This is a genomic window from Mucilaginibacter sp. SG564 (assembly GCF_013149275.1).
Classification (GTDB): Bacteria; Bacteroidota; Bacteroidia; order Sphingobacteriales; family Sphingobacteriaceae; genus Mucilaginibacter.
The window spans coordinates 243,790-301,460 of record NZ_JABGNA010000007.1 but is presented as its reverse complement, the minus strand read 5'-3'; the positions used below and the strand labels follow the sequence as shown (position 1 = coordinate 301,460).

At 42.3% G+C, this 57,671-nt stretch carries 45 protein-coding genes (1 of these 45 running past the window's edge); 14 read left to right on the top strand and 31 right to left on the bottom strand.

Annotation, left to right across the window (positions count from 1 at the left end):
• Window positions 1-54: 54 nt before the first annotated feature.
• The 3 genes from FHW89_RS17840 to rfbD all read left to right on the top strand — a co-directional run bounded on the left by FHW89_RS17840 (window position 55) and on the right by rfbD (window position 2,680).
• Entirely contained in the window at window positions 55-1,140 is a 1,086-nt protein-coding gene (locus FHW89_RS17840; RefSeq protein WP_172336411.1) for a mannose-1-phosphate guanylyltransferase, read from the top strand.
• Window positions 1,141-1,240: 100 nt separating this feature from the next.
• Window positions 1,241-1,795: a dTDP-4-dehydrorhamnose 3,5-epimerase gene (rfbC, locus tag FHW89_RS17835; protein WP_172336410.1), complete on the top strand. Its 555-nt coding sequence runs from the start codon at window positions 1,241-1,243 to the stop codon at window positions 1,793-1,795.
• Window positions 1,796-1,813: 18 nt separating this feature from the next.
• Window positions 1,814-2,680 (top strand): dTDP-4-dehydrorhamnose reductase, encoded by an 867-nt coding sequence (rfbD, locus tag FHW89_RS17830; protein WP_172336409.1) that lies wholly within the window; start codon window positions 1,814-1,816, stop codon window positions 2,678-2,680.
• 228 nt (window positions 2,681-2,908) lie between these two features.
• Here the strand turns inward: rfbD and cysN are convergent, their stop codons facing one another.
• On the bottom strand, window positions 2,909-4,153 hold the full coding sequence (gene cysN / locus FHW89_RS17825; RefSeq protein WP_172336408.1) for a sulfate adenylyltransferase subunit CysN: 1,245 nt from the start codon (window positions 4,151-4,153) through the stop codon (window positions 2,909-2,911).
• Between the two features lie 109 nt (window positions 4,154-4,262).
• Window positions 4,263-5,168 carry a sulfate adenylyltransferase subunit CysD gene (cysD, locus tag FHW89_RS17820; RefSeq protein WP_172336407.1) on the bottom strand — a complete coding sequence of 302 codons (906 nt, stop codon included), beginning with the start codon at window positions 5,166-5,168 and terminating at the stop codon, window positions 4,263-4,265.
• Window positions 5,169-5,499: 331 nt separating this feature from the next.
• Here cysD and rfbA point away from each other — a divergent pair, with 331 nt between their 5' ends.
• On the top strand, window positions 5,500-6,360 hold the full coding sequence (gene rfbA, locus FHW89_RS17815) for a glucose-1-phosphate thymidylyltransferase RfbA (RefSeq protein WP_172336406.1): 861 nt from the start codon (window positions 5,500-5,502) through the stop codon (window positions 6,358-6,360).
• Window positions 6,361-6,372: 12 nt separating this feature from the next.
• Here rfbA and miaA read toward each other — a convergent pair whose 3' ends face one another.
• The 8 genes from miaA to FHW89_RS17775 all read right to left on the bottom strand — a co-directional run bounded on the left by miaA (window position 6,373) and on the right by FHW89_RS17775 (window position 14,235).
• Window positions 6,373-7,290, bottom strand: coding sequence for a tRNA (adenosine(37)-N6)-dimethylallyltransferase MiaA (miaA, locus tag FHW89_RS17810; RefSeq protein WP_172336405.1), 918 nt, complete (start codon window positions 7,288-7,290; stop codon window positions 6,373-6,375).
• A 162-nt stretch (window positions 7,291-7,452) separates the two neighbouring features.
• Window positions 7,453-8,112, bottom strand: a complete 660-nt coding sequence (locus FHW89_RS17805) for a hypothetical protein (protein WP_172336404.1) — start codon at window positions 8,110-8,112, stop codon at window positions 7,453-7,455.
• Between the two features lie 34 nt (window positions 8,113-8,146).
• Window positions 8,147-9,565, bottom strand: coding sequence for a CCA tRNA nucleotidyltransferase (locus FHW89_RS17800; protein ID WP_172336403.1), 1,419 nt, complete (start codon window positions 9,563-9,565; stop codon window positions 8,147-8,149).
• 177 nt (window positions 9,566-9,742) lie between these two features.
• Entirely contained in the window at window positions 9,743-10,309 is a 567-nt protein-coding gene (locus FHW89_RS17795; RefSeq protein WP_172336402.1) for an L-threonylcarbamoyladenylate synthase, read from the bottom strand.
• Window positions 10,310-10,363: 54 nt separating this feature from the next.
• A complete protein-coding gene (locus tag FHW89_RS17790) occupies window positions 10,364-11,380 on the bottom strand; it encodes a glycosyltransferase family 9 protein (protein WP_172336401.1) in 1,017 nt (338 codons plus the stop codon).
• Window positions 11,381-11,478: 98 nt separating this feature from the next.
• On the bottom strand, window positions 11,479-12,294 hold the full coding sequence (locus FHW89_RS17785; protein WP_172336400.1) for a 2,3,4,5-tetrahydropyridine-2,6-dicarboxylate N-succinyltransferase: 816 nt from the start codon (window positions 12,292-12,294) through the stop codon (window positions 11,479-11,481).
• Between the two features lie 154 nt (window positions 12,295-12,448).
• Complete coding sequence (locus FHW89_RS17780; protein WP_172336399.1) at window positions 12,449-13,171, bottom strand: LytTR family DNA-binding domain-containing protein; 723 nt, start codon at window positions 13,169-13,171, stop codon at window positions 12,449-12,451.
• Entirely contained in the window at window positions 13,168-14,235 is a 1,068-nt protein-coding gene (locus FHW89_RS17775) for a sensor histidine kinase (protein ID WP_172336398.1), read from the bottom strand. Before FHW89_RS17775 ends, FHW89_RS17780 begins: the two co-directional genes overlap by 4 nt.
• A 238-nt stretch (window positions 14,236-14,473) precedes the next feature.
• Here FHW89_RS17775 and FHW89_RS17770 point away from each other — a divergent pair, with 238 nt between their 5' ends.
• Both FHW89_RS17770 and FHW89_RS17765 read left to right on the top strand, forming a co-directional pair.
• Entirely contained in the window at window positions 14,474-16,804 is a 2,331-nt protein-coding gene (locus FHW89_RS17770) for a TonB-dependent receptor (protein ID WP_172336397.1), read from the top strand.
• 16 nt (window positions 16,805-16,820) lie between these two features.
• A complete protein-coding gene (locus FHW89_RS17765) occupies window positions 16,821-17,618 on the top strand; it encodes a DUF4249 domain-containing protein (RefSeq protein WP_172336396.1) in 798 nt (265 codons plus the stop codon).
• A 79-nt stretch (window positions 17,619-17,697) separates the two neighbouring features.
• On the opposite strand, the gene FHW89_RS17760 is transcribed toward FHW89_RS17765, so the two are convergent.
• A complete protein-coding gene (locus tag FHW89_RS17760) occupies window positions 17,698-19,134 on the bottom strand; it encodes an N-acetylneuraminate synthase family protein (protein ID WP_253952261.1) in 1,437 nt (478 codons plus the stop codon).
• A gap of 390 nt (window positions 19,135-19,524) precedes the next feature.
• Here FHW89_RS17760 and FHW89_RS17750 point away from each other — a divergent pair, with 390 nt between their 5' ends.
• Window positions 19,525-19,938 (top strand): RNA-binding S4 domain-containing protein, encoded by a 414-nt coding sequence (locus FHW89_RS17750; RefSeq protein ID WP_172336395.1) that lies wholly within the window; start codon window positions 19,525-19,527, stop codon window positions 19,936-19,938.
• Window positions 19,939-19,977: 39 nt separating this feature from the next.
• Here the strand turns inward: FHW89_RS17750 and FHW89_RS17745 are convergent, their stop codons facing one another.
• A complete protein-coding gene (locus FHW89_RS17745; protein ID WP_172336394.1) occupies window positions 19,978-20,457 on the bottom strand; it encodes a nucleoside deaminase in 480 nt (159 codons plus the stop codon).
• A gap of 174 nt (window positions 20,458-20,631) precedes the next feature.
• Window positions 20,632-21,231 (bottom strand): OmpH family outer membrane protein, encoded by a 600-nt coding sequence (locus FHW89_RS17740; protein WP_172336393.1) that lies wholly within the window; start codon window positions 21,229-21,231, stop codon window positions 20,632-20,634.
• Between the two features lie 364 nt (window positions 21,232-21,595).
• Between FHW89_RS17740 and gyrB the strand changes: the two genes are divergently transcribed.
• Entirely contained in the window at window positions 21,596-23,554 is a 1,959-nt protein-coding gene (gene gyrB / locus FHW89_RS17735) for a DNA topoisomerase (ATP-hydrolyzing) subunit B (RefSeq protein WP_172336392.1), read from the top strand.
• An 87-nt stretch (window positions 23,555-23,641) separates the two neighbouring features.
• Here gyrB and FHW89_RS17730 read toward each other — a convergent pair whose 3' ends face one another.
• From FHW89_RS17730 to FHW89_RS17715, 4 genes are all read right to left on the bottom strand, one after another.
• Window positions 23,642-24,385, bottom strand: a complete 744-nt coding sequence (locus tag FHW89_RS17730) for a basic secretory family protein (protein ID WP_216650608.1) — start codon at window positions 24,383-24,385, stop codon at window positions 23,642-23,644.
• Window positions 24,386-24,708: 323 nt separating this feature from the next.
• Window positions 24,709-25,140 carry an aspartyl protease family protein gene (locus FHW89_RS17725; protein ID WP_172336391.1) on the bottom strand — a complete coding sequence of 144 codons (432 nt, stop codon included), beginning with the start codon at window positions 25,138-25,140 and terminating at the stop codon, window positions 24,709-24,711.
• A gap of 101 nt (window positions 25,141-25,241) precedes the next feature.
• A complete protein-coding gene (locus FHW89_RS17720; protein ID WP_172336390.1) occupies window positions 25,242-27,512 on the bottom strand; it encodes a BamA/TamA family outer membrane protein in 2,271 nt (756 codons plus the stop codon).
• 4 nt (window positions 27,513-27,516) lie between these two features.
• Complete coding sequence (locus tag FHW89_RS17715) at window positions 27,517-32,721, bottom strand: translocation/assembly module TamB (RefSeq protein ID WP_172336389.1); 5,205 nt, start codon at window positions 32,719-32,721, stop codon at window positions 27,517-27,519.
• Window positions 32,722-32,954: 233 nt separating this feature from the next.
• Between FHW89_RS17715 and dnaE the strand changes: the two genes are divergently transcribed.
• The 3 genes from dnaE to FHW89_RS17700 all read left to right on the top strand — a co-directional run bounded on the left by dnaE (window position 32,955) and on the right by FHW89_RS17700 (window position 38,234).
• Window positions 32,955-36,539: a DNA polymerase III subunit alpha gene (gene dnaE / locus FHW89_RS17710; RefSeq protein ID WP_172336388.1), complete on the top strand. Its 3,585-nt coding sequence runs from the start codon at window positions 32,955-32,957 to the stop codon at window positions 36,537-36,539.
• Between the two features lie 344 nt (window positions 36,540-36,883).
• Window positions 36,884-37,204 (top strand): thioredoxin, encoded by a 321-nt coding sequence (trxA, locus tag FHW89_RS17705; protein WP_172336387.1) that lies wholly within the window; start codon window positions 36,884-36,886, stop codon window positions 37,202-37,204.
• Window positions 37,205-37,313: 109 nt separating this feature from the next.
• The gene (locus FHW89_RS17700; protein WP_172336386.1) at window positions 37,314-38,234 is read left to right on the top strand and encodes a DUF58 domain-containing protein; all 921 of its coding nucleotides are present in this window, start codon (window positions 37,314-37,316) and stop codon (window positions 38,232-38,234) included.
• 98 nt (window positions 38,235-38,332) lie between these two features.
• Here FHW89_RS17700 and FHW89_RS17695 read toward each other — a convergent pair whose 3' ends face one another.
• Together FHW89_RS17695 and FHW89_RS17690 are read right to left on the bottom strand one after the other, a co-directional pair.
• Window positions 38,333-39,655, bottom strand: coding sequence for a HAMP domain-containing sensor histidine kinase (locus FHW89_RS17695; protein ID WP_172336385.1), 1,323 nt, complete (start codon window positions 39,653-39,655; stop codon window positions 38,333-38,335).
• Between the two features lie 11 nt (window positions 39,656-39,666).
• Window positions 39,667-40,344 carry a response regulator transcription factor gene (locus FHW89_RS17690; RefSeq protein WP_172336384.1) on the bottom strand — a complete coding sequence of 226 codons (678 nt, stop codon included), beginning with the start codon at window positions 40,342-40,344 and terminating at the stop codon, window positions 39,667-39,669.
• Window positions 40,345-40,547: 203 nt separating this feature from the next.
• Between FHW89_RS17690 and FHW89_RS17685 the strand changes: the two genes are divergently transcribed.
• Both FHW89_RS17685 and FHW89_RS17680 read left to right on the top strand, forming a co-directional pair.
• Window positions 40,548-42,047, top strand: coding sequence for a glycoside hydrolase family 130 protein (locus FHW89_RS17685; RefSeq protein ID WP_172336383.1), 1,500 nt, complete (start codon window positions 40,548-40,550; stop codon window positions 42,045-42,047).
• 420 nt (window positions 42,048-42,467) lie between these two features.
• The gene (locus FHW89_RS17680; RefSeq protein ID WP_172336382.1) at window positions 42,468-43,070 is read left to right on the top strand and encodes a TetR/AcrR family transcriptional regulator; all 603 of its coding nucleotides are present in this window, start codon (window positions 42,468-42,470) and stop codon (window positions 43,068-43,070) included.
• A gap of 87 nt (window positions 43,071-43,157) precedes the next feature.
• Here FHW89_RS17680 and FHW89_RS17675 read toward each other — a convergent pair whose 3' ends face one another.
• The 12 genes from FHW89_RS17675 to FHW89_RS17620 all read right to left on the bottom strand — a co-directional run bounded on the left by FHW89_RS17675 (window position 43,158) and on the right by FHW89_RS17620 (window position 55,996).
• Entirely contained in the window at window positions 43,158-44,171 is a 1,014-nt protein-coding gene (locus FHW89_RS17675) for a glycosyltransferase family 4 protein (RefSeq protein ID WP_172336381.1), read from the bottom strand.
• A gap of 110 nt (window positions 44,172-44,281) precedes the next feature.
• Window positions 44,282-46,561 (bottom strand): glycosyltransferase family 4 protein, encoded by a 2,280-nt coding sequence (locus FHW89_RS17670; RefSeq protein WP_172336380.1) that lies wholly within the window; start codon window positions 46,559-46,561, stop codon window positions 44,282-44,284.
• A 388-nt stretch (window positions 46,562-46,949) separates the two neighbouring features.
• Window positions 46,950-48,143 carry an aspartate aminotransferase family protein gene (locus FHW89_RS17665; RefSeq protein ID WP_172336379.1) on the bottom strand — a complete coding sequence of 398 codons (1,194 nt, stop codon included), beginning with the start codon at window positions 48,141-48,143 and terminating at the stop codon, window positions 46,950-46,952.
• Window positions 48,144-48,323: 180 nt separating this feature from the next.
• Window positions 48,324-48,770 (bottom strand): hypothetical protein, encoded by a 447-nt coding sequence (locus FHW89_RS17660; protein WP_172336378.1) that lies wholly within the window; start codon window positions 48,768-48,770, stop codon window positions 48,324-48,326.
• Window positions 48,771-48,823: 53 nt separating this feature from the next.
• Window positions 48,824-49,771, bottom strand: coding sequence for a hypothetical protein (locus FHW89_RS17655; protein ID WP_172336377.1), 948 nt, complete (start codon window positions 49,769-49,771; stop codon window positions 48,824-48,826).
• A gap of 61 nt (window positions 49,772-49,832) precedes the next feature.
• On the bottom strand, window positions 49,833-50,387 hold the full coding sequence (locus FHW89_RS17650; RefSeq protein WP_172336376.1) for an RNA polymerase sigma factor: 555 nt from the start codon (window positions 50,385-50,387) through the stop codon (window positions 49,833-49,835).
• A 16-nt stretch (window positions 50,388-50,403) separates the two neighbouring features.
• Window positions 50,404-51,378 (bottom strand): transketolase family protein, encoded by a 975-nt coding sequence (locus FHW89_RS17645; RefSeq protein ID WP_172336375.1) that lies wholly within the window; start codon window positions 51,376-51,378, stop codon window positions 50,404-50,406.
• Between the two features lie 116 nt (window positions 51,379-51,494).
• A complete protein-coding gene (locus FHW89_RS17640; protein WP_172336374.1) occupies window positions 51,495-52,340 on the bottom strand; it encodes a transketolase in 846 nt (281 codons plus the stop codon).
• 49 nt (window positions 52,341-52,389) lie between these two features.
• Window positions 52,390-52,851 (bottom strand): thioredoxin-dependent thiol peroxidase, encoded by a 462-nt coding sequence (gene bcp / locus FHW89_RS17635; RefSeq protein WP_172336373.1) that lies wholly within the window; start codon window positions 52,849-52,851, stop codon window positions 52,390-52,392.
• A 154-nt stretch (window positions 52,852-53,005) separates the two neighbouring features.
• Complete coding sequence (locus tag FHW89_RS17630; RefSeq protein WP_172336372.1) at window positions 53,006-54,724, bottom strand: M23 family metallopeptidase; 1,719 nt, start codon at window positions 54,722-54,724, stop codon at window positions 53,006-53,008.
• 3 nt (window positions 54,725-54,727) lie between these two features.
• Window positions 54,728-55,339 carry a fumarylacetoacetate hydrolase family protein gene (locus FHW89_RS17625; protein WP_172336371.1) on the bottom strand — a complete coding sequence of 204 codons (612 nt, stop codon included), beginning with the start codon at window positions 55,337-55,339 and terminating at the stop codon, window positions 54,728-54,730.
• Window positions 55,340-55,543: 204 nt separating this feature from the next.
• Window positions 55,544-55,996, bottom strand: a complete 453-nt coding sequence (locus FHW89_RS17620) for a T9SS type A sorting domain-containing protein (protein ID WP_172336370.1) — start codon at window positions 55,994-55,996, stop codon at window positions 55,544-55,546.
• A gap of 254 nt (window positions 55,997-56,250) precedes the next feature.
• Here FHW89_RS17620 and FHW89_RS17615 point away from each other — a divergent pair, with 254 nt between their 5' ends.
• Window positions 56,251-57,671, top strand: partial view of a KUP/HAK/KT family potassium transporter gene (locus FHW89_RS17615; protein WP_172336369.1) — the 5' portion only. 529 nt of this gene lie beyond the right edge of the window; the window shows 1,421 of its 1,950 coding nt (coding positions 1-1,421); it begins with the start codon at window positions 56,251-56,253; its stop codon lies off the right edge, out of view.

Genomic DNA, 57,671 nt, shown 5'->3' with positions numbered 1-57,671 from the left:
CCTGATATTTGTACTCAACATATATTACATGTTATTAATCCCCCTTTTTACCATATGAATAAAAACAATTATGCGATCATCATGGCAGGCGGCATCGGGAGCCGTTTTTGGCCCATAAGCCGGTCATCGCATCCCAAACAATTTATAGATATCCTGGGCACGGGCAAAACCCTGATCCAAAATACATACGAACGTTTTCTGAAAGTATGCCCCAAAGAAAACATCTACGTGGTGACCAACGAGAATTATACCAAACTGGTGAAACAACAATTACCGGAAATGGCCGATGGGCAAATCCTGACCGAACCGGTGATGCGCAATACGGCACCTTGCGTGGCTTATGGCTGTTTCAAGATTGAAAGCCTGAACCCCGAGGCGGTTATCGTGGTAGCCCCCTCAGATCAGCAGATCCTGGATGAGGAAGCGTTTGTGACAGCGATTGAAAAATCACTGGAGACTGCAGCCTCAACCGATAGTTTGATCACCCTTGGGATTAAGCCATCGCGCCCGGATACAGGTTACGGATATATCCAGTATACCGACCAGGCCATTAACCAGGATTTTCATAAAGTAAAAACGTTTACCGAAAAACCCACGCTGGAAATAGCCAAAACGTTTATCCAGAGCGGCGACTTCCTATGGAACGCGGGCATCTTTGTATGGTCGGCTCAAGCCATTGTTAAAGCTTTTGGTCGTCATTTGCCAGAGATGCATGAGATCTTCGCGGAAGCACGTCCGGTGTACAATACCGGGGACGAGAAGAGCTATGTGCACAAAGCTTATCAGCAATGTATCAATATCTCTATCGATTACGGGATCATGGAAAAGGCGGATAATGTGTATGTACTGCCATCGGCCTTTGGCTGGAGTGATCTGGGCACCTGGGCCTCGATCTATGACCTGGCCGAGAAAGATTATGTGGGCAACGTGGTAATCCCGTCAGAAAAAGTGATCATGTATGATTCATCCAACTGCATGGTAAATGTACCGGGCGAGAAACTGGTGATATTACAGGGCTTGCATGATTTTATCGTGGTAGAATCTAACAACACGCTGTTGATTTGCCCGCGCGATCAGGAACAGAATGTAAAACAGGTAGTGGCCGATGTGAAAGCCAAATTCGGTACTAAGTTTATTTAACGTGCAGTCTTGTTCATTTTTGAATAATAGATTACAACTTTAAAATATGTAATAGCTTTGTATATCCGGTCGTTATCGGTACAAAATATTTAATAAATATATGACTATCACCCCAACCCCGATTGAAGGGCTTATTGTTTTAACCCCCCGTATTTTTAATGATGATAGGGGCTATTTTTTCGAATCCTTTAATGAAAAAGTATTTATTGATGCGATTGGATCGAAAATTCAATTTGTTCAGGATAATGAATCATTCTCAATAAAAGGGGTACTGCGTGGGCTGCATCTGCAAAAAGGAGAACATGCGCAGTCAAAGCTGGTGAGGGTAACGCAAGGGGAGGTATTAGATGTAGCGGTTGATCTGCGTAAAAATTCGTCAACATATGGCCAGCACCATAGCGTATTATTAACAGCAGATAATCATAAACAGTTTTTCATACCGAAGGGCTTTGCTCACGGTTTTGTTGTATTAAGCGATACCGCCATTTTTCAATACAAATGTGATAACTTTTATAATACACAAGCCGAAGGTGGCCTGAACTACGCCGATCCTGCTTTAAATATCAATTGGCAGTTGGGTAATGATGAATTGATAGTTGCGGATAAAGACAACCAATTACCCTTTTTAAAGGAGCTTACTGATCTGGGATTTTAATAATAAACAAACACAACTATGCAAAACATTGTGGTTTTCGGAGCGTCCGGACAACTGGGACAATGCCTCAAAAAGGTTTCGGCCGAAAAAGGTATAAGTACCATTATTTTTCCTCCTGAAACAGAAGCTAATATCCTGGATACAGATGCTATATCAAAAGTATTTGAACAATACAGACCGGCCTATGTCATTAACTGTGCTGCTTACACAGCCGTTGATAAAGCAGAGGATGATGTGGATATGGCCCGCAAAATAAACAGGACCGGGGCAGCCAATCTGGCTCAGGCTTGTAAGCAATACGGTGCCATATTGGTTCATACCTCAACAGATTTTGTTTTTAAGGGTGATAAACCCTATCCGCTTGTTGAAACAGATATAGCTGACCCGATAAGCATATATGGTCTTACCAAATTAGAAGGCGAGCAGGATGTTGTCCGTATATTACCACAGCACTTTATCTTGCGCACCAGTTGGTTGTATTCGGAATATGGTAATAATTTTGTGAAAACAATGCTCAAATTAGGGGCGGAGCGCGACGAATTGAAGATCATTGCCGACCAGATAGGTACGCCTACGTATGCTATTGATCTGGCAGTCGTTATATTGGATATCATTACATCGGGCAGTGAAAGCTTTGGCATTTATCATTATAGTAATGAAGGGGTAACCTCATGGTATGATTTTGCCAAAGGAATATTTGACCTGTCCGGAACCCAGGTAAAAACATATCCCATACGCACCAGCGAGTATCCTACACGGGCCACCCGTCCAGCATTTTCGGTAATGGATAAGGCGAAGATCAAAGCTACTTTTAATATCCAGATACCTTATTGGAGAGACAGTCTGATAACTTGTTTAGAAAGACTGTGCCCCCCAGCCCCCTGAAGGGGGAGCTTTTTATTGGCATCATAAAAACAAAGTCCTGGTTTCTCAAAAGAAAGCAGGACTTTGTTTTTGAATGACTACTCCATTTTGTTAAAAAGTGGGTTTACATGGTTTACACTTTTTAGGGTTAACATGGGTTTATATAATTGATAATCAAGTAATTATATATTTTTGTGTCCAAAAAGTGTAAACCCACTTTTTGGAAAAAATGCCCAATAAAATAGCGGGCTAAACTAATATTGTTCCCGCGGCTACCGTTTCGTTAGTGGCCTCGTCAACCAATATCAGTGAGCCTGTGATGCGATTTTTGCGATACTCGTCAAATACAACAGGTTGGGTGGTACGCAAGCGTACGCGTGCCATCTCGTTCATTTTGATATCACCTGCATTTTCCAGCTTTTCCATTGTATTGATGTCCAGTTTATAGCTTACCTCTTTAATAATAGCCATTACCTCACGGGTAGTGGTTTTTAAGTGGTATTTGGCACCGGGACGCGGGCCTTTAGCGGCCATCCAGCAAAGCATCACCTCCAGATCCTGGCTTACTTCGGGTTCACTGTCGTCCTTAACAATCATATCCCCGCGACTGATATCAATATCATCTTCCAGGGTAATAGATACGGACATCGGTGCAAAAGCCTCTTCAACCGGGCCCGAGTAAGTATCGATAGATCTGATAGCTGATGTTAAACCCGATGGCAGAACAGTAATCTTGTCGCCCGGTTTGAAAATACCGCCGGCAATACGACCGGCATAACCACGGTAGTCGTGATATTCAGCCGCGTGCGGGCGTATTACTGTTTGTACAGGGAAACGCGCATCGGAGTGGTTCTCATCGCTGCCTATGTGGATAGTTTCCAGCGTATGCAGCAGGCTCTCGCCTTTATACCAGGGCATGTTTACCGAATCGTTCACCACGTTGTCTCCTTCCAGTGCGCTGATAGGTACATAACGGATGTCGGTAACATCTATTTTCGCCGCAAAATCCTCGTATTGTTCAACTACTTTATTGAATGCTTCTTCAGAATAATCAACCAGATCCATTTTATTGATACATACAATAATATGGGGGATCTTTAATAACGACGCGATGAACGAGTGCCTGCATGTTTGCTCCACAACGCCTTTGCGGGCATCTATCAGCACTAAGGCTAAATTAGCTGTAGATGCGCCGGTAACCATATTGCGGGTATATTGGATATGCCCCGGGGTATCGGCAATAATAAATTTACGTTTTGGGGTGGCAAAATAACGGTAGGCAACGTCGATAGTAATGCCTTGTTCTCTTTCAGACCGTAAACCATCGGTAAGTAAAGAGAGATCGATATGCTGCAAGCCTTTCCGTTCGCTCGATTGTTTTACGGCCGCCATCTGATCTTCAAAGATCGATTTTGAATCGTATAATAACCTGCCAATCAATGTGCTTTTCCCATCATCTACACTGCCTGCTGTTGTAAAACGTAATAGTTCCATTTTTTATGTGGTGGTTAGTATCGAGTAATTAGTATCAAGTATCAAGACAGCTTCACAAAGTGAAATAAACCTTTTTAAGGCTCTTGATACTAGCTACTTAATACTGAAATTAAAAATAACCTTGTTTTTTTCTGTCTTCCATTGATGTATCAGAGCGTTTATCATCGCTTCTGTTACCACGTTCGGTGCTGCGGGTGGCCGAAACCTCTGCTACAATTTTCTCCAGGGTATCCGCATCCGATTCAATGCCACCGGTTATGGTGATATCGCCTAAAGTTCGGAAACGCATCAACTTGTTCTCTACCTTTTCGCCATCACGCAATACTAAAAACTCGGATGCCGGCAGCCAGGTACCATCACGGTAAACGGCTTCACGGTTATGTGCAAAGTAAAGGGAAGGGATAGCGATATTTTCCTGCAGGATGTAATTCCAGATGTCCATTTCTGTCCAGTTACTGATCGGAAATACCCTGAAATGCTCGCCCATGCGCTTGCGGCCATTGAAAATATTCCAAAGCTCGGGGCGTTGGTTTTTGGGATCCCACTGGCCAAACTCATCGCGGTGCGAAAAGAAACGCTCTTTTGAACGTGCTTTTTCCTCGTCACGTCTTGCGCCGCCGATAGCCGCGTCGATCTTGTGGCTCTCGATGGTATCCAGTAAGGAAACTATCTGTAGTTCATTTCTGCTCGCGTTTATGCCGCTCTCTTCAACGGCCCTCCCTTTATCAATAGCTTCCTGTACCGATCCAACGATGAGCTGTACACCCAGGTCGGCCACCAGGCTATCCCGGAATGCCATAGTTTCTGGAAAGTTATGCCCGGTATCAATATGGATAAGGGGCATAGGTATTTTGGCAGGCCAAAAAGCTTTACGGGCCAGATGAGTTACCACAATGGAATCTTTTCCGCCGGAGAACAATATGGCAGGGCGATCAAACTGGGCTACAACTTCACGAATAACGTATATAGCCTCTGATTCTAATTCCTGCAGATGAGTAAGATAATATTTATGCATTTTAAAACGAAAACCCGCTAAATCCACCTAAATAGTAGTATTTGGCAATCAAACTGCAATATTAGCAAATTATGCTCATTTTATCGCTATCTAATGTATTTTAAACCTGAAATTTAACACCATTTTATGAAACCGGAAAAGAGAGATAAAATCTAAAGAAATTCTTACAAGTACTAGAAATATGATCAATATGTTATTAGTGTATTAAACTAAATGTGATTAAACGGGAATAATAATATTCTACCGTTAAAATATGTTATATATGGCAACCTACGTGTAGGTTATGCGTAAAAAATAATTACTTTTAAAAATCTATAACACAATCAGTCTAATGAAAGGAATTATTTTAGCGGGTGGGTCAGGTACCAGGCTTTATCCAATTACCAGGGCGATAAGTAAACAGTTGATGCCTATTTATGATAAACCCATGATCTATTACCCTTTGTCGGTTTTAATGCAGGCCGATATCAAGGAAATACTCATCATTACTACTCCCGAAGATAATGAAGGCTTTAAACGCCTGCTGGGTGATGGCGCTGAATTGGGCTGTAAATTTGAATACGCCATACAGGAAAAGCCTAATGGCCTGGCACAAGCCTTTGTCATAGGCGAAAAATTCATTGGAAATGATAAAGTAGCACTGATTCTGGGTGATAACATATTTTATGGAACAGGTTTTAGTGAATTGATACGCAGCTTTAACAATGTGGATGGTGCTGCCATTTTTGCCTATCATGTGGCCGACCCGGAAAGATATGGTGTAGTTGAGTTTGATGCGGATTTTAAAGCATTATCTATCGAAGAAAAACCAACTCAACCCAAATCAAAGTTCGCCGTACCGGGATTGTATTTTTATGATAACAGTGTTATCCAGATAGCTAAGGATCTTAAGCCTTCGCCACGTGGAGAATATGAAATTACTGATGTAAATAAATATTATCTGGAGCAGGGTAATTTGCACGTAGGGGTGATGGATAAAGGTACAGCCTGGCTGGATACCGGCACTTTCGATTCTTTAAGCGATGCTACAGAGTATGTACGTGTGATTGAAAAACGCCAGTCGACCAAAATTGGTTGTATTGAAGAGGTAGCTTACCGTCGTGGGTTTATTGACGATGCACAGCTAAAGGTATTGGTTGCTAAATATATTAAGAGCGGTTACGGGGCTTATTTGCAAAGTTTACTATCGTAGTTTCTCTCAAGCTTATATCGTATTTACAACATTGATCATTTGACTGATCAAATCGGGATCACTGGCCTGAAACCAATGGATGGAGCTGTCTTTACGGAACCAGGTGAGTTGTCTTTTGGCGAATCGCCTGGTATTTTGTTTGATCATTTCAACGGCTTTTTCCAGGCTGGTTTTACCATCAAAATAATCAAACAGTTCGGTATAGCCTACGGTGTTGAGCGCGTTGAACCGGCGGGAAGGGAGTAATGCCTCTGCTTCTGCTAACAAGCCCTGTTGTATCATCAGATCAACCCGTTGATTAATACGATCGTACAATATTTCGCGGGGCAGGTTGAGCGCCAGTTTGATGATATCGAATGGTCGTTTGTTTACGATAGCTTGCCTGTACGATGAAAAAGGTTTGCCCGAACTTTCAAAAACTTCCAACGCCCTGATAATACGTTGAGGGTTGCTCAGGTCAACTTCATTGTAGTAATCGGGGTCGGCCGCTAATAATTTCTGTTGTAGGTGAGTGATGCCTTGTTCTTCCAATTCCTGATTGAGCCTTTCGCGGATAACCGGATCGGCCGTTGGCAGATCGTCAAAGCCCTCACATATCGCTTTAATATATAAACCCGAACCTCCGGCCAAGATCACGCGGTCATGCGTTTTAAATAGCTCATCCAACAAAGCCAGTCCTTGCTTTTCAAAATCGCCAACAGAAAATGGTTCGGTTATAGAATGCGAATCGATGAAATAATGCTTTACAGCTGTTAATTCCTGCTCGTTGGGTTTGGCTGTGCCAATACTCATTTCCCTGAAAAACTGCCTGGAATCGGCAGATACCACCACCGTATTGTAATGCCTGGCCAATTCAATAGCAGCGGCGGTTTTACCTACGGCTGTTGGGCCTGCAACTACAATAAGAGTTTTGGTAGGATGGTGTGGCATGAGATAAATTGTCAATAAAAAAAATTGTCATTCTGAGCGGAGCGAAGAATCTATTCGGTAACAGATCCTTCGTTCCTCAGGATGACAAATTTGTAAAATAACATACATTGCCTCGTTCCTCGCAATGACGTATCTGTATAGTATTATTTTATTAAATCGCTATTAATAATCATCACCACCACCACGATGCGGACGGTCTTCTTCATCAAAGCCTTCATCATCGGCAAACTCGTTCCCAAATTCATCTTCTTCCTCCTCCTCGGCTTCGTGTTTTTCTTCCGGCAGGTCATCAACCTCGGTATCTGTTACTTCCGAAAAGTCTTCTGCATCTTCGGGGTTAAAGGTCATCTCATTCAGGAAGTCGAAATCTTCGTTAGTAGGTGGTATAATGGTTGGGTTAAATACATTACCGAATTGTTTTGGTGCTTCGCCAACAGATTTTATAACGGCAGGATAAGTGGTGCCGGGTGTTTCGTCCAGAATGATCTTCATCAGTTCGACGTGAAAATCAAAAGGACGGTCGAAATTAAAAGTATAGTAAAATTTTTGATGCGGATCATCAATAAAACTCAGCAGTTTTACATTGCTCATTAATGATACGCCACGGTCTATCCTTTTTTGATTAGGTAAATAAGTAATTTCTTCACCTTTTGTCCATTGGTCATTACTGATATAAAAGGAAGATGAAAACTCGGGATTGTAACCGGTTGACTGGTGTATTGCGCGGTGGAGATCCTCGAAGGTTTGATTTGATTTTACATCAATCTCTCTCATTACATCATCATAATCTTCGAAAGTTACCCTGAACCTGTATAGTGCCATTGTTTTTGTGAATTTTGGGGACAAAAATAATCTTTTAATTCAATTTTGTGTCTGCCACAACTTTTAAGCCAATTTCTAAACCTTTGCTTATTGTAAAATTTAAAGCCGCTTCGCGGTTGTTGGGAATTTCGCCTTCCAGTATGGCTTCACGTATCTGATTTTTGATAATTCCTACCTCACGGCCCTCCTGAAGGCCAAAAAGTTGCATAATATCGTTACCGGTAACAGGTGGTTGCCAGTTTCTGATGCTGTCTCGTTCTTCAACATCTTTTAATTTTTGTTGAACTAACTCAAAATTGTTACGATACTTTTTAACCTTATATTCGTTTTTGGTGGTAATGTCTGCTTTACACAACAACATCAGGCCTTCAATATCATCTCCAGCCTCAAAAAGTAACCGTCGAACGGCCGAATCGGTAACGATGGATTGTGATAATACAATGGGGCGTAAATGAAGCTGCACCAGTTTTTGCACTTGCTTCATTTTTTCGTTAAGCGGCAATTTTAACTGGGCAAATATTTTAGGTACCATGCGGGCGCCACGGTCTTCGTGACCATGAAAGGTCCAGCCGTGGCCGGGTTCAAAACGTTTGGTAGCTGGTTTGGCAATGTCATGTAGTATGGCAGCCCAGCGCAGCCAAAGGTCGGTTGTGGTTTCGCAAATATTATCTAATACCTGCAGGGTATGATAAAAATTGTCTTTATGGCCTTTGCCATCTATATAGTCAACCCCGTACAGGTTGGTCATCTGCGGGAATATTTTATGCAGCAGGCCGGTATCAAATAAATAGTTGAAACCAATGGAAGGTACCGGCGACAGGATGATCTTGTTCAACTCGTCGGTGATACGCTCCTGCGATATGATGCTGATACGATCGGCATTGTTCCTGATCGCTTCTACGGCTATATCATCTATCCGGAAATTAAGCTGTGTAGCAAACCTGATAGCACGCATCATGCGCAGCGGATCATCAGAAAAAGTTTCGTTGGGGTTAAGCGGTGTCCGGATCAGTTTGCGTTCCAGATCGACTAGGCCGTTAAACGGATCGAGCAGTTCGCCAAAAGTATCAGGATGCAGCGAAATAGCCAACGCGTTGATGGTAAAATCACGGCGTTTCTGATCATCCTCCAATGTGCCGTCCTCTACGATGGGTTTCCTGGAATCGCGGCGGTACGATTCTTTGCGGGCACCTACAAATTCCACTTCCAGATCCTGGTATTTAAGTGACGCGGTGCCGAAGTTTTTATACACGGCTACCTTTACTTTTAATTTGGCCGCCACGGCTTCGGCAAAAGCGATACCATTGCCTATAATAACAATATCAATATCTTTTGAAGGGCGTTTAAGGAAAATATCGCGTACAAAGCCACCAATAGCGTAAACCTGCAGATTGTGCTGTGCTGCAAGTTTTGATATTATAGAAAATACGGAATGCTGAAGGTGGGCTTTCATGTAGCTTAATAAAATTCTGAGTTCTAAAATCTAAATTCTAAAACGAAGGTCAAAGGTAATGGTAAATCCTAAGTTCTAAAAACATAAAAAGAATCAGGAGTCAAGAGCCAGGAATCAAGACACAAAAGGCATAGTTATTTTTCTTGATTCTTGACTCTTATCTCTTGCCTCTATTTCCTACCTACGTAGAAACTCAAACGTACCATCGGGAGCCAGTTTCATAATGGTTGATGGGTTTTTGATCTCTTTGCTGTGCTGATCAATATCAACCACATAGTCAACACCATCAACGATCTCCTGGTCTATCTGCGAAAAATATTGCGGAGATGGCTTGCCGCTGATATTGGCCGATGTTGATACCAGCGGTTTACGCAGCCGCTGTATCAATTGCTGGCAAAACTGGTGACTGGTTACCCTGATACCCACGCTGCCATCGGGAGCTATTAAAGCCGGTGAAATATTTTTGGCGCCCGGCATAACCAGGGTCAAAGGGTTTTCGGCATATTCAATCAGGTCATAAGCCAGGGCATTAACCTCCTGTACATAGCTTTCCAGTTTGTTTTCGGTATCCAGCAAAATGATCATGCTTTTGGCTTCATCGCGTTGTTTCAGGCGATATATTTTTTGTACGGCTTCGGTATTGGTGGCATCGCAGCCAATACCCCAAATGGTATCGGTAGGGTACAGGATAATGCCGCCTTCCTGTACTATTTTTAGTGCTTTGGCAACTTCGTCTTTAAGCATGGTTGGTATATTTTATTAGAATCAAGAACCAAGAGTCAAGAATCAAGAAAACAGTTAAATGTTTTTTCCTCTTGGTTCTTGGCTCTTATATCTTAACTCTTGATTTAACGCGTTTATAATTTGCAATTCATCCAGCAGTTCCATACAACGCGGAACGCCATAAAGCTTGCAGGTATTGCGTACACAAGGTTCGCAGGTTAGTTTACCATAACGCAATACGGTTAAATTTTGTTTGTTATAAGGGGCCGTGTTATGCTCATTGCCTGCACCGAATAAGACGATAACAGGCGTACCCACACTGTTGGCCAAATGGGCAGGCCCCGAATCGGTAGTTAACATGGCCGAGCTTTGTGCCATCAGGCTGCATAAACCAGGCAGATCAGTTTTGCCGGCATAGTTTTCTAATCTCTCCGGGTTTTCAGCACCGGTAATAAGCTGTGTTACAAAATCGGCCTCTTTAGCTGCACCGATTAACCCAAAGGTAATATCCGGAAAAGCAGCGGTTAATTTATTCAGCAGTGCCTGTCCTTTATCCAGCGGCATCCTGCGCGATGATGCTTCGGAATTAAAGTTGATGAGCAGCCGGTTGTTTTGTTTGGGTGCTGTTGCAGGAGCATTTAATGTTACTTGTTTATGAGGAATTGTTTTACCGGTAAATTGCTCCAGTAAGGATAGGTATTCGTCAACTCGGTGCAGGTTAGCAGGCTTTTTAAGGGAATTGGTGAGTAAAAAAAAGCCACCTTCTTTACCAAAGCCTACCCGCTTTTTTGCACCGGTTGCCCAGGCCATTACTAACGATGAAAGTGATTGAGGTAGATTAAAAAAGAGATCGTACTTATCTGCTTTCAGTTTTTTACCAAAACGGTAAACACCGCCAAGGCCACTAAATTCCCGTTTTGAAAAAGGATGGATTTGGGTTAAGCCCGGTATCAACGGGGCAATATTACTGAGATCTTTTTTGATGATCACATCGATCTGAGCATCAGGATAAAGCTGACCAACCGCGTTAACAAATGCGGTGCTCATCACCACATCGCCAAGCCAGTTGGGCAGCCTTATTAGTATTTTCATTTTATGTTGATTAGGTGAGTGGTTGATTAAGTGAATGGTTAATTAGTTAAATATTTAACATCTAACTACTCACTTAATCCAACATAATCAACCAATTACTAAACCGCTACGTTATTTTCTCTTAACGCGTCGTTCAATGATGTTTTTTTATCGGTTGATTCCTTGCGGGTGCCAATGATAAGGGCACAAGGTACCTGGTAATCGCCGGCAGGGAATTTTTTAGTGTATGAACCCGGAATAACTACCGAACGCGCCGGTACACGGCCTTTATATTCAACCGGAGTTGAACCAGTTACGTCGATGATCTTGGTTGACGCGGTTAAAACCACGTTGGCACCCAATACAGCCTCGCGCTCTACATGCACACCTTCAACCACAATAGCGCGTGAACCCAGGAAGCAGTTGTCTTCAATAATAACCGGGGCAGCTTGCAATGGTTCCAGTACACCACCAATACCAACACCACCGCTTAAGTGTACATGTTTGCCTATCTGCGCGCATGAACCTACAGTAGCCCAGGTATCAACCATGGTGCCTTCATCCACATAAGCGCCAATGTTTACATACGATGGCATCATGATAACACCTTTTGCCAGGTAAGCGCCATAGCGGGCAATACCGTGAGGTACCACACGAACGCCTTCGGCTTTATAATTGGTCTTCAGTTTCATTTTATCATGAAAAACAAAAGGGCCAACTTTAATTTCTTCCATCTGGCGGGTAGGGAAATACAGCACTACTGCTTTTTTAATCCACTCGTTCACATGCCAGCGTGAACCAATTGGTTCGGCCACACGGATCTCGCCTTTATCCAACCGCTCAATAACGGTTTCGATAGCGGTGGTATATTCATTATAGTTCAGCAGATTCCTGTCTTCCCAGGCATCTTCAATCAGTTTTTTAAGATCTTGCATTGGTAAAATTAAACTTTTGGCAAATTAAAGGAATTTTAGGGAGAATTGATTGAAATTAGGCGATTAGTCGCTAACCTTTTGAAACAGGAGCTAATTAAGCTAACGCTTTAGAATTTAAAGTTGAAGGGGAAGTCTGATTAATGAAGAAGAGGTTTTATCGGCTCAATATTTTCTTGGTCACAAATTCATCAAAAAAGTAAGTGCGGTAAGTGTTGCCAATGGATATTTCATATTTGCGGATGTTCACCGTATTATTATCAAAAGCGGTTATTTGATTGATATTAATGATATACGATTTGCTGATCCGGGCGAAAAGGTTTTGCGGTAACTGTTCATGAATGGTTTTAATATTCATAGCGGTGATGATCTTTTGATCTTCGGTTTGCATCACCACATAATCTTTAAGGCCTTCAATAAATAAGATATCTTTAAAATAGATCTTGATATATTTCCGGTCGGCTTTAACAAAAAAGTAGTCCTCCGCGATATTCTCAATTTTGCTGTTCGAATGATCGGCTTTTAAAATGTCCTGGTAAAACTGCGCTTTATTTACCGCTTTCAAAAAGCGTTCATGCCGTATGGGTTTAATGAGGTAATCAATGGCTTCAACCTCAAAGCCTTCCAATGCATATTCGGCATAAGCGGTAGTGAAAATAAGTAAAGTTTTGGAGGGGATCATTTTGGCAAATTCCATTCCGCTGAGGCCCGGCATCTGGATATCCAGGAAAATGAGATCGACCGGATTTTCGTTAATGAATTTTGCCGCAGCATTGGCACTTCCAAAACTATTGAGTAATTGTAGATTAGGAGTTTTATTGGCAAATAACTGAATGGCCTCCCGGGCTAAGGGCTCATCATCAACAATAATGCAATTCATAGGATAATTTTTAAGTCAACACGGAATTTATCTTTGTCGTCCTGGATCCGGAAAAAGTGTTTTTCCGGATAAAGCAATTCCAGTCTTCGCTTTACATTTCCCAGTCCTAACCCGCCATTACCATTACTGGTCACTTCGATCCGGGGTTTTGAATTAATGCAATTAAAATCGATCTCGTTGTGCTTTACTTTAAAAAATACGTGAATATAGGATGTTTTTTCGGCATCCATGTTATGTTTTACCGCATTTTCAACAAAGGTAATAAAAAGTGAGGGGGATACCTGTACGCCACTGATGTCGCCTTCTCTTGACATAATGAACTCAAAATTATCACGCCGTATTTTTTCGAGGTTTAAAAAATCTTCTAAAAAACGGATCTCAGCAGTAAGCAAAACCTTGTTCCGGGTACTGTCATAAAGCTGGTAACGGAGCAAATCGCTTAGCTTCATAACTACTTGCGAAGCCTTTTCGGGATTGGTTTGTGTTAATACGTTAACATTATTGAGCATGTTAAATAAAAAATGCGGATTGATCTGGTTTTTTAATTGTTCCAATTCGGCCTGTATAGTAACTGTTTCCAGATCATTGATCCGCTGATTAACAACGATGGAGTGCTGAAATAATTTAATAGCGGCAGAAGCCGCTATCAGGATCAGGAATATCAGCGTTATAAAAGTAAACAGAAGGATACTGGTGTTTTCGTTACTGGCTTTGTAGTGAAACTTAAAGTAAGGGTTGATCATATATTTTCCTGATACAAAAAATACCAGAGCCACGCCAAATAGTATCATTACCCATATAAAATATTTTACATAACTGGCATTAAATACAAAGCGGGGTATCAATACGTACATGTTGATGTAAAACAACAGCAACAGGATAAGAAAGAAGGTGATTTTTAAATAGGTGTTAACCGGTTCAATAAACGTATCCCTGGTGCTTGAAAATATGGCTCCAAGAAATAAAACCAGTGCGATATGCCTATAAATCCTATACTTTTTGCTGCTTAAAAACTGTATGAGCATATCATTATTTAACTCCTTTGTATCAGTTTCAGGTTTCATCGGATGTCTGATCATTTAAAAATAAATATTTTAAACAGGGTGTAAATTTTGTTTATACCAAATGTGTAAATTATTATACCAAATGTTGCTTTAATAATTTATTAATACGCATGATTTTTTTGCTTAACGCTTATATTTTTTAGTATGAGCGATAGTGCACTTCCTATAATTTATACTGGGTTTCGTATAAATTAAAATAGTTTAGTGGTAGATACGGATACCTTAGTGCTATATGCAAATGGCCAGATCTATCTTTACTGTTTTCATAACACTGACCACCATTACTGCCTACGCTCAAAAGAAGGCTACCATTAACGGAACTGTTAAGGATGCTGCCTCAGGTGAAACCTTAATAGGGGCTTCTGTTACCCTTCAGGAACTCCCGGCAGTTGGTACGGCAACCAATAATTATGGATTTTATTCGCTGGCTGTTGCAGAAGGGGAATATACTGTATTATTTACCTGTGTTGGATATAACCCTGTTACTCAAAAAATAGCTCTTCATAAAAACCAGGTTGTTAATATTTCCTTATCTGCCAAAAATGGGTTGAAAGAGGTTGTTGTAACAGGCAAGCGCTTGAGTAATGACAATGTAGTATCGCCCCAGATGGGTGTGGAGAAATTGAACATGTTGCAAATTAACCAGGTACCTGTATTGTTAGGCGAAAGGGATATTCTGAAAACGATAACCCTGCTGCCAGGTATTAAGTCGGCGGGCGAAGGGAATACCGGCTTTTATGTACGGGGCGGGGCATCAGATCAAAACCTCATTTTGCTGGATGAAGCCCCGATATATAACGCATCGCACTTACTGGGCTTTTTCTCTACGTTCAATTCAGATGCTATTAAGGATGTCAATATCTATAAAGGAGGGATGCCGGCCGAATATGGTGGCCGCTTATCTTCTGTATTGGATGTTAAGATGAATGATGGCAATGATAAAGATTTTGGCGGACAGGGTGGTATCGGTCTTATTTCTTCAAGGATCAAAATTGAAGGACCTATTGTAAAAGATAAAGGATCGTTCATGGTGAGCGCCCGCAGAACTTATGTTGATCTTTTTTTAAAACTCACAACAGATACCAGTATAAGGGGTAACTCACTATATTTTTATGATGTAAATGCCAAGGCCAATTGGCATTTTGATGATAAAAATGCCATTTATATTTCAGGTTATCTTGGGAAAGATGTTTTGGCCTTAAAAGATGTTTTAGGAACAAACTGGGGGAATAAAACCGGTACACTAAGGTTTAATCACATATTCAACAGCAAGCTGTTTTCCAACACTTCTGTAATTTACAGCAATTATAATTTTGTTGTACAGGGTCTTCAGGATAATGCGCGTTCATTTAAAGCTACCTCGCAAATTAATGATGTTAATTTAAAGGAGGATCTGCAATATTCCATTGGCTATCAACACACACTAAAATTTGGATTCAATATCCTGTACCATGATATCACCCCAGGGGATATCACTTCTCCTCAAAATTCAAGTTATAACAATAAACATGTTGAAAAAAGACATGGTTTTGAAAATGCCCTGTATGCAAGCGATGAATGGAATGTAAATAAGCATTTAACTTTCCTTTATGGTTTAAGACTAAGCGGATTGTTTTTACTAGGCCCCGGAACATTTAAAACCTATAACAATGCCGGTAATGTTACAAGCGCCAAAATATATAATTCCAGAACCGACCTGGTGAAAAAATACATCAACCTGGAACCACGTTTTACGGCAAATTATATCATAGACGATCAAAATTCAATAAAAGCTTCCTACAACCGTAATACCCAAAATATTCATTTGCTCAGTAATTCATCAAGTAATTCACCTACCTATTTGTATGTGATGAGCAGCAATAACATAAAGCCCGAAATAGCAGATCAGGTATCTACCGGCTACTTCAGGAATTTTGGTGATAATACTTTTGAATTTTCAACAGAAGTATATTATAAATGGATGCAGAACCAGATTGATTATAAAGATGGTGCCCAGCTTTTGGTTAATCAGGATGTGGAGTCGCTGCTTACTTACGGTACGGGCAGGGCTTATGGCATCGAATTGCTTTTGAAGAAAAAGTATGGCCGTTTCAATGGATGGATAGGTTATACTTTATCCCGAACCGAGCGCCGGTTTGATGCCATTAATAGTGGACATTACTTTCCCGCAAGGCAGGATCGTACGCATGATGTTTCTGTTGTTGGTATCTATCAGCTTAATAAACGCTGGTCTTTCTCAAGCACCTTTATTTATGGTACCGGGAATGCTGTTACTTACCCTACCGGAAAATACAGCTCGGGTGGGTTAACAACCTTTTCCTATACACAACGAAACGGGCGCCGTATGCCTTCATCCAACAGGCTAGATTTTGGCGCCACGCTCGAAGGGAAAGAACATAAAAAATATCACTCCAGCTGGACATTCAGTATTTACAACGTTTACGCGCACAGAGACCCATATAGTATAACATTCAGAGATAGTAAGACTGTACCTAATACTACCGAGGCGGTTGAGACAAGTCTTTTTCCAACACTCATCCCGTCGGTTACCTGGAATTTTAATTTTTAACCTAAAAACATGACCTATGAAAAATCCCCTTATTTATTTCATGTTATTTGCCTTTATCCTGGTCATTACTTCCTGCGATAAAGTGATCGATGTCAGGCTGGATAGTGAAACAGACAGGCTGGTTATTGAAGGAAACATTACCGATGTATTGGGTCCGCAAACCATAAAGCTTAATACTAATGTGGCTGTTTCCAATACCAATACCTACCCTCCGGTAACAGGAGCAATAGTTACCGTTACAGATCAGGGTGGCACTGTTTACAAATTTACCGAAGGGCCTGCCGGTACCTACACAACCCCTAAAATGGTTGGCGTTGCAGGGAATATTTATACCATGAACGTGGTTATCAATGGAAAAACCTATAAGGCCAGTTCTATAATGCCGCAACTGGTTGCATTAAAATCCATTTCATCTTCAGACAGCAGATTTAACAGTAGTGATGGTACGCGTAAAATAACAGTTCATTACCAGGATCCAAAGGGAGTGGCCAACCAGTATAACTTTCTGATGTATGTTAACGGTGCACGGGTAAAGCGGGTATTAGTAAATAATGACGATTTTACGGATGGAAACAGCGTGAGCTTTGATCTGATGGAAGATGATATTGGTATAAATCCGGGGGATAAAGTGATCGTGGAGATGCAGTGTGTTGATAAATCGATATATACTTACTGGCTAACCCTAATGCAGCAAAACTATAATGGTCCGGGGGGAGGTGTTACGCCCTCAGATCCTCCTACTAATATTACCCCTTCAACACTTGGTTATTTTAGTGCACACACTACGCAAACCAAAACCATTACAGTAAAGTAATAAGAAAATATTTACTAGGATAATCCCGTATACTTTTACTTTTTGTGCAGAAAGTAAAAGTATACGGGATTACTATTAATTAAGCCAGTGGTTTCTCTTTATATTCGTCGCTGATGTTAACCCGTAAGCGTTTCATGGGGGCCAGCTCAGATTCGTAAACCTTTTTCTGTCCATCACCAAGTGCGGTTTCCACATCGCGGATGTCACGTACCAAACGTTGCAGGCCTTGCGGCTCAACAGAAGCGGCATGGTCAGATCCCCACATGGCACGGTCAAGCGTAAAGTGGCGTTCTACAAAGGTAGCACCCAGGGTAACTGCTGCTACTGTGGTGGCCAGTCCGGTTTCGTGACCAGAGTATCCAACCGGAATACCCGGATATTTGGCTTCCAATGTTTGGATCATTTTCAGATTAAGCTCCTGCAGCGGGCATGGGTAAGCCGAGGTAGAATGCGCTATGAACAGCGGATAATTTTCATCAAATGCCATAATATAGTTCATGGTGGCCTCGATCTCTTTGATGGTTGACATGCCGGTTGACAGCATTAATGGTTTACCGGTTTCCAGGATACGTTGTATGAGTGCAAAGTCGGTTAATGATGCTGAGGCCAGTTTGTACATTACGGTATCAAACTGTTCCATAAAATCAACCGATGGCACGTCCCAGGCAGATACAAACCAGTCGATACCCAGTTTTTTACAGTACTGATCAATAGTGGCGTATTCTGCAATGCCAAATTCCGTTTTGCGTTTGTAATCTATGTAGCTTATACGGCCCCATGGTGTATCGCGCATAATTTCCCACTGATCTTTAGGTACACAAATCTCCGGGGTACGTTTCTGAAACTTAACCGCATCGGCTTTAGCGGCCACTGCTTCGTCGATTAGTTTTTTAGCTGTTTCCAGTGATCCGTTGTGGTTAATGCCAATTTCGGCAATAATATAACTTGGCTGGCCTTTGCCAATCACCTTACCATTATTTAAAGTAATAGTGCCGCTATAGTTACTGGCCGAAAACGCGTTACTTTTTGCATCGATGATCAATTCGGCAAATTCACGGAAACAGCCTTCTCCTCCGTTTAAGTTACAGATAATATCTACTTCATTTTTGATACGCTGCAGGGCATCTGCGGGAGAAGCGGTTAAGCCAGCCAGCCTTATTACGTCCAGGTCATTGTAATCGTCGCCTATATAGGCCACCTGTTCTGGGTGTAAGTTTAAACGGTTACAGATATCCTTAAAAACGGCTACCTTATCTTTTATACCTAAATGCAACTCGGTTATTTGTAGTTTTTCGGCTCTTTTGGCTATAGATGGTGATAGTTCGCCAGTAACGATGCTGGTTTGTACACCTGCATATTTGCGTAACCGCTCAACGCCCATGCCATCGCGCATGTTAAATTTTTTCAGATCCTCACCATTGCTGCCATAATAAACTCCGGCATCTGTTAATACGCCATCGCAATCGGTTATCAGTAATTTGATACCTGCCGCCTTTTGTTTTAAAATTTCATTCATCGGGTTTTTGAATTAAATTGCCAACCGACATTGAGCCGTTCGCAAAATCCATTTTTAGGTTATGACCTTCAGGGGTCTTTTTTTATAACTAATATTTTCTTTTACAAACCGGGTAAACCGGATTTCTTGTATTGGATTAAATGTAGGGCGGCAGCTTTTACATAATGCGAAATTTAGATTATCAAATTATTAAGTAATAGCCTTTAAATTAACCCTGTAGTTACGGGGGGAGTTTTGGATCAAGGACCTCTTCTAAATCTTCTCCAAAGGAGAGGACTTCACTTAACAGGTCTTAAGTTTTTTACTCCCGCTCCATTGGAGAGGGGCGGGGTGAGGTTCTTCATCATAATTTGCCCGGTATTTCTTAATTTTGAAGTTCGACTTTTACCCATGCCCGAAAAAGAAAAATTAAGGATAGATAAATACCTGTGGGCCATCAGGCTTTTTAAAACACGCACCCTGGCATCGGATGCCTGCAAGGCGGGGCGTGTAAAACTGGATGGCAAAAACATCAAGCCATCATACGAGGTGAAAATTGGCGATACCTACCAGGTTGCTAAAGGAATTGAACGTAAAGTGGTACGTGTAACCGGATTATTGGAAAACCGGGTTGACGCCAAAACCGCGGTGAATTTTTATGAGGATATAACTCCTGTAGAGCAGACCCAGGCTTTCAAATCCATGTTCCATGCGCCAATATTAAAACGCGACAGGGGTACGGGCCGCCCAACCAAACGCGACCGCCGGGAAATTGACGATCTGAAAGATGATTTTTTTGATAAGAAGGAAGAGGAAAACGAATAAGGTTTGCCATCCTGAGCAAAGGATGACAATCATGTTTTTTTAATAGTCCGTTTTATTTTCTGTTGTTTCCCAAAGCTTAAATGCTGTCATGGCCTCGTCCCTAAGCAATTGTATAAAGGGGAGCTTACGCTCGGCCATAGGGCTTTCCAGCTCATTGTAAATAAAATGATCATCAAAGCCTATAGCCGCAGCATCTGCCTTGGTATTGGCATAATAAACCTTATCAATACGTGCCCAGTAAATTGCGCCTAGGCACATGGGGCAGGGCTCGCAGCTGGTATAAATTTCACAGCCCGAAAGGTCATAAGTTCCCAACTCCTGGCAGGCCAGGCGTATCACCGAAACTTCGGCATGCGCGGTGGGGTCATTGGTAGGCACAACACGGTTAGCGCTGCGTGCCACAATCATTCCATCCTTTACTATAACAGCGCCAAAAGGGCCGCCGGTGCCTTGCTTTACATTATATTCAGACAGTTCAATCGCTATCTGCATAAACTTTTCGTGAACCGTATTTTGCATATACTTCTAAATTAAAAAAACCTCAGCCGAAGTTGAGGTTTTTAAAGTTAATATTTTATGATTTTTTATTGTCTGAATCAGAATTTTCAGAATTATTAAATTTTCAAAATTCTGGTTAATTGATTCTGGTAATTCTTAAATTCTGAAAATTCTGATTCAGATCTCATCGGCCAATTACTTCTTGTCTTTAGCGTAAGCTTCGTTCAGGCGTTTTACCACATCGGCAGTAACATCGAGTGAAGGGTCGCCATATAATACGGTTGGGTTGGCTTTTGAATAAGTTAATACCAGTTTGTATCCTTTTTCTTTAGCGTAAGATTTTGTAAAATCGGCTATTTTATCATACAATTTAGCGTTTTCGGTTGCCTGAGCATTCTGAAACTCGGCATTGGCATTTTGTTGGTAACCTTGCAATTCCTGCTGTTTACGTTGTAAACGTTGTTCTGTAGCCTGGCGCTGATCGGCAGGAAGAGTAGCTGCATTTTTTTGATACTCGGCAACCTCACGCTGAAAAGCCTGACCTTTAGCCTGTAAATCACCTTGTGAAGCCTTGCCTTTATCTTCCAAACGTTTTGACATATCTTTAAAATAGTCGTATTTGTTTAGCAAACTATCTGAATTTACATATACGATAGACTCTTTAGCCTCGCTTGGCGCAGTGGTTGCAGCAGCTGCGGGTTTATCGGCAGTTTTATTCTGATTGCAGGCGGCTATGCTTCCTGCAATTAATATCCCTAATGTGAACTTTGTTAATGTTGAAGCCGTAGTTTTCATCTAATTGATCGATTTTTTCGTGTTTTATTTAGCTGGCGTTTGTTTATAGTTGGTGCCGTTGTTTTTTAATCAACTTCTTTGTGCAAGCACCGAAGATTTATCTTTTTTAAGTAAAAATTTTGACAAAGATAATCTTTCATTACAAGTATCCTAATTTCATTGTCTGAATCAGAATTTTAAGAATTGTAGAATATTCAGAATTTTGACGGATCAATTTTGTTAATTCTTTAATTCTGAAAACGGCAAAGCCTTCAACGAAGTTAATTATGATTCAGCCAGTATTCCACACCTGCTTTTTTATCAACAACTAATCGTTAATCTCGTGTTAATTTCGTAATTTTGAAGGTTGTTGTACTAAATAAATATGAGCGAAGAAAATCAGGACAAATCCAATTATTCAGCAGATAATATACAGGTATTAGAAGGTTTAGAGGCGGTACGTAAGCGCCCCTCCATGTATATTGGTGATACCGGCGTTAAAGGTTTGCACCATTTAGTATATGAGGTTGTTGATAACTCCATTGACGAGGCCCTGGCCGGTTACTGCGATACTATAAATGTTACTATTCATAAAGGAAATTCCATTACCGTTGTTGATAATGGCCGGGGTATTCCCACGGGCATCAATACCAAAGAAGGTAAATCGGCACTGGAAATAGTAATGACGGTTTTACACGCCGGTGGTAAATTCGATAAAGATACCTATAAGGTATCCGGCGGTTTGCACGGTGTGGGTGTAAGTTGCGTTAACGCGCTATCAACCCATGTTAAAACCGTGGTGCACCGCGAAGGAAAAATATTTACCCAGGAGTATGAACGGGGTAAGCCTTTGTTTGATGTAAAGGAAATAGGTGTATCTGACAAAACGGGTACTACCCAAACTTTTCAGCCCGATCCGGAAATATTCCAGTTCACCACTGAATATAAATACGAAACACTTGCCGGCCGCTTGCGCGAACTGGCATTCTTAAACAAAGGTATCCGCCTTACTTTAACCGATGAACGTTTCCCTAACGAGGATGGTTCTTTCCCTTCGGAAGAATTTTACTCAGAAGGTGGCTTACGCGAGTTTGTTAAGTTTTTAGACGGAACGCGGGTATCCATCATTCCAGATCCTATTTACCTGGATGGTGTAAAAAATGGTATCCCTGTTGAGCTGGCCTTTCAATATAATGATACTTACTCCGAGAATGTATTCTCTTACGTAAATAACATTAATACTATTGAAGGCGGTACACACGTAGCCGGTTTCCGCAGAGGGCTTACCCGTACGCTGAAGGCTTATGCCGATAAATCGGGCTTGTTGAAAAACATGAAGATCGAGATCACCGGTGATGACTTCCGCGAGGGTTTAACCGCCGTAGTTTCGGTAAAAGTGCAGGAGCCACAGTTTGAGGGGCAAACCAAAACCAAATTGGGTAACAACGAGGTAATGGGTGCCGTTGATATGGCTGTAGGCGAAATTCTGGGTAACTTCCTGGAAGAGAATCCGAAAGAAGCTAAACTAATTGTTAACAAAGTGATACTGGCTGCTACAGCCCGTGCCGCTGCCCGCAAGGCCCGTGAACTGGTACAGCGCAAGAGCGTAATGACCGGATCTGGTTTGCCGGGTAAGCTATCCGATTGTGCTAATAACGACCCTTCACTTTGCGAAATATACCTGGTGGAAGGTGACTCGGCGGGTGGTACCGCCAAACAGGGCCGCGACCGCGAATACCAGGCCATTTTACCACTGCGTGGTAAGATTCTCAACGTGGAGAAAGCCATGGAGCACAAGATATATGAGAACGAGGAGATCAAGAACATGTTTACCGGTTTGGGCGTAAGCCGCGGTACTCCTGAAGATGATAAGGCGTTGAACATTTCCAAATTACGTTATCATAAGATCATTATCATGACGGATGCCGACGTGGATGGTTCGCATATTACCACCTTGATCCTTACATTCTTCTTCCGTTATATGAAGGAGCTGGTTGAGGCTGGTTATGTTTACATCGCATCGCCGCCATTATACCAGGTTAAAAAAGGTAAGGACTCTGAATATTGCTGGAACGATGCGCAACGCGATGCTGCTATACAACGCCTAAAAGGTGCCGGTAAAGAAGATAGTGTACATGTACAGCGCTACAAAGGTTTGGGTGAGATGAATGATATCCAATTATGGGATACCACCATGAACCCTGCAACCCGTACATTAAAACGCGCTACTATTGAAAACGCGGCTGAATGTGATCATACCTTCAGTATGCTGATGGGCGATGAAGTAGCACCTCGCCGCGAATTTATTGAGCGCAATGCCAAATACGCCAAAATAGATACATAGCATATTGGCTCTTGGGAGCTTATAAAATTAAAAAGCGGCTGTTTCAAAATGAAACAGCCGCTTTTTTTTTATGCTTAAATATGATATTTATAAAGCAGGACTGGCAGAATACTGCGCCCATAATTGATCTACCGTTTTGCCGGTAAGCTGTACCCAGGTATTGCTGGTATAACTACCATTGTGGCAAATACTGTTTAGATTGTTTAAGATAGAGCTGTTTACGTGTAGCTCCAGCCAGGCAAAGAAGCGGGCTGTAACTCTGTAACTATCCGTGTATTTTTGTGATGATGACCATGCCGGGAGCGACCAGCCCGCATTGGCATTATTAACCCCGAATTTATAACGGCTGTAATCTGCCAGCCCCTCGGTAAGCCATCCGGGTACACCGCCGGGGTAGGCTTGTACGATGTGCATTACTTCATGAGTAACTACGTCGTAATCGGCGGGATTGCTTTTGAACCAGGCGGGACTAAATGTAGTAATGTCATTAGAGGTGGCTGCTACTCCGTTATAAGCAGGGTCAACAATAAAAGTGACGTTTTTGGTTGCCGATGTATTAAAGCGGTTTGCCATTTGTGGGTACACGGTAAAAAAGGTATTTACAAAATTCTGGCGTTCCTGATCATCAAAGGTTGCCTCTTTATTTGTAAATGTGAGTTTATACCCGGCACTGGTATAAATTACAGTTCCAATAGGGGTTACAGTAGCAGTGATTTTGTTAGCTGTTTTGTTGACAGCATCATCAGGTGTAACGCTTGCTGATTTTTTACAGGAAAAGATTACGGAGGCCAACATGGTCCCATAAATCAGGTTCATTAATTTGTTTTTCATGTTTTACAATTGGTTAGATAGGTTATTAGATTTGTATTAATTATTGTTTATTTTCTAAAATAAGCATAATGAATATTCTATGTTATGCCAAAGTATATAGATAAAACGTTTTACTAACATAGTAAAATATTTATTATTTATATATTTTGTAAATATTTCTGGAATAATGGATAGCTGGATTTTAATAACAACTTATAAGTCATTATTAAAATAATGGTTTGTTAAAAGGCAACGACCACATAAAATGAGGTTAAAACCGAAGGGATGAGTTTTATCTAAGATTAACAGGGGCAAATAAAAATTACTTTAGCGTATATGATTGTTTAGAATCGTGGCTTTTTTAATTTCAGTACCTGCTTGCCATAGTCTATTACAGCTTTGTATTTCATCAGGATATCGCCACCCAAAACACCCAATACCTGCGGATGGCCCATTTGGCTGTAAGCTATATTAATGGTGGAAAGATCAAGCACAGCTACTTCAAAATCAGCAATGGGCATATCGCCTATTTGCATCCCGCTGATCACGGCAGTGAATGACTCCATGGTATTGGTACCCAGGCCGGTTGAAAGCCTGTCGCTGGCTAATATGGCCATAGTTTCATTGGCTTCGAAAAGTGCCGTACGGTCAAATGCCGTTTTAGATGCCCCTGTATCCAGCACTACGGTAAAAGCTTTGCCAAATAGATTAACCTCCAGCAGAGGGTGAAAACCATCGTCATGCAGGTCAATAATTTGTAGGGGAATAGAAGTCATTTTTTAATTAGTGAATTAGCGATTTTAAAGTTTAATAGTAAAGGAAGTAAAAATGAACATTTCATTCAATATTTCACTAACTCACTAATTCAATAATTAAATTAAAAAGGGTAACCAATGGCCAGGTTAAATACGCTGTAGCGGAAGTTCATGTCCCATTCTTTTTTTCCTGGCCGGCTGTAGGGATATCTTAGTGGTACACCTAAGTCGGTACGTAATACCAATACAGTTAGATCGAAGCGCAGACCAAATCCGGCATCGACAGCCATATCATTTAAAAAGTTTTTGGTGAAAACGGCACCTGGTTGTAAGCCGTTTGAGTTTTTTAGCCAAATATTACCCGCATCAACAAACAAGGCGCCATACACAATGCTGAACAATTTTGGCCGGTACTCAAGGTTGGCTTCTATCTTGATATCGCCCGATTGATCTGGAAAAAAATTACCGGGATTGACTTTAACCACATAAGAACCCGGGCCTATAGTACGCGCCTGAAAACCACGCAAACTGTTAGGGCCACCTATAAAAAATTGTTGGCTGTAAGGCAGCTGGGTTGAGTTGCCATAAGGGAGGCCGACACCCACCAATAGTCTGCTGGCAAACTTGCTGTTGGGACCGGTTTTATGAAAAAACCTAATTTCGTTCTCTATTTTTACATACTGGTTAAAGTTGGCGCCGAAGATCTGTTTCACTTTACCCTTCACAGTATCAGCCCCGGAAATAATGCCATATAAATTGTTTGAGAGGCTTACTTTGCCATTATAATAAAACGAATTGGTACGGTAATCTTCGGTGGTATTGGTATAGGTATACCCGTAGCTTGGGCCAAAAATAAATTGTTTATCAATAACATGTTTTAAAGCCGGGTTGATATTTTTTGGGTTATTAATACTATCCAAATACAGCTGTGAGATATGCTGTGGGTTAACAAAATTAAAGTTGAAGATATTTAACTCATGCGAACGATGGACCGATTCCTTCCATTGGTAGCCAAAAGAGGCATTAAAGGAGTTTAGCCTGTATAGCTTTTGGCGATCAACCAGCGTATAACCCAGGGTAAAATTAGTATGGGGGATATAAGCATTATCAGCCTTAGGATATATAGGACTGATAAAGCGTGGCCATGATAGGGTTGTTTGAATACCCGCTTGGTACACATTAAAACCGTTGTTATTACCGCCAAACTGCACATCGGTGCTACCAAACAGCGTTACTTTTAAGGCCTCACCACCTTTAAATGCATTACGATTGAGCCAGTTGATATTTATTTGTGTGCCGGTATAATTGGCCGAGGTGGTGCGACCTAATAATTCCAGCTGTAACGATTTCTTTTTGTAGGGGGTTAAAAAGTAGTATACATCCAGTTTAGATGAATCTTCAGATACATCCTCAAACCTGTTTTTTACAAATTTGTATGGCCCCAGGTTTACAAAACGGTTTAAGGAATTATTATGATCGGTACGGTTGTAAACCTCACCGGGGCGCAGCAAAACAGTATTGGCAAAAATGTAGCTATTCACTGTTTTTCGTTTCTCAACAATGTGATACCAGCGATACTTATAGCCTTTATCCAACATTAATGAAGTATCGCGGAGTGAATAGCTGGGATACACATAAATATCGTTAATGGTGTAGATTTCCTTTGCCCGGTCGGCTGTACTTCTCTTAACAGCTACCGAAATATCAACCTGGTGGTTGGCAACTGCGCTATCCACCTTCATGATCAGGTTTTCGGGAGCAAAATAATAAAATCCTTCTTCTTTCAAACGGGCATCTATACGTATCCGTTCGTTTTTGATCACATCCAGGTTATAGTTATTGCCAGGCTTTAAAAAAGTTTGGGCTGCTGTACCCGCTACGGCGGTATCAATGCTTTCTTTACCACCCGGAAATGTCACTTTTCGTATTTTGTAAACAGGTCCGGTGGCTGCGGTGTATACCGCTTTTGCTGTTTTGCTTTTGGGTTTACTGACGGTGTCGCCGGTTACCTGTGCCTGAAAATAGCCCTCGTTTTGTAAGCGGTTCTGGACTATGTTGCTGTTTCTTTCCAGATCAACCGCACTTGCCAGAACCGGGGGCTCGCCAAATTTGGTATTGAGCCAGTGGGCAAGTCCTTTTGTCTTTTTAGTGCGGGTTTTGTTATATATCCATAATTTAACTCTTAGGCCTAAAATGGAGCTGTTGGGCTTTGGGCGCAACAGCGCGTCCATTTCTGTTTTTAATGCTTTAGCGTCACTTTTTTTAATATCCTTATCCTCAATTTTTACTTCGCCACCGGTATACAGTTTCTGGCCGGATGTGAGATATTTGGTATTACTACAGGCACTTAGTACAACGGACACAAATAATATATATTTAAAGTGTTTGATCATAAGTTTAGTTTGAAGTGGTGGTTTGCTTTTTTTGCTCTTGTGGCTTTTGCTCCTCTGCTTTTATAGCCTCATTTTGCGCTTTTATAGCATCATCCTCTTTTTGTTTCTTTTCTTTTTCTTCCTGTAAATATTTGCGGCGCAGGGCTCGTTCCTGAGTGGTGCGTTTCCGGAATATTTCTCTGAAGCGATTGTAATCAACGGTAAGCGTAAAGCCTAAACCGGTTTCAATGATCTGACCTTGTATTACAATGAATTCATCGCGGCGATAAGCACGCAGGGCATAACGGCCATCTTTACTTAATTTATAATTTACAGATACATCTCCCGCTATATTGGTGGCTTTTTGCCCCTGTTGATTGCCTTCCAGGTTAAAGTTATTGCCAACAGTTACGGTGAGCCTGTCGTTAAGGAAACGTTTGGATACGCCCACGTTCAGATCCGTGCGGTTGGTGGCCGTACCTGAAGAATAATCCTCGCCCGATGTTAAACCAAAGTTCAGATCCACACCGTCGATAAGGTTGCCGGCAAGTTTGTTCAATTGATCTGATAGCAGGCTGCTCACACTGTTACGCACCAAGCCCTCGGCCGAAAATCCTGCCCCTTGGCTCTGTAGCGGGTTATCCCCGATGAAATGCCCCAATACCAATACCCCGAGTACCTGCTTATTCATTTCATTTGGATCCTGGCGTACCTGGGCCAAACGGGTATTCACATTGGTGGTTACCTCGCTTGATACCGAGTAGCTGCTATCGGGCAGTACAATATCAAAGCTAATATCTGGTGTAAGTAATTGATTTTTAAGTTTCAGATTTACATTGAAAGGTAGTTTTTGTTTGTATTGAACCGAATTCTCTGAGCCGGTCAACTGACTTTCGACCAGGTCGATAGGTGGCACATTGGCTACATAAATAGCTGTAAGGTCAATGTTGGCGCTGGTGGGGTCGCCGGTCCATACAATGGTACTGCCTTTCTTGAAATTAAATTTACGTTTTACGGTGGCATACGACAGATCATAGGAGCCCGAGTTTACCTCGTAAGTACCGGTCAAATTGATCTTACCGCTTGGATCGATACCCGCGTTTAAGCTGGCTTCACCTTTAAGATGTACGATATCACCGTTCGACTCATCAATTACAATAGTAAAGGCCGCATTTTTATTAACATTGATGGTTGCTGATACATCCATCCCGGTAACCTGCGACTTTTTCAAAGAATCGAGCCGTTTGGCCAGCAAAATGGAATCCAATTTAGAGGCATCATGATTTACAAACACAACCACACCCTTGCGGTCTTCTACACTTGGATCAGTAGTGGGCAGCACAACTGTCATGTCTGTTTTTTCATTTACTGTCAAGTTGGCATCAACTACCGGTTTGTTCATATTGCCCCTTATTTTAATACGGGTGTCAATAAACAATTTGCCGTAATATAGTTTGTTATCGGCTTCGGTGGAGTTCATAGCCCTAAAGTTGCGGGCATTGATATCCAGTCCAAAGGCAAAATCGGTATAGGTTTTGGTGAAGATGCTGCCGCTGATAACCGCTTTATTATTAGTGGAGTCAACCAGTGTAAAATCATTAAAGCGGATACCCTGGTCGTTAAAGGTGATACTTTCCTGGGGCATGCGGAAATAGGAGTTGAGCATAGCCACGTTAAAGCCAACCTTATTAAAATTAACATCCCCCCTGATGGACGGCGCATCCGTAGTACCCGTTATTTTGAGCTGCCCGCTGATATTGCCCGACGAATTACGCAGACTGCCAAAGCTAAAACCTTCGATGCTCTTCATATTCAGGCTCACAATATTCAGGTTCATATCAAATCTGCTTTCCGGATTGGTATAATAAAGGCCGGTCAGGTCAACCTGATTGCCTTTGCCTGTAATGCTTACGCTGGCCGCGTAAGCATTCTCGGTTTGGTTATTTACCTTGAGCGCTACATTACCCAAAGTATCCCCCTTGAAATTAAGGTTGTTTACATCGATAGCGGCGGTAAACAGAGGCGATTTATCCAGGTTGCTTACATCGGCTTTGCCATTAATGGTACCACCTACCAGCAGCGAATCCTGCTGGGCAATTTTGGTAAGCGTTTCTATCCTGAAGTTGGTGAAATTAACCGTTAAAGGCGCGTTAAATTCCTGTGGATTACTATTGATACTCAATACCTGGTTGCTGTTGGTAATGGTAAAATTATGCGCGAGTATGCCCTTGGGGCCGTATTGCAAATAATTGTCGGCATTAACGGTCCATGGGGTATAATCCAGTAAAAGGCCGTCGGGTACAAAATTAAACTGGTATTGATTGGGCAATATGCTGAAAAGACCAGCAATGCGGTAACGCTCTTTTTTTGCTTTGTCGCGTACTTGTAAACTGATATCAAGTTTATTGTCCTGAGCTTTGCCCGAAAGACTGGTGTATAGCAAGTTGAGCGAGGAGCCTACTTTGATCTGATCGATCCCCATGTTATAATTAAGCGCGTTGTTATTGGTATTAATAGCCAAGGTTACGTTGCTCACCGTGTTGGTGCCATAAACCACCTTAGGCATCGATCCGTTTACGACGAGCTCGCCGGTTTCGCTGTTAAAACTACCTTTTAACTGTACCGGGTCCAGCTGTTTCAGATCAGGTACAAATTGGGTAAGCAGTGGTGTTTTTACCAGGCGGGCTTCAAAAACAAATTGCTGCGGCGAATAGCGAGCGACAGGTTTTGAGTTTTGAGTTTTGAGTTTAGTTTTTCGGCTTTTAACTTTTGACTTTGGACTTTTCACCGCCGCCACCTGCTGCCCGCCCGCGATAGCCGTATTAAAATACTTGTTGATCACATCCTGCAGGGCATCGGCTATTTGGGTAAGCTTGTATTTGCCGGCCATGTGAGCTGTCATAATTGGGGTTTTTAAACGCAGGGTGCTACTATCAGCATTAGCTGTCGATTTAAGGCTTACCGTATCCAGCTGTATGCGTTGTCCTTTATTTACCACCAATAGTTCGGTGGCTAATATATCAGCATTCAGGTAATCCGGATCGGCGGTTGGGACGTTGGCCACCATTTTACCGTGGAAACGCATGTCGTCTTTTACAAAATTGAGTTTTTGCAGGTTGATACTGTCAACCAGTAAAGTGCCGTTAACTGATGGGTATTTGCGGTTTAAATAAGCTTTAGCATCCAGGCTGAAATCGATGTTTGGATCCTTCATACGGGCGGTGGCGGTATAATTTCCATTCTCCGAACTGCCTTTCAGTACCAGGTTTTGGTAGGTATAACCCTTCACGTAAGCTTTAGCCAGGTTGCCATTAAATTGTATACTGGCTTTTTTAGGATCAAGGCTTATACCTTTAAGATCGGCGTTCATGGTTATTTTGCCAACCATTTGCGGCTGTTTGGTTAGGGCGCCCACATTCAGGTCATTGGCTTTGATGTGAGCCGTATACATTTCCTTGCCTTTATGTTCACCGTTTTTCATGGCGGCAACCAGGTCGACTGCGCCATAGCTGGAGCGTAATTGCATTTTGGTATCAAAGTTGGTCATGCCGCCTTTAAATGTACCCTTTAGGTTCATTTTTTCGGGGATGCTTACGTTGGCCGGGATGCTGCCCGCGGGAGCCAGTTTGGCTATGTCTTTACTGCTCGTGGTAAAATCGGCTATGTTAACATCAAAATAAGCCTTATTTACATCGGGCAAGCCTTTCATTTTGGCTGATGCCTTAATGTGGGTACTGCCTAATCCGCTCACTTCCAGGCCAGGGATATCCAGGTTGTTCACCTGGCCTTTTACCTTACCGTTTATTTTGAAAACCGTACCCGGCGAACTTTTAAAAGGTTCCATGGTAGCCATCGTAGGCATCAGTAGCAACACATCCTTTAATCCCAGGCGGCTGCCATCTAAATTGGCATTGATACCCAATGATCCGATGTTTTTGGTAATGGCGGCAATAGATGGATAGCGTACCTGTACCGATTTTTGAAGAACGGTTTGTGGTGTCTCCAGCAAAAGGTCATTCATATAGGCATTGGTAGGCCCGTAAAAGAAAGCAGTGTGAAACTTATTGATCTTTAGTCCGCTTTTTTCGCTAAAGCTGAAGGAATTGATCTTACCTGAAATAGTATCGGGATTATAGGAAATATTCTCCGCTTCGGCGTTAAGGCTTCGGATATCCATGTGTCCGAAATCAAGTCCTTTGGGTATGGCTTTCTGTGCTTCATTATCAAACTTGATATTATCATTGGTAAAGTTCACCTTACCCAGGGTAAGAGCCCATTTAGATGTTTGTGGGGATGATACCAGCGTATCGAGTTTTTTGACGGCCTTTACAATGGCTTTTTGTACCGTTTTAGGTTTAGCCAGGCTCAATGCCGCATTGGTATTATTCAGCTCGATACTTTTGATGTCTACCTTTTGTTTCTTCAGATCAATCTTATCCATATCAACCAAAAGCTTGTTCAGGTCGACATTGGCGTTCATTTCGCTGCTTTGGTAATCTACTTTTATTTTCGATACATCTATAACGCCCAGGTTCAGATCCATATTAAGCGGTGCCGTAGCTGTATCCGGAGGAGGGGGGCCAGTCGGTGTTTGAATGATCCGGGCGTTAACATCGGATAAAGTGATCTTGGGTATAGAAAATTTCATTTTATCCATATCAAAATCCTTGATACGGGTATCAAAATGCCCCAACAGGAATTTAACATCGTTGCCCGTGATCTTATCCTTATATTTAATGTTGATACGGTCAAGGATGATCTTATCCAGCGAAAACTTCATGGTTGAGGTAGTGTCTTCGGGTTTTACCTCTTTTTTTTGCTCGCCCACAAAAGCTTTGGTGATATAATCGAAATTGAAAACGCTGTCGGCGCCACGGCTTACATTGGCGGTAATGCCCTGCAGATTGATCTCATTGATCTCCACCTTATGATGAAGCAGTTTAAACAGGCTGATATCAACCTTTAGTTTTTCGCCGGCAATGAGGGTGTCTTTTTTCTGATCTTCAAAATAAACATCTTCCAATACCAGCAGCTTGGGCAGGCCCAGGCTGATATGGCCGATTTGTACTTTGGTATGGATCTTCCCCTGTAAAAAATTCACCGCTTTATTCTTGGCAAAATTCTGTACAGCAGGAACCTGTATGAGTACAACTACAAGCAGCACCAGGAAAAGGATACTTGCAATTATCCAGAGTATGGTTTTTAGGGCTATTCGTCCAATTTTTTTCAACTGTATAAATTTTTCAAGGGTGATGATCGTTCAATGTTAAACACTCCAATAGCATAATATATTAGCTATGTGATTAGTCCGGTTTAAGTTACAGCTTCATCAGCATAATAACCAAACACCACAACCCATAGATAAAAAAATTATTCGGGCTTAGTTTTTCAACACATGATGCGGCAAAGTTGTTTTATTGATAACTTTGTATTTCTACAGGATTTTGCTGAAAAGGATTCATTATGCCAGATTTTTCTCATTTACACGTACATACCCAGTTTTCATTACTTGATGGTGCCGCCGATATATCAAAGCTATATAAAAAGGCCGCGGCTGATGGGATGAAAGCATTAGCCATAACCGATCATGGTAACATGTTCGGCGTGTTTAAGTTTGTAGCTGAGGCGGGTAAACACAATGTAAAGCCCATTGTAGGCTGCGAGTTTTATGTGGTTGAGGACAGGCATAAAAAGCAATTTACCAAGGAGAAAAAAGACGTACGCCGCCATCAGCTGATGCTGGCTAAAAACCCCGAAGGTTACAAAAACCTGGTGAAGCTATGTTCCTTAGGCTATATGGAAGGCCTGTACAGTAAATGGCCGCGTATTGATAAAGAACTGATATTAAAATACCATAAAGGCCTCATTGCCACTACCTGTTGCATTGGTGCATCAGTACCCCAGGCTATATTACGGGAAACACCCGAAAAGGCGGAAGAAGAATTTAGATGGTGGCTTGACCTTTTTGGCGAAGATTTTTATATCGAGCTGCAACGTCATGATATTCCGGAGCAAACCACTATTAACAATGTATTGCTTACTTATGCTAAAAAGTATAATGTAAAAGTAATATGCTCCAATGATTCGCACTATGTGGATCAGCAGGACTCCAATGCCCACGATATTTTACTGTGCGTAAACACCGGCGATATGCAAAGTACGCCGATAGCGACTGATGAAGAGGGTGGTAAAGGCTACCGTTTCGGCTTTCCGAACGACCAGTTTTATTTCAAGACACAGGCAGAAATGGGCAGCTTGTTCTCTGATATCCCTGAGTCATTGGATAACACTAACGAAATTGTTGATAAGGTAGAGGTATTAAAATTAAAGCGAGACATACTGCTACCCAATTTCGTTATTCCCGAAGAGTTCAAGATCCACAACACACCGGATGCCGATACCCTTAACCAGTGGGAATATTTAAAACATTTAACATTTACTGGCGCAAAGGAGCGCTATGTAGATATTTCGCCCGAAACGGAAGAACGGATCAACTTTGAGCTGTTCACCATACGTACCATGGGTTTTGCCGGGTACTTTTTAATTGTGGCCGACTTTATTAAGCATGGCCGTGATATCGGCGTATTTATTGGGCCTGGCCGTGGTTCGGCCGCGGGATCGGTAGTGGCTTATTGTACAGGGATTACCAATATCGACCCGATGAAGTATAACCTCCTGTTCGAGAGGTTCCTTAACCCGGATCGTAAGTCGATGCCCGATATTGATACCGACTTTGATGATGCGGGCCGACAAAGGGTGATTGACTATGTAGTAGAAAAATATGGCAAGAACCAGGTGGCGCAGATCATTACCTACGGTTCCATGGCCGCCCGTACCAGTATACAGGACGTGGGCCGGGTGCTGGATATGCCGCTGCCCGAAATGGCGGCCCTTAAAAAGCTGGTTCCCGAAACATTAGGTATCACGCTTAAAGAAGCCATTGAGCAGGTGCCCGAGCTTAAAGAAATTGTAAAAGGGAACGACCTGCGCGGACAGGTACTGCGTGAGGCCGAAAAGTTAGAAGGCTCAGTTCGTAATACTGGTGTACACGCCGCGGGTATCATCATTGCGCCTTATGACTTAACTGATATTGTACCGGTTGCAACCGCTAAAGACTCCGATCTGCTGGTTACGCAATACGATGGGCGTGTGATTGAGGATGCAGGCGTTATCAAGATGGACTTTCTGGGACTGAAGACCCTGACCATTATTAAAGACGCGCTGCGGATGATCAAGCAAAACCATGGAGTAAGCATCGATATTGATTATATACCGCTTGATGATACTAAAACATATGAGCTTTATCAACGCGGTGATACCAACGGTACGTTCCAGTTTGAAAGCGACGGTATGCAAATGTACCTTCGCGATCTGAAGCCGGATAAGTTTGAGGACTTGATTGCCATGAACGCCCTGTACCGTCCGGGACCGATAGAGTACATCCCCAACTTTATTAAACGTAAACACGGTCAGGAACCTATTGTATTTGACCTTCCGGATATGGAGGAATACCTGGGCGAAACCTATGGTATCACCGTATACCAGGAACAGGTGATGCTTTTATCGCAAAAGTTAGCGGGCTTTAGTAAAGGCGATGCCGACGTTTTGCGAAAAGCCATGGGTAAAAAGCAAATTGAGGTGCTAAATAAAATGGAGGCCCAGTTTATGGATGGGGCCATGGCTAAAGGGCACCCCAAAGATAAGCTGACTAAAATATGGACCGACTGGAAGGCCTTTGCGCAATACGCTTTCAATAAATCGCACTCTACCTGTTACGCCTTTGTGGCTTATCAAACTGCATATTTAAAAGCGCATTACCCCTCTGAATATATGGCCGCGGTTTTAAATAACCAGAACAATATAGAAAAGATTACCTTTTTCATGGAGGAATGCCGCCGGATGGATCTGCTGGTTTTAGGCCCGGATATTAATGAGTCGGACATGTCATTCGCGGTAAATAAAAAGGGGCATATCCGTTTCGGACTAACCGGCGTTAAAGGCGTTGGCGATAAAGCGGTTGAAAGTATCATTGAAGAACGCGAAGCTAATGGTCCGTATGAAACTTTGTATGATTTTGCACGCAGGTCAAACACGCGGAGTGTAAACCGTAAATCATATGAAAACCTGGTTTACGGGGGAGCTTTTGACGGCTTTGGTGTACACCGGTCGCAGTTTTTTGCCAAGACCGAGCTGGGGGTATTAACAGGTGTTGAGCGACTGATCAAATACGCGAATGATTATCAGAACGTGCAAAGCAGTTCACAATCATCATTGTTTGGCGGTTCGGTGGCCTCCTATGTGCCGGAGCCGGCTATGCCCGATGTGGAAGAGTGGCCGCTGATTGAAAAATTGAAGTACGAGAAAATGGTGATCGGTATATACCTGACCGGGCACCCGCTTGATAATTATAAAGTTGAGTTGGAACGCTTCTGCAACAGTACCGTAAGCGATCTGAAACTGGTGCAAAAAGCACGTACAGGTGAGGGCGGCGAAGAGATCATGAGCGCGTTTAACGAATTACGGAAGCGGGGCGAGATCCGCATTGGCGGCCTGGTTGGTAACGTGCAGCATAAGATGACTAAAACCGGTAAACCTTTTGGCACCTTTGTGCTCGAAGATTATAACGAATCATACGAATTTGCCTTGTTTGGCGAGGATTATGTGAAATTTCGTAACCTGATGATGGATGGTTATTTTCTGCATATCAAAGGGAATATCGAAGAAAAATTCAGGCAAAAAGATAACTGGGATCTGCGTATACAGGTAATGAGCTTGCTATCGGAAATGCGCGATAAAATGACCAAATCATTGACCGTTTGCCTGGATGTAAATAGTTTGAACAGTAAGCTGCTGGATGATATTCAGCAGGCCATTATGGTCAATAATGAAAAGTATCCGGTTCAGAACTGTAAACTGCGCTTTTTGATCAAAGATCGGGAAGAAGCTTTACAGGTTGAACTGGCCTCCAAATTGTTCAAAGTAAACCCAAGCGATGACCTGATGGCCGATATTTTTAATTTGACCAACATACAGCCGGTGTTGAATTAAAAAGACATTATTTGATTTTTATAATTTCTGACTTAATTATTCAAACGGTCAATAAAGGAAAACAGGCTATTTATTAACATAGAAAACGTTACGATGTGGGTTACATGAAAATGCCTGTTTTATGCAATTATTTTATTTAACTATTTGATTTTTAATTAAGTAAAATAATGTAAACCGTAAAAAGTGTAAACCATGTAAACCCACTTTTTTGGTTTTTTTTAAGGGGATTGATATAGAGCTCTGTTTATGTTATTAATATAATTGTCACATTGTCAGGTCACATTTGTGGCAAGTTATTTGAATAGTATATATTTGTAATACAAAAAATTTAAAAAATAGAAATCATGGCTTTAGAAATAACTGATGCGAACTTTGACGAACTTGTGCTGAAATCAGACAAACCCGTACTTATTGACTTTTGGGCAGAATGGTGTGGTCCTTGTAGAATGGTAGGTCCGGTTGTTGAGGATATTGCAAAAGAATATGCAGGCCAAGCCGTTGTTGGTAAAGTTGATGTTGACAACAATCCAGGTATATCAATGAAATACGGAATCCGTAATATCCCTGCTTTATTATTCTTCAAAAATGGCGAAATTGTTGATAAACAAATTGGCGCCGTTCCAAAATCAGTTTTAACCGACAAATTGGTTAAGCAATTAGCATAATTACAAAAGGCAAAAATTAAGCTTGTTGATAGCTTAACTCACCATATTTATTACCTTAAAAAAGCGTTACCTATTTGGTGACGCTTTTTTTATACCCTATATTAGCCCTATGTCCCTGTTAAATGATGATCAGCAAATAAGGCAACTGGCCAACCTGGAGCTACTGGCCCGCCAGGTGGTTGAAGGCTTCATAACCGGCCTGCACCAGAGTCCCTTCCATGGGTTTTCTGTAGAGTTTGCCGAACATCGTTTGTACAATAATGGCGAATCGGTAAAAAATATCGACTGGAAGTTATTGGCCCGCACGGAGAAATTGTTTGTAAAACAGTTTGAAGAAGAAACTAACCTGCGCTGTTATTTACTGCTTGACACTTCGTCGTCTATGAATTTTCCCGAAAAGGGGATGAATAAGCTACAGTTTTCTGTTTATGCGGCGGCCGCGTTAATGTATCTGTTTAAAAAACAGCGCGATGCTTTTGGATTATGTCTGTTTTCGGATAAGATTGACTGGCTGAGTGCCGCCAAATCAACCAGCACGCATTTGTTTCATTTGTATGCCGAGCTCGAAAAAATCTATAATAGTCCGCGGGTAAATACGGTTACGCATATAACTGATGTGCTGCACCATATTGCCCAGGAGATACATCAACGTTCCATGGTGATTATTTTTAGTGATATGCTCGAAAATAGCCTCGACACCGAAAAGTTACAGGCACTATTCGCGGCTATACAGCACTTGAAATTCAATAAGCACGAAGTGGTTATATTTAATGTGCACGATAAGCAAAAAGAACTCGATTTTAATTTTGATAACCGTCCGCATCATTTTATTGATATGGAAAGTGGCGCCGAGATAAAAGTGCATCCTGGTAAAATACGTGATGCTTATCAAAAATCGTTAGCAGCGTACCGGCATGAGCTGGAACTCAAATGCGCGCAATATCATATTGATTTGATTGATGCCGATATACACGAAGGCTATCAGAATATACTGAAAACCTATTTGGTGAAGCGTAATAAGATGATATAAAAAAAGGCTATTCTTAAAATAAAAATAGCCCTCTCAATAGGGGTAGCACTTACTAAAACTGCCCAAAGTAATAAATTTCGAATGAAGATTTGGTGAAGTTATACCTGGTTATCAAATATCAGCTTTACAGCAGTTCCCTTATTTTTTACCGAGTTTATTTTAATGTTAATGTTATGAAACGCAGTGATACTTTTTACAATAGCGAGGCCTAAACCATAACTTTCTTTTTCATCGGTATCAAACTTCTCAAAACGATTAAAGGCATTATCAATTTGCTTTTGCTCCATACCAATACCCGTGTCGGCAATTGTAATGGCATAAATATCATCATTAAGATCATCACTAATAGTAATACTGCCTTTAGTGGTATTGTATTTAATGGAGTTGTTAATGATGTTGAACAGCAACGTATGCATGAGCGGACGGTTGCCCTGTATAGAATAAATGTATTTGAGATGATTGGTAAAAGTTAAGTGTTTTTCATCTATACGATCTTCCAATTCTTCATGTATTTCTTTGATAACTCCGGCTATCATGACCATATCGCCCTTGTCAAACTGGTTGTTTTCTACCTTTGATATAAGTAACAAGCTATTAATGATTGATTTGAGGCGATTGAGTGTTTTTAGGGAGGCATGCATCTTATTTTCGCTGCCCTCACTTAATTCCTCATGTAGTAATATATTTTCGAGCCTTGAGCTGATGATGGATATAGGCGTAAGTAACTCATGCGACACATTGGCGATGAATTGTTTTTCCAATATAAAAAGGTTGGAGATCTTTTTCATCAATGAGCTTATACTATCATCAAGTAATTCAAAATCCTGGGTTGTGGTTTGGATCTTCTCGTAATCAAAGTTCATGGGGTCATTCACTTTGATCAGCTTGCGGTCAATAATCTTATAAAAAGGGGCAAGCAAAAACTTGGTAAACACAAGGTCGCTTATCAACGTAAGTACCAGGGCAATGAACAATACCAGTAAAGTGAACTTTTTGATGATGGACTTTAATTCTTCAACAGATTCGATGGTTTCCCCAATTTCCAGAAGGTAGGTATGCTCATTAAAGTTAAAGCGGTTGGAGAGTATGCGATAAGTTTCCATATTCCGCTCAACCTTCCTTGTTTCTGTACTAAAGGTTACTTTGCTGGGCGTGTTGGCCTCATATTTAACCGGGGTTATGGTAATAAACTCTTCTTTTAATATATTATAGTCGGTATATACTTTTTGCGCCGCCAGAAAGCTGTTGATCTCCCTGGAAGAAAGGCTCCTTAGCGTAGCTTCTTTTTTTTCTTCCAGGCGAACCTCAATATGGTTATAAGATATTTTTTCAATAGAAAGCAGGATAAGCAGGCCGGTAAATAAAATAATGGCCACCTTGGTTAGCGTATTATATAGCGCCAGCTTTACCTGAAGTTTCATCCGGGGAATGTTTAAATATTAATACGGTAACCAATACTCCTTACGGTTTCAAACCAATCAATAGGAATGTATTGCGATAGCTTTTTACGCAGGTTTTTAACATGCACGTCCACAAAGTTGGAGTCGGAATTGATCTCCAGTACATCGCCCCAAACGTGTTCGGTTAAGTTGGTACGTGATATTACCCGGTTTTTATTCAGCACCAGGTAATTGAATATCTCGAACTCTTTTTTGGTGAGGTTAATACGCTCATCATTATACATCACCGTACGGTTCTGGATATTAACGCGCAATCCTTTGATATTGATATCATTGCTTTCCAATCGGTGTTTGCGGCGTGTTATGGCATGCATGCGTGCAAGGAGCTCACTTAACGAAAATGGTTTGGCCAGGTAGTCGTCGGCGCCTTGTTCCAGACCCATTACGCGGTCGTCAACGGCTCCACGCGCTGTAAGTATAATAACGGCGTCGTCGCGTTTTTCAAGGCCTTTCAGCATTTTTAACAGGTCAAAGCCGTCACCGTCGGGCAAGCCAAGGTCAAGCAGTATAAAGTCATAGTTGTTTACAAATATCTTTTCCTCGGCCGATTTTTTGGTACGCGCGTGCTCAACAGTAAAACCTTCATGACTTAAAAATTCATCTACTTCAAGGGCCAAGCCCTTTTCGTCTTCAACAATTAATACATTCATACGCCTGCAATTTACAAAAGATATAAGAATAGAGATAATTTCGGAATTGGGATTTGAGATTTCGGATTTTTATTTAAAATCAGGTGCAGTATATTTCAAGATTTACTCTGTTTTTAAATGTCAAGCTCAAATTCCAAAATGAATATAAATTATCGAAATCAATTTCGGGTTAATGCTGTTAAAGAATAAATACCTCCTTCTATATGAGACTTTCCATTGAACGAAAACCCATAAGAGTTAATCCCGATCCCAAACGCGTTATAGCAAGATTCTTTTTTAATGGGAACGACCGTGCAAAAGAAGTGATAGAACGCGTGATGGATATTAGCGAGGAAGAAGCTTTCGGTATCATTTCGCCATTGCTGCAGGAGTATTCCAAAAGGCATCGTAACATCACCAGGGTACTAAACCGGCATTGCAGTAAGCTAAAGCCATTATTTAATGAGCTGAACATTGATTTTGATACCCTCACAGTTTACCGAAAACTACTCATCGGCTCCTATTTTACCCATGAATATTCCATTGAATCTGCGGCGTTCTTTAACCCATCCATAGTAGAAGATCCAGATCAAACCGAGTTGGAAGATGGTCAGAAACGAGTGATCATCAGCTTTAGGGCAGTAGGTGAGGGCCATATCTCCTCTATCACTTTCAGAAGAGCGCTGATCGATAAAAATAATGAAATTACCATTCAACCTTCAGGTAGCTATATTGATGAGGCCGAAATTGTGCGGAACGCTGTTTATAACAAAAAGCTGTTCTTTGAAAAAGCCGCTATTACCCAGATCAGTATAGATGTGATCAATGAGCTGGAATCAAAGCTCGATCATCATTTTGAGTACGCCAATCTGCGCCGCATCATTCTCGATTCGCAGAAACTACAGGAGAGCGACATGAAGCGCCTGGAATACGACAAGGTACTCTGGCTGGCCGATTCCTACTATGAGATTGTATTTTCATTGGATACCGATATATCAGACAGGGTCATATTCCCCATATCCGAGTACGAACGCAAAGGTATCGAAGATGCCCGCTTTGTGAAATTTATCAATGACGATGGCACCTATGTATACTATGCTACCTATACTGCCTATGATGGTTCGCTGATTATGCCCAAATTGCTGCAAACCACCGACTTTTATAATTTTAAGATCATGCCCCTGTATGGCGCTGGCGCTCAGAACAAGAACCTGGCCCTGTTTCCTCGTAAGGTGAATGATAAGTTTGTGATGATATCGCGCATTGATGGATGCAATAACTATATCATGTACTCCGACAAGATCAATATCTGGGAAAAACCCGTATTGCTGCAACAGCCTAAATTTACCTGGGAGTTTATCCAGATAGGTAACTGCGGATCGCCTATAGAAACTGAAGAAGGTTGGATCATGATCACCCATGGCGTAGGTCCTATGCGGCGCTATGTGCTGGGCGCCAGCCTTTTGAAGCTTGACGATCCAACCATTGAGATCGGTCGCCTGAAGGAGCCCCTGCTTATCCCCAACAGCGACGAACGGGAAGGCTATGTACCCAATGTATTGTACTCCTGCGGTACCATCGTGCATAACGATAAGCTCATTATCCCGTATGGCGTGTCGGACTCATCAACTGCATTTGCCGAGGTTTGCCTGGACGAGCTCCTCAAAAAATTAAAAGAGGACGCAGCCGAGCACCGGGCCAAAACCAGGAAACAAAAAGCGTAGGTCAAAAACTTTTTAAACCTTAAATTTTAACACTTTTTGTGCCTAAATGGGGTGAAAATCGTTCAAAAACTGTTCAAAAAATCTCATTTTAACACTTTTTAACAAATTTTCAACACGATTTTGAGCAGCTTTTGAAACTTTAAAAAGTATTAAATTATTGATTGTCAAATAACTGTATTGGAAATGAGCGATTTTTGCTCTGTTTTTCCCTTAATTCAACAGCCCGTTTTCTCCTTTTTGATCAGGAAAAAACGGGCTGTTGAATTATAGTAAATATACTAAATTATCAGCAGATTTTCGCTGGTTAATTTTTTAAATATGAGTTCTAAAGGGTCATTTTTATTCCGCTGCAACAGCATTGGCATTGTTATTCATAATCATAAAAAGCTTTAACTTTAGCCATACCAATTTATAAAATGTATGGGTAGTAAAGAACGGGTGGAACGTTTAAAAGCAGAGGTCCGTCAGCTTATTCTTGATGCCGCGATGGGGATCGTTAAAGATGAAGGATGCGAGGCATTAAGCATCCGAAAAATTGCTGATACCATTGAATACAGTCCAACTATTGTATATTCTTATTTCCTGAATAAGGAAGCGGTGCTGATCGAATTGTCAAAACGGGGTTTTGCCATGCTTATCAATTGTATACAGCAACGGTTGGCAACGGTAAGCGATCCCAAAGAAAGAATGGAGACCGTATTAAGGGCCGTTCTTTATTTTGCCACCAGTGAAAACGAGCTTTACCAGTTAATGTATAAGGTAGGTACCGATGTGGCGGATGTGGAAAAGGCCTTCCCGGCGCTGTCGACCTTTATTAACCTGTTTCGCGAGGGGATGCAGCCACTGGTAAAAGCAAATGCATTGACAGAGGAAACTTTTCGGTGCAATTACCTGATATGCATGTCGTTTGTACATGGCCTGGTAGCCCTGAACCGCTATTTTAAAGATATTGACCCTGCTATGAATAATATGGTATTGAAGAAAGCCATAGGCGGGATCATTGGCACGATCGAGCGTTCGTAGACATTAAAAATTACATGTTGTCGGTTAAACGCTGCCACGAGATACGCTAATCTCGCGGCAGCGTTTAACAAATATTTTAATTGGGGGTTAGGGGCTTAATATTTGTTTATATAAGCCCAAATAATCAGCCGCCATCTTATCTTTTGAGAACCGGGATGCTGCCCAAGTATGGCAAGCCACCCGGTCAATTGTTTTTATTTGATCAACAGCTGTTACGGCTTCGTCGATATTATCCACCAAAAAACCGGTTTCGGTATCCCTGATCAGCTCCGGCATCGATCCGCGGTTAAAGGCGATCACCGGCGTGCCACAAAGCATGGCCTCGGCTACGCTCATGCCAAAAGGCTCATTAAAACTGATGGGGTGCAACAAGGCATAGGCATTGCCCAAAAGCTGTTTCCGGTTTTCTGGCCCGGCATGACCTATATATTCTATTTCGGCGGATAAAAACGGCTCTACTTTTTCGCGGTAATAATTTTCATCCTGGATTATGCCCGCTATGAGCAGTTTGCGCTTGCTCTTTTGAGCAATGGAAATAGCTTCGGCTGTGCCCTTATCCGGGTGGATGCGGCCAAAGTAAAGCAGATATTTATCCGAATCTGGCTTTTCATAAAATTCAAAATCGGCAGTATTTAGCCCATTATAAACGGTGGCCAGGTATTCCAGTTCGGTGCTACGGTCGGCATTACTAATACTTACGTAATGGCCGCGGTGGTTATATTTTTTGTATACGGGGATAATGCGTGGTGATGAAAAGCCGTGAATGGTAGTTATCAGCGGTGTTTTGATTAAACCCGAATAAGTGAGCGGCAAAAAATCAAAATTGTTATGGATAATATCAAACCGACCGGCCTGCTCCATCAGATTACTGATATGCAAACATTCCAACACTTTGGCATCCTGACTACGGTCTTCCTCGTAGCCCGTAGCGCAAACCGATTCCAGCTTTCCCGCGGTTATCGAATCGCCGGTGGCAAAAAGGGTAACATCGATGCCCAGTTTTATCAAACCTTCGGCAATGTTTGATGCTATCTGTTCCCAGGGGCCATAATGCCTTGGCGGTGTGCGCCAGGCGACGGGCGATAATACGGCAACCTTCATTTTAATTAGTGAATTAGTGAGTTAGTGAATTAGTGAGTGGGGAATGGTGAATAGTGAGGGATGTAGTTTTATTTTACCACTCACTATTCACCATTCAGCACTCTCCACATCTAACAAATCTCCATTTTTTGATTGCCATACTTGTTATATTCGTATTCCAGTTCGAAGGCTTTCAGTACCGTTAAGTGCGATATGAGATAGGCCAGCGTGCTTTCGGCGCCCTGGTTACGGTTGATGCCGGTTGGCAGCAAACCATCACAGCAGCCTTTGGTTTCATGATCATATAAAGGGGCGCGCAACGTGTTTTCGCCCAGGAACCACTTATAGCTCAGGAACATTTTCTCTACATATTGTGGCACCCTGAATATCTGGTAAGCCTGGAAATGCATCAGCACCATGGCCATGGTTTCAATAGCCTGCTGATCAAACGTAGGGAAGCTGCCGCCGCGATAATACCAGCCATCATTTCCTACCGGACTCAGATACCCGTTTGACAGCGTGAGCTTATCCAGGAACGCCATTGTAGCCAATGCTATCCGTTTGGCATCCTCATTCCCGGTTATTTCGCAGGAATGCAGCAGGGCCAGTGGCAGTATGGCATTATCATAGGTCATTTTCTCCTCAAACCATTGCCAATCTTCCGATTGCGTATTTTCATAAGCATCGATGAGCGGCTGCGTAAGCCGGTTCAGTATGTTCACCATGCCTTCATCGGTAGGATACACTTGTAAGTATGAACTGATGCCGATAATGGTATTGGCCATGCCCCTTAAATGTTCCAGCTTTTCAAAATGCGGTACCGATTTATGGAATATCTCCAATGCAAATTCCCGGTACGAGTTGCTGGCCGCGCAACCGATGAGGTGCCCCAGCGCCCAAATGGTACGACCGAAAGAATCCTCCGATCCTACCTCGTCCAGATACCTCCGGTCGAAACTCAGGAAATTGCGGAAATTGCCATCATCCGTTTGCATGTAGTGAATATAGCTGAGGTAGATAGGGAGCAGCTCAAATGCTTCGCGGCTTTTGCTGCGTTGATAAGCCATCAGCGCCATAATGAGCGCGCGGGCATTATCATCCAGGCAATAACCCTCTTTTAAATTGGGTATGCCGTATTTGGCATGTTGTACAATACCGGTATCATCTGTTAAGCGCAGTACATGCGTAAGGCTGAATTTGGGCAATATCTCGGGATCAACAATACTGTTTTTTAGTATCTTATCGCTAAAATCAAACCGTACACTGGCTTCCTGGGCCACTTTAATAAACTCGGCACCTACTACCGGCCAGCGCAGGTGTAAGCCATATTGATAAGCATTTTCTTTGAGTTCTTTTAATACCAGGTCCTGATCAAGCAGTTCAATAACGGTATCGGCCAGGGCGTCGGCGTTTTTAAAATCAAACAGGCGGCCGCGTTTATCGGCCAGTAGTTCGGTTGCATGCCAGTATGGGGTTGATACCACGGCTGCTCCGGCACCAACGGCATAAGAGAGCGTACCACTGGTGATCTGCGCTTCGTTCAAATATGGAGTAACATAAATTTCGCAGGCCGTGAGGTAATTTACCAGCTCTTCTTCCGATACAAATTTATTGATGAAAGCCAGGTTGGCCGATACACCCAGTTGGGCGGCCAGGGTTTTGAGGTGGTCGCGGTATTCTTCACCTGAGCTTTTGATTACGCCCGGATGGGTATTGCCTAATATTACATAAGTTACATCAGGATGTTTGGCCACAATGCGGGGCAATGCTTTTACCACGGTTTCCAGACCTTTATTGCGGCTCAGCAAACCGAAGGTTAACAACACCCGGCGATTTTTAAATGACGACAGGTTTTTAACCGGATTATTGACCAGCGCTTCCACATCCGGAACACCATGTTCAATGATCTGGATCTTTTCGGCAGGGATATCATAAATGGTGGTTAAAAATTCCACAGCCCGCTGACTCATCACAATGATCTTTGATGATTGCTCGGCTATTTCGCGAATGATGATACGCTGCACATAGCTGGGATCTTTTAATATGGTATGCAGTATCGAGATCAATGGTTTTTCGAGCCGGTTGATCAGCGGTAAAATGTAGATGCCGCTTTCGCCGCCGTAAATACCAAACTCATGCTCCATGATACATACGTCGGCATTGCTGGTATTGATATAGTTGGCCGCACGGATATAATCTTTCTGGTGGTCCTGGCGAATAACATATTTCACCTCCTCCGGGTATTCGTAATGCTGCAAACTCTCCGAATCGTTCAGCGCGACCACAAAGCCACCATGCGCTAAAGATTGTCTTTCGGGAAAATTGGCGTTAATAGCCCGCATCAGGTTTTGATTGAACGTGGCCAGGCCACATTCGCGGGGAGGGTAGGTTGATATATATGCTATTTTCATATTGGGTATAGATGTTAAGAACGTATGGTAATAGATTGAACAATTCCTTTTAATTAATTGTTTAAACTATGACTATAAAAAAGAGCAGTATTGATCTGTTTTGACAGGAAACAGACTTTTTCGATCCTTTTTGTATAGATAATACCATAAATGCACAAACCATACCAGTTTAATTCAAAATAAAAATTTTAATATATTATTTAATAAAGTAACTTGAAAGTTACGTTGGGGGATAGGAGTATAATAAATTTAAGAATATGTCATTGCGAGCGCAGCGTGGCAATCCCTAACTATACAGAGTGGCTTTGCATATCGGGGATTGCCACGTCGTTCCTCCTCAGCAATAATGCGTGTGGGAGTTGATTGGATGAGCTGATTGGCCGTTATGCTAATCTACAGTATAATACTCAACAGCCTCCAATATCACACTACATGCATGTTCAATTTGGTCGGGAGTAATAATAAGCGGAGGGGCTATACGCATGGAGTTGCTGCAATGCAAGAACCAGTCGGTGATGATGCCGTGTTCAATGCAGCGGTCGATTATTTTTTTATTCAGGTCAAAGTTGTCCAGTTCAACAGCCAGCATAAGACCTTTGCCCCGTACCTGTTTAATAGCCGGGTGAACCAGTAATTTGCGGAACAGGGCTTCCTTTTCGGCTACGCCGGATACCAGGTTGTCGTACAGTAGTACTTCTAATGCTGCCAGTCCGGCGGCGCAACACACCGGGTGCCCGCCAAAGGTGGTAATGTGACCCAGGATGGGGTTTTCTTTCAGCGCGCCCATGATAGCGTTAGAGGAGATAAAAGCACCTACAGGCATACCGCCGCCCAGCGCTTTGGCCAGCAATAAAATATCGGGTACAATGTCAAAATGTTCAAAAGCGAAAAGTTTACCTGTGCGGCCAAAAGCGGCCTGTATCTCGTCCAGTATCAGCAAAGTGCCGGTTTCGTCGCAGCGCTTGCGCAGGGCCTGCATGTAAGCAAAATCGGGTACACGGATACCAGCTTCGCCTTGTACCGTTTCGATAATAACGCAGGCGGTTTGATGGGTGATGAGCTGCAGATCGTCTGCCTCGTTAAAACGTATAAAGCTTACGCCAGGCAATAGGGGGCGGTAAGCCTGTTTAAATTCTTCGTTGCCCATTACGCTTAAGGCGCCCTGGGTGCTGCCGTGATAAGAGTTATGGCAAGCGATGATCTGCTGGCGTCCGGTATAACGTTTGGCCAGTTTTAAGGCTCCCTCAACGGCCTCGGCACCGGAATTGGTAAAGTATACCGACTGCAGATTTTGAGGCAGCACAGACACCAGCTTTTCGGCAAAACGCACTTGTGGTGTTTGTACGTATTCGCCATAAACCATCAGGTGCATGTATTGGTCAACCTGGTGTTTGATGGCTGCTATAACTTTAGGGTTGCCGTGACCCAGGCTGCTTACGCCAATGCCCGATATCAAGTCGGTATGGGCTTTGCCTGCCGTATCATACATATATACTCCCTCGGCCCGTTCAAACTCCAGCAACAGCGGAAAATTGGTGGTTTGCGCGTTATTGGTTAAAAAGATCTGGCGAAGAGTAGGCATGGGAGAGCAATTAGTGAATTATTGATTTAGTGAATTATTGAGTTGGGGGAGTAGAATAATTATTGAGTTATTGATTTATGACGATACAAAAATCGTCATTTCCCTTAACACTTTAGCTATTGTAAAATCACTAATTGAAAACCAATCACTAATTCACTAAATCAATAATTCAATAATTAGTTAGTTCCCTGCTCTTTCGCTGCGTTCGCTGAGTTGTTTGATGAGCTCATCGCGGAACTCGCGTTCGCTTTTGTAAAGCTCGCTTACCTTTTCGGGGGGGAGTATTTTCAGAAAAGCGTCTTTATAACGCTTGCGTATGGCTACCTGCTGGCTTTCGTAATAAATTTCTTTATCTATTTGTTCGGTACCATTGGCCGCTGCGCTGGAGTTGTTTAGGCGCTTGAGCACGTTAACGGCGGTAAGCTCCTGTTGATATTGACGGTATATGGGCCAAAATTTAGCCGATTCTTCATCGGTAAGGTTAAGCTGCTTGGTGATAAACCTGTCATGAGCCGCATCAAGTTTCTGGCGGGTGTTTTTTTTATCACGCAAAGGAGCAGGGGTTATCTTTTGCCTCTGCACCAGGTTGTTATTTACCTGTGCAAAGGATTGGTAACCCGCTGCCATTATAAAAAATAAAATAAGAATATACCTGATCAATATGCGCATTAAAAGTATCGTTAATTAGTGGAATCCAAATAGTCCGACAGATCTTCATCCAGATTTGCAGTATTAATTTGCTGTCCGCCATCCATCAGGCTACGGGTATCATTTGCATCCGCGTGTAATTGCAGATAGCTCTTAATTTCATCAACAGGCACGGTCGACAATTGCTCATGTAAAAATGAGTGATCATGTTTTACAGGAGAATCACCATTTCTTACCAACAGTCCAATACCCAATATAAGGGCAAAGCAGGCTGCAGTAGCATACCTGAAGGTTTGTGATGCGAACATCCTGCGTACAATGCCCTTCTTTTTAACGGCAGCCGGCAAGGTAATTACTTTGGCGGTTGCTACCTCTTCCTCATTAACAGTTTTGCTTAAGATATTCCGGCTTAACTGCTCAAAATAATTCTCGGGCACGGTAAAACCTTCGGCTTCACTGCTGATATGCTCCTCAACGGCTATCCGGCTTTGAATATTACCGCTCAGTGTTTCGAAGTAATTTTCGGGCACGGTAAAGCTTTCGGCTTCATTATTTACCAATTCGTCAATAGCTATCCTGCTTTGGATATTACTGCTCAGTTCGTCAAAATAATTTTCGGGCACACTAAAACCCTGATGCTCCGGGTTTAATGCCTCCTCAATAGTTATTCTGCTTTGAATATTGCTGCCAAGTTCATTAAAATAATTTTCAGGTACGGTAAAACCGGAGTCCTGTGTGTTCACAGCGTCCTCAACACGTATGCGGCTTTGTATATTACTGCTTAATTGATCAAAGTAGTTTTCAGGCACGGAAAATCCGGTGGATGAGCTTTTTAGCTCTTCCAGCCTTATGCGTGATGTTATATGCTGCGCTAATTCATCGAAATAGCCAGCTGGAACCACAAACGGATTCCTGGCATCGATCCGTTTTAGTGATTCATAATCATCCAGCCACTCCCTATTGTCCATATCGCTTTTCATACAGTACTATAGATGAATTTAGTGCTAAAAGGTTTAACGTAAATCTGTATTAATTTTGAATTTAATCTTTTGATAATAAAAATGCCTCTATCTTCTTGACTGCCAGGTGAAAAGATGCCTTTAACGCACCCACGCTGGTACCCAAAACGTCAGATATTTCTTCATATTTCATATCATCATAGTACTTCATGTTGAAAACCAGGCGCTGTTTTTCGGGCAGGGTAAGCAATGCTTCCTGCAGTTTGCGTTGCGCCTGGTCGCCGTTAAAATAGCTCGAATCGGCTAATGAATCGGCCAGTTCATAAGCTACATCATCCAACGGTATATTATTTTTTTGCTTCTTCTTGTTCAAAAAGGTAATACACTCGTTGGATGCTATCCTGTACATCCAGGTGTATAGCTGCGCGTCGTTTCTGAAGCCCAGCAGGTTTTTCCAAACCTTGATAAAAACGTCCTGCACAAGATCGTCCGCATCGTCATGATCAACAACCATACGACGGATGTGCCAGTAAATTTTTTGCTGGTATTTTTTCAATAACAGGTTAAACGCTTCGTTACGTGTTTTTTCGTCCTGGAACTTACTTAAAATCTCTGAATCTTCAACCTGCAACGACATTTTTTAAATTTTATAGTTAAATGCTTATTATCGCATTTTGTTTTCTTTTCATCACCTTTTTTGCCGCCAGCACAATGTGCTCGGCATCAAGGCCATACTTTGTCATCAACTGCTCTGGTGTACCGCTTTCGCCAAAGCTGTCATTAACGGCCACATACTCCTGTGGTGTTGGGTTATGTACCGCCAGCACTTGTGCAATGCTGTCGCCCAAACCACCCAGGCGGTTATGCTCTTCGGCAGTTACTACGCAACCTGTTTTGGCTACCGACTTTAATACGGCTTCTGCATCCAAAGGTTTTATGGTATGTATGTTAATGATCTCGGCATCAATACCTTCCTCGGCCAATATTTCGCCGGCCAATATGGCTTGCCATACCAGGTGACCGGTGGCAAATATACTTACATCTGCGCCTTCATTCACCATCCATGCCTTGCCAATCTCAAATTTTTGATCCGGATCGGTAAAAATAGGCACCACCGGCCTGCCAAAACGCAGGTAAACCGGGCCATCATATTCGGCAATGGCCAGGGTAGCGGCTTTGGTTTGGTTATAATCGCAGGTGTTGATCACTGTCATACCCGGCAACATTTTCATCAGCCCAATATCTTCCAGGATCTGGTGAGTAGCACCATCCTCACCCAGGGTTAAACCGGCGTGTGAAGCGCAAATTTTTACGTTTTTGTTGGAGTAAGCTATCGATTGGCGGATCTGGTCATAAACCCTGCCGGTTGAAAAGTTAGCGAAAGTACCTGTAAACGGAATTTTACCGCCAATGGTCATACCGGCGGCAATGCCCATCATATTGGCTTCGGCAATACCTACCTGTACAAAACGTTCAGGAAATTCTTTAATGAAATCATTCATTTTTAACGATCCGATCAGGTCGGCGCAAAGGGCCACTACCTGGTTGTTTTTTCTGCCGGCTTCCAGCAGCCCGGCGCCAAAGCCCGAGCGGGTATCTTTTTTATCTGTGTAAGTGTATTTTTTCATGAGCCTCACCCAACCCTTTCCATACCGATAGTTATCGGGAGAGAGTGTTTTTGGGAAATATTCTATGTGATAAATTATTGTGTCTTGATTCTTGTCTCTTGCTTCTAAGAAGGGGCTTAATAATCGCCCAGTGTTTCTTCCAGTTGGCCGAGGGCTAGTTGCAGCTGCTCGTCATTTGGCGCTACACCATGCCATTTGTGGCTGCCCACCATAAAATCAACTCCGTAACCCATTTCGGTATGCATCAGTATCATGATCGGTTTGCCCTGACCTGTGCGGCTTTTGGCCAGCTCCAGTGTTTTTACCACATCGGCCATGTCGTTGCCTTTCATCTCCAGTACATCCCAGCCAAAAGCTTCCCATTTGGCATGTAAGTCGCCTAATGACAATACCAGGTTGGTTGGTCCGTCAATCTGCTGGCCGTTTACGTCTATGGTTGATATCAGGTTATCTACTTTATTGTGCGGTGCAAACATGGCGGCTTCCCATATTTGTCCTTCCTGCAACTCACCATCACCGTGCAGTGTAAATACTAATGATTTATCGCCATTCAATTTTTTGGTAAGAGCGGCGCCAATAGCTACCGATAAACCCTGACCTAATGAACCCGAAGCGATGCGGATTCCCGGTAAATGCTCATGCGTGGTTGGGTGGCCCTGCAAACGGGTGTTCAGCTTGCGGAAGGTAGCCAGCTCTGCTTTGTCAAAATAACCGGCATGGGCCAATGTGCTGTAAAATACAGGCGAAATATGCCCGTTTGATAAAAAGAAAATATCCTCGCCCACGGCATCCATGTTAAACTTTGGATTGTGGTTCATTACCGAGAAGTAAAGGGCGGTAAAATAGTCTGTACAGCCTAATGAACCACCCGGGTGACCGGATTGGCAGGCGTGTACCATACGTACAATGTCGCGGCGGATCTGCGACGCGGTTTTTTCTAATTCTTGAATAGTAGGTTTCATCAATAAAGTTCGGGATCGCTAAAAATAGCTTTGATATGGTTTTTAAAGTTTATGCTATCAGGTCGAGTATCTGCTGTGAAGCGTTTTGCGTATCAACCTTGTGAATTATTTTGCTGATGATACCATCGGCACTGATGAGGAAAGTAGTGCGTGCGGTACCCATATACTGTTTGCCGTACATGTTTTTTTCTACCCAAACGCCATAAGCTTCTACAATTTGTTTTTCGCTATCGGCTATCAGGGTAAAAGGCAGGCTGTATTTGGTCTCGAATTTTTTGTGCGATTTTTCGTCGTCGGTACTTACACCGATCACTTCAAAGCCAATTTTCGATAAATACTGATAGTTATCTCTAAAGTTGCATGACTCGGCGGTGCAACCCGGGGTGTCATCTTTTGGATAAAAGTAAAGGATCACATTTTTTCCTTTGTAATCAGCAAGCGAAATGGTTTTACCATTCTGGTCCTTCGCCGTAAAATCGGGGGCTTTATCGCCTTCTTTTAATGTTGCCATAGGTGTTGTTTGTTTTTTAGTATCAAGTAGCCGGTTAGTATCAAGTAGCTAGTATCAAGTATCAAGATTTTTTACATCAAGATTTTCGTTGCTCCTAAACACCGCATTCAAGAGGTCTTGATACTTGATACTAGCTACTTGATACTAAATTATACTATCTATAAAAATCGGCTGTAAATTCCGAAAAATTATTCTTATTGTCGCCAATTGTAAGCTTAAATACATGCTTACCGGGAGCAATTTCGCCGTTAAAGGTATAACTTAGTATTTTACTTTTATAATCCCACTCCATTAAAACCCATTTATTATCGATAGTGCCCGCATAGGTTTTAATGCCCGACAGGTTATCGCTCATCCTGAAATTGATACTTTTGGCTGCAGCCATGTTTTTACCGTTGATGATATTGAGCGGATGGATAACCGGTGAAATGGTATCTATCTTAATAAAATAATCGCCAAAGGAGGTCACTTTTGATTTAACGTAGCCATCCTGAAAATAACCACCCTGGCAACCATTTGCTGTACCTACAATCACCGCCTTATCGGCATATTTGCCCAGGTCGGCATCTGGTTTTATCCAAAGGTCGTAACTATCATGGATGGGTGTAAGGCGATTATGGATATGGTGTACCTGCGAAAAGCCCGAGGCCGGTTTGGGCGATACAGAATAAATAAAATCCAAATCGTCATATAAATTGCCCGGCATAATGCTCACCTTCACCTTATCTGTACTGAACTCGCTTTTTTGATCAAAATGAAACAATGTACCAGCTATTTTATAAGCAGGGGGCGTAAATTTTTCTGACTGTACTTTTAGTTTCAGGGTTGATGTATTGCCGGCCACGTCTTTCACTACATACTCCACATCGTGCAGAGCGTTGTCATCAAAAGTAATGATACCCCGGTTAATGGACTGTGGATAAAGGGATATGTGGCTGCCAGGTAATATAAAGCACTTCTGCATCCAGCGGCGCGATGATTCAAACGCGGGATAATCAATATAAGCATTGATGGCATGGGTTTGATCAAAGGCAAAACGCTCTACTGTAAAGGTATACACGGTTTGACCATCGAGCTTTAACTCCAGTGAATAAATGCCGTTATGATTGGCCGACGCGCTGTTCATATCGGTAGTATTGATACCGAAACCTACGTATCCGCTCAGATGCAACACCTGTGGTTTTAATAAGCGATAGCTGCCTGTACCTACGCTCCCGGTTACTGCCAGAAATTCTTTAGGCGTTTTTTCGCTGAAAGGACTACCGTTGAGGTGATAAATGCCGATAGATGTGATGGATGGTGGAACGCGATCCGGAATGGTTAAACCAAACAATTGCGGGTTAATGGTTTGCTCGGTTTGAGTGTCCCTGATCTCGAAATGCACGTGCGGCCCAGCCGATGCCCCGGCATTGCCCGACATGGCGAATACGTCACCTTTTTGAAGAGGTACCTGTTTAGGGTCGAGATTAAAATCGGCCTCGTAGGTTTGGTGATCATATTGGTAGGCTTTTGCAATGGCCGCTATAGCCGGCGAAAAAGCTTCGAGATGACCATAAACGGTGGTATAGCCATTGGGATGGGTGATGTAAACCGCGCGACCAAAACCACCAAATTGCACCCTTACCCTTGATACATAGCCTTCGGCGGCCGCGTGTACCGGGTAGCCGGTACGCTGATTGGTTTTAAAATCGAGCCCCGAGTGAAAGTGGGAAGGCCTGAGTTCGCCAAATGAACCGGCTGTAGTAGGAGGCAAATCAAGTGGGTAGCGGAAATAGTTTTGCGGGTATTGCCTGCTTTGTATAGGTGTTTGTGCCTGTATGCCCAAATTAAAAGCGAGACATAGCGCGGCTGCAATCAGCTGTTTTTTAATCATATTTTATTTAACGTAAAAGTCAAGCAGTTTTTCGTTCTCTAAATATCCTTCCAGCCTATCGCCAACTTTTACTTTTGATACGCCCTGTGGGGTACCGGTAAATATCAAATCGCCTTTTTTAAGGGTGATGTATCGTGAAACAAAGGCAATAATGTTCTCGAACGGAAACAGCAGATCACGGGTATTGCCCTGCTGCCGGGTTTCGCCATTTACGTCCAGTTTAAAATTCAGATCATAGATTTGGGCAAATTTACTTTTGGGCACAAAAGCGCTGGTGGGAGCTGAACCGTCAAATGCTTTGGCCAGTTCCCAGGGCAGACCCTTTTCTTTATGTTTGCTTTGGATATCGCGGGCGGTAAAATCAACACCGAGGGCAATTTCCTCATAGTAATTAGCCGCGAATTTTTCGCTGATGTGCTTGCCTTCCTTGCTTATTTTTAAAACGATCTCGATCTCGTGATGTACATCGTCAGAAAAATCGGGATGGTAAAAAGGCTTGTTATCCTTGATGATGGCTGTTTCGGGTTTCATGAAAATAACCGGAACGGCGGGTACCGGGTTATTTAATTCTTTGGCATGTTCGGCATAGTTGCGGCCAATGGCAATTATCTTCATAAGTAAAGCTTAAACGCCAAAGCTAAAAAAATAGGTTGGTTTGTGGTATGGGGATTTTGGGGAAATGGCAAATATGATTTGAGTTTTTGAGCGAGAGATTTGTCATGCTGAACGTAGTGAAGCATCTAATTATATGACCTGAATAGTTAAATAACAGATCCTTCGTTCCTCAGGATGACAAAATAAAAGATGAATTATTAAGGATTACAATACCGAGATGCGCTTGATAACCGATTCGGTACCGGCTACAACGCGTACAAAGTAAAAGCCGCGGTTAAGTTTGTTGGCTATAGGGTAGTTGATGTTATGATCGCCGGAATCAACCCTTGATGAAAACATGGTGGTAATATCGTTACCCAAAATATCCATTATTTTAATAGTGACATTGGAGTTGCGGGATATGGTATATTTTAAATTGATCTGATCGGTAACCGGGTTAGGGTATACCTGCACATCATTCAATAATTTATCTGTGGGGCGCGAAACGCTTACTTTTACGCTTGATGTTATTGCGGGTTTTGTTGGGGGTAATACCAGGTGCAGCCCATTTTTAAAATAAGACATTTTTCCTGCCTTCTCTTTTGAAGCACGCAGGTAAGTAGTGTCGTTTTTAATCTTGGCATCGGAGACAAAGGCCAGATTCATAAAAACTGCCATCGCAATTAGTACGAACCAGGTATAAGTGTAAATAAAGGAATAAGTTATTTTTCGCCCCATTTTAAGTCTTCGTCTACAAAAGTATAAATAAAGCCATCATCAATTAAAAAAATGATGCTTTTGTAAAACTTTTTAACAATTTTTAACAAAATATGTCCGTTTTACACTATTTGACTCTTCTTTCATTTATACGTTTAATGTTTATTTAAGTTTACTGGAAAAATTTAATATTTTTGCAACTTTAAAATATAATAGTGTCGAACCATAAAGATCTGCAAAAACTGACGGCCGCGGGCCTTCTTATCAGTTTAGGAATAATTTACGGTGATATTGGTACCTCCCCATTATACGTATTTAAGGCTATAGTTGGCCAGCAACAAATTTCCGAAACATTAATACTCGGAGGTGTATCCCTCATCTTCTGGACACTTACGCTGCAAACCACGTTGAAATATGTGGTGATCACGCTGCGTGCCGACAACAAGGGCGAAGGTGGCATTTTCTCACTTTTCTCGCTGGTGCGCCGTAAAGCCAAATGGCTTATTGTGCCTGCTGTGGTTGGTGGCTGCGCGCTATTGGCCGACGGTATCATTACCCCGCCAATTACCATATCATCGGCTATTGAGGGTTTGCAAACTTATTATCCGAATTTACCTACCGTCGAGATAGTAATGGCCATCATTACTGCGCTTTTTGTGATACAGCAATTTGGTACATCACTGGTGGGTAAAGCTTTCGGGCCTATCATGTTTATCTGGTTCACTATGATGGGTGTGCTGGGTATAAGCTATATCATCCATGATCCAATCGTAATAAGGGCCTTAAACCCATATTATGCTTATAAATTATTAAGCTCCAGCACCAGTGGTAACGCGTTTATTGTATTAGGCGCCGTGTTTTTATGTACTACCGGTGCCGAGGCTTTATACTCCGATCTGGGTCACTGTGGTAAAGCCAATATCCGTATCAGCTGGATATATGTTAAAACCTGTTTGATACTAAACTACCTGGGCCAGGCAGTTTGGCTGTTGCAACGCAATGGCACTGTGATGGACCTTAATATTAATAATCCGTTCTATAAAATAATGCCGGCCTGGTTTCTGATATTCGGTATTGGTATAGCCACGGTGGCGGCAATTATTGCCAGCCAGGCCTTGATATCGGGCTCATTTACGCTGATAGCCGAGGCCGTACGACTTAACCTGTGGCCCAAGGTGCGTATCAATTATCCGTCGGAACAAAAAGGACAACTGTATGTACCCAGTGTAAACTGGATACTCTGGGCTGGTTGTTTGGGTGTGGTATTGATCTTCCGTCATTCTGACAGGATGGAGGCTGCCTATGGTTTAAGTATAACCGTGGCCATGTTGATGACCACTATATTGGTATCCAAATTCCTGAAACGTAAAAAGGTACCCAACTATATCATTACTATATTTTTGGTTGTTTACGTGTCTATCGAGGGTACTTTCCTGGCGGGTAACTTACACAAGTTCCTGGATGGTGGTTGGTTTACCCTGTCAATAGGTTTTGTGCTGTTCACCGTAATGTGGACCTGGCACACGGCCCGTAAGATCAGGAACCGTTACGTGAAGTTTGTGAGTATTGATGATTACTTTGATATTCTTAAAGAATTAAGCGCCGATGAAACCGTACCTAAATACGCGTCGCAATT

Excerpts from the sequence above, each read along its gene's own strand:
- FHW89_RS17840 (WP_172336411.1), top strand. The coding sequence starts at position 55 with ATGAATAAAAACAATTATGCGATCATCATGGCAGGCGGCATCGGGAGC.
- rfbC (WP_172336410.1), top strand. The coding sequence starts at position 1,241 with ATGACTATCACCCCAACCCCGATTGAAGGGCTTATTGTTTTAACCCCC.
- rfbD (WP_172336409.1), top strand. The coding sequence starts at position 1,814 with ATGCAAAACATTGTGGTTTTCGGAGCGTCCGGACAACTGGGACAATGC.
- cysN (WP_172336408.1), bottom strand. The coding sequence starts at position 4,153 with ATGGAACTATTACGTTTTACAACAGCAGGCAGTGTAGATGATGGGAAA.
- cysD (WP_172336407.1), bottom strand. The coding sequence starts at position 5,168 with ATGCATAAATATTATCTTACTCATCTGCAGGAATTAGAATCAGAGGCT.
- rfbA (WP_172336406.1), top strand. The coding sequence starts at position 5,500 with ATGAAAGGAATTATTTTAGCGGGTGGGTCAGGTACCAGGCTTTATCCA.
- miaA (WP_172336405.1), bottom strand. The coding sequence starts at position 7,290 with ATGCCACACCATCCTACCAAAACTCTTATTGTAGTTGCAGGCCCAACA.
- FHW89_RS17805 (WP_172336404.1), bottom strand. The coding sequence starts at position 8,112 with ATGGCACTATACAGGTTCAGGGTAACTTTCGAAGATTATGATGATGTA.
- FHW89_RS17800 (WP_172336403.1), bottom strand. The coding sequence starts at position 9,565 with ATGAAAGCCCACCTTCAGCATTCCGTATTTTCTATAATATCAAAACTT.
- FHW89_RS17795 (WP_172336402.1), bottom strand. The coding sequence starts at position 10,309 with ATGCTTAAAGACGAAGTTGCCAAAGCACTAAAAATAGTACAGGAAGGC.
- FHW89_RS17790 (WP_172336401.1), bottom strand. The coding sequence starts at position 11,380 with ATGAAAATACTAATAAGGCTGCCCAACTGGCTTGGCGATGTGGTGATG.
- FHW89_RS17785 (WP_172336400.1), bottom strand. The coding sequence starts at position 12,294 with ATGCAAGATCTTAAAAAACTGATTGAAGATGCCTGGGAAGACAGGAAT.
- FHW89_RS17780 (WP_172336399.1), bottom strand. The coding sequence starts at position 13,171 with ATGAATTGCATTATTGTTGATGATGAGCCCTTAGCCCGGGAGGCCATT.
- FHW89_RS17775 (WP_172336398.1), bottom strand. The coding sequence starts at position 14,235 with ATGAAACCTGAAACTGATACAAAGGAGTTAAATAATGATATGCTCATA.
- FHW89_RS17770 (WP_172336397.1), top strand. The coding sequence starts at position 14,474 with ATGGCCAGATCTATCTTTACTGTTTTCATAACACTGACCACCATTACT.
- FHW89_RS17765 (WP_172336396.1), top strand. The coding sequence starts at position 16,821 with ATGAAAAATCCCCTTATTTATTTCATGTTATTTGCCTTTATCCTGGTC.
- FHW89_RS17760 (WP_253952261.1), bottom strand. The coding sequence starts at position 19,134 with ATGAATGAAATTTTAAAACAAAAGGCGGCAGGTATCAAATTACTGATA.
- FHW89_RS17750 (WP_172336395.1), top strand. The coding sequence starts at position 19,525 with ATGCCCGAAAAAGAAAAATTAAGGATAGATAAATACCTGTGGGCCATC.
- FHW89_RS17745 (WP_172336394.1), bottom strand. The coding sequence starts at position 20,457 with ATGCAAAATACGGTTCACGAAAAGTTTATGCAGATAGCGATTGAACTG.
- FHW89_RS17740 (WP_172336393.1), bottom strand. The coding sequence starts at position 21,231 with ATGAAAACTACGGCTTCAACATTAACAAAGTTCACATTAGGGATATTA.
- gyrB (WP_172336392.1), top strand. The coding sequence starts at position 21,596 with ATGAGCGAAGAAAATCAGGACAAATCCAATTATTCAGCAGATAATATA.
- FHW89_RS17730 (WP_216650608.1), bottom strand. The coding sequence starts at position 24,385 with ATGAAAAACAAATTAATGAACCTGATTTATGGGACCATGTTGGCCTCC.
- FHW89_RS17725 (WP_172336391.1), bottom strand. The coding sequence starts at position 25,140 with ATGACTTCTATTCCCCTACAAATTATTGACCTGCATGACGATGGTTTT.
- FHW89_RS17720 (WP_172336390.1), bottom strand. The coding sequence starts at position 27,512 with ATGATCAAACACTTTAAATATATATTATTTGTGTCCGTTGTACTAAGT.
- dnaE (WP_172336388.1), top strand. The coding sequence starts at position 32,955 with ATGCCAGATTTTTCTCATTTACACGTACATACCCAGTTTTCATTACTT.
- trxA (WP_172336387.1), top strand. The coding sequence starts at position 36,884 with ATGGCTTTAGAAATAACTGATGCGAACTTTGACGAACTTGTGCTGAAA.
- FHW89_RS17700 (WP_172336386.1), top strand. The coding sequence starts at position 37,314 with ATGTCCCTGTTAAATGATGATCAGCAAATAAGGCAACTGGCCAACCTG.
- FHW89_RS17695 (WP_172336385.1), bottom strand. The coding sequence starts at position 39,655 with ATGAAACTTCAGGTAAAGCTGGCGCTATATAATACGCTAACCAAGGTG.
- FHW89_RS17690 (WP_172336384.1), bottom strand. The coding sequence starts at position 40,344 with ATGAATGTATTAATTGTTGAAGACGAAAAGGGCTTGGCCCTTGAAGTA.
- FHW89_RS17685 (WP_172336383.1), top strand. The coding sequence starts at position 40,548 with ATGAGACTTTCCATTGAACGAAAACCCATAAGAGTTAATCCCGATCCC.
- FHW89_RS17680 (WP_172336382.1), top strand. The coding sequence starts at position 42,468 with ATGGGTAGTAAAGAACGGGTGGAACGTTTAAAAGCAGAGGTCCGTCAG.
- FHW89_RS17675 (WP_172336381.1), bottom strand. The coding sequence starts at position 44,171 with ATGAAGGTTGCCGTATTATCGCCCGTCGCCTGGCGCACACCGCCAAGG.
- FHW89_RS17670 (WP_172336380.1), bottom strand. The coding sequence starts at position 46,561 with ATGAAAATAGCATATATATCAACCTACCCTCCCCGCGAATGTGGCCTG.
- FHW89_RS17665 (WP_172336379.1), bottom strand. The coding sequence starts at position 48,143 with ATGCCTACTCTTCGCCAGATCTTTTTAACCAATAACGCGCAAACCACC.
- FHW89_RS17660 (WP_172336378.1), bottom strand. The coding sequence starts at position 48,770 with ATGGCAGCGGGTTACCAATCCTTTGCACAGGTAAATAACAACCTGGTG.
- FHW89_RS17655 (WP_172336377.1), bottom strand. The coding sequence starts at position 49,771 with ATGAAAAGCGATATGGACAATAGGGAGTGGCTGGATGATTATGAATCA.
- FHW89_RS17650 (WP_172336376.1), bottom strand. The coding sequence starts at position 50,387 with ATGTCGTTGCAGGTTGAAGATTCAGAGATTTTAAGTAAGTTCCAGGAC.
- FHW89_RS17645 (WP_172336375.1), bottom strand. The coding sequence starts at position 51,378 with ATGAAAAAATACACTTACACAGATAAAAAAGATACCCGCTCGGGCTTT.
- FHW89_RS17640 (WP_172336374.1), bottom strand. The coding sequence starts at position 52,340 with ATGAAACCTACTATTCAAGAATTAGAAAAAACCGCGTCGCAGATCCGC.
- bcp (WP_172336373.1), bottom strand. The coding sequence starts at position 52,851 with ATGGCAACATTAAAAGAAGGCGATAAAGCCCCCGATTTTACGGCGAAG.
- FHW89_RS17630 (WP_172336372.1), bottom strand. The coding sequence starts at position 54,724 with ATGATTAAAAAACAGCTGATTGCAGCCGCGCTATGTCTCGCTTTTAAT.
- FHW89_RS17625 (WP_172336371.1), bottom strand. The coding sequence starts at position 55,339 with ATGAAGATAATTGCCATTGGCCGCAACTATGCCGAACATGCCAAAGAA.
- FHW89_RS17620 (WP_172336370.1), bottom strand. The coding sequence starts at position 55,996 with ATGGCAGTTTTTATGAATCTGGCCTTTGTCTCCGATGCCAAGATTAAA.